Source organism: Candidatus Acetothermia bacterium (assembly GCA_024653305.1).
Classification (GTDB): Bacteria; Bipolaricaulota; Bipolaricaulia; order Bipolaricaulales; family Bipolaricaulaceae; genus JACIWI01.
In genome coordinates, this window is sequence record JANLFW010000001.1 from 1 (window position 1) to 56,011 (window position 56,011).

Consider the following 56,011-nt stretch of genomic DNA (forward strand, 5'->3'; position numbering starts at 1 on the left):
TCATGTGGTCGATGATGAAACAGGGACGGGACTACGAGCTAAGGGAGGCGATATGGCCCACTTGAACATCCGAGCGGGATGTTCAGGTCTGCGGGGGGGTTGCGGCGGGGGAGGTGGGGGAGGAAGATGCGCACTCTGTGAGAAGATGGAGGGAGACTTTCGCGGCGAGGAGAGGGGCGGCCGCTCCCTTGCCACCCTCGTTCCGCCCGACGGGGCGGGGAGGAGGGCCCTCGCGACGGCGACTCTGGGGTGGGCCGCGCTCTTTCTTGCTAGCGCGGCGGTCGTGGTCCGCAGCGGGCTTGCCCTGTCCAAGGCCGGCGACCTCCTCGCGGAGGAGACCGGGCTTGGGCGCCTGTGGGTGGGCACGATCTTCCTCGCCATCGCCACTTCCCTTCCCGAGCTTGTGACGAACCTGTCCGCGGTGCGGCTCGATGCCCCCGCCCTGGCGGGGGGGAACGTCCTCGGGGCGAACATGATCAACATCGTGGTCCTCGCCGGGCTGGTGAGCCTGTTCCCGGCGGTGGGTGTGCGCCCGATGGGGCGGGATCAGCGGTGGCTGGTGGCGACGGCCCTTGCCCTCACCGGGGCCGTGACGGCCCTCGTCGCCCTCGGGGGCCCCGGGAACCTGGGCACGGTGCTCGTCCTGGGGGGGTACGCTGCGGGGATGACCGCCGTGTACCGGACCCGCGCCCCGGAGCTCGGGGCGAGCCCGGCCCAAGGGGCCCCGGACCCCGGGGGGAGGCCCCGCCTCCTCGGGAGGGGGTGGGTCCGGTTCGCCCTGGCCGCGGGGGGGTTCTCGTCGCGGCCCCCCTCCTCCCGGCGAGCGCCGATCGTCTGGCGGACGCGTTTGGGATCTCCGGGAGCTTCATGGGGGCCCTGGCTGTAGCCCTCGTGACCACGATGCCCGAGACGAGCGTGACCTTCGGGGCGCTGCGGCTCGGCGCGGGGGAGATGGCCCTCGGCAACGTGTACGGAAGCTGCGCGTTCAACGTGGCGATCCTCGGGCTCGCTGACCTCTTCTACCCAAAGCCGATCCTTCACGCCCTGGACCGGTCCCACGTCGTGGCGGGAGGAGGGGCCCTCCTCCTCATGGCGGCCGTGGCGTTCCTCGCCCTCCGCGCCCTGGGCAGGCTCCGCCTGTCTCAGGCCGTGGCGTTGGCGATCGTGGGGACCTGGGTCGGGGCCATGTTCCTCGTGTTCTCCCTCCGTCCCTAGGCGAGGTCGAGCTCCATCCGCAGGGCTCCCCCCCGTCGGCGTAGTAGCGGGCTAGGTTCCGGACGGCGCGGAACCCGTGGCCCGCGTAGAACCGGCGCGCCCCCTCGTTCTCCTCGCGGACCTCGAGGCGAATCCGGGGGACCCTCCGCTCCCGGGCGACGGCGATGAGCGCAGCGAGAAGGCCGCTGCCCACCCCACGCCGGCGGTGGGCGGGGTCCACGGCCAGGTCGTGGACGTGGAGGACCCGGCCCCCCAGAAGCGCCCTCTCCTCCCGGGCGATGAGGAACCCCACGGGCTCCGCCCCCTCGGCGACGAGGACCAGGGCCTCGGGGTCCGCGAGGTAGGCCGTCAGGGCCCCCTCTGGCCAGGGGTCGGGGAAGCTCCGCCCCTCGATCGCCGCCAGGGCAGCGAGGTCGGCGGCCGTGGCGCTTCGGATGCGCACCTCCGCCCGGTCACCCCCGCTTCCAGAACTCCCAGAACCGGCGGGCGGTGAGGGTCGCGCGCACTTCTCCATCGCGGAGCTCCAGGCGCAAGTCCATCGTGTGCTCCCTCCCCGTGCGGAGGTCCGTGACGAGGCAGAGGGCGCTCAGCCTTCCCGTGAGTCCGCCGGAGTCCAGCCGGAGCTCCACCGACTCCACCTGCACGTCCTGCACGGCGAGCACGGCGTCCGCCCCCGCGGGGTCGGCTACGATGCGCACGTCTCTCTTCCCCAAGGTGATAGAAAGGCCTTCCAGGAGAGGAGCGCGAAGGGTCTGGTCCTTCCCGTCCGGCAGCCGGACCGCCACTGTGCTCGCGCCGGCCAGGGGGTCCGGAGCGGGCCACAGGAGGGCAAGGCCGAGCGCGGCCATCCCGAGGGCCACGGCTGCTGCGATCCGCGTGTTCCCGCGCATCCTCCCCCCTCCGCCCGCGGGCGGCGAGGACCATTGTACCGGAGGGCGTGGGCAGGGGCGCCCCGGGGGGTATCATCGCCCCATGGACAGCGGGAGAACGGGGAAGACAGGGGGGCTACGCTGGGTGGGGTCAGTCTTTCTGGCGTTGGGCCTCGCCGCGGGGGCGGTGGGGACCAGCCCCCCTTCCCGGGAGATGGTCGCCGTTGCCGATGCCCTCTACGACCGGTGGAGTGGGGGGTTTGACTTCGCCGCCTACGAGGCCCGGCTGCGGGAGGCGATCGCGCTGTGGGAAGGGGCGCTGGAGGGAGGGGACCTGGGGGCCGACGAGCGGGCGGCGGTCTTGGTCCGGATCTCGCGGGCATACTTTGAGCTTGCCGAGGCCTACCTCGGTGAGAGCGAGCGGAAAGGGGCATACGCCAAGGGCGAAGCCGCGGCCCTCGCCGCGTTGAGGGTCGACCCGGAGTTCGTGCGGGTCGAGGGCACCCAGGGGTTCCGCGCCGCGCTGGGGGTGGCGTCGGATGTGGGCGCCATCTTCTGGTACGGGAACAACCTCGGCCGTTCCCTGAACTACGACTACGGGCGGGCGGTGTTCGGGGGGACGCGGGACGTGCTCGCCGCCTTCACCCGCGCCGTGGAGCTTGACGAAGGGTACTGGGGAGGGGGGGCCCCACCGGGCCCTCGCCAACTTCCTCGCCCAGACCCCGGGGTTCCTCGGTGGGGACGAGGCCCGCGCCGGGGTCCACTTCGCCCGGGCGGTGGAGCTCGATCCAGGCTTCCTCCAGAACCACGTGGACTGGGCCGAGTTCTGGTCCCGCCCGCGGAAGGAGTGGGACTCCTTCTGCGGGCTTCTCGCGGCCGCCCTCTCCCTGGGGGACGATCCCCAGGTCGCCGACCGCTGGCCCCTCTACAACCGCCTCGCCCTCGTCCGGGCCCGGGCGCTTCTTGGGGAGCGGCCATGCCCCTGACCGCCCTGTTCCAAGGTGGGAAGGCTGATTCTGGGTCCTGGCGATGGGCTTGGAGGAGGGAGCAGGCCTCCACCGGATCAGGAGGGCCAGGCCCTCAAGGGTGCGGGGTCTGGACAGGATGATCGCCCGGGGACGGGAGACCGGGGGCCGCTTGCCCCGCACGGCGCGGGGGCTGGAGACGATGGCGCGCCTCCTCCGCGGGGCGGAGGAGGTGTTCCGGGAGCGGGGGTACGAAGACGCGAGCGTGTCCGCGATCTGCCGCCGCGTGGGGGTGGCCCAGGGGACGTTCTACCTCTACTTCGCGAGCAAGGAGGAGGCCTACGTCCGCCTCGTGAAGGAGCTTCAATCGCGCCTCCTGGCCCACCTGCGCCGGGCCGGCGGAGGAGGGGATCCTGGGGATCGCCTCCTCCGAGCCTACGACGCGCTCCTCAATGGTGTCGTGGAGAACGCCGGGCTCGTCCAGGTGTTCCGCGAGGCGGAGTTCGTGAGCCCCGAGATCCCGATGCGGTTGTACGCCACGCTGTGCGAGGAGCTGGCGCAGGCCGTGCGGGCGGGGGTAGTCGCCGGCTCGTTCCGGGAGGTTGACCCAGAGGTGGTGGCGTACGGGATCCTCGGGGCGGTGCTGTTCCTGTCCCTGCGGTTCGCGATATGGGGGAAGGGCAAGGTGCCGGCGGGCGCCCGGCGCGTGGGGGCTGACTTCATCCGGTTGGGCATCGCGGACCGCCGCACGCCCCTCCTCCCCGGACCTCCCGGAGAGGAGATCCCGGCCGGGGAGAGGGGTTCCGGGCCCGCGGCGGAGGTGGAGGGAGGGGAGGCCACCCGGCAGGCGCTCCTCCACGCCGCAGAGCGCGCGTTTGGGCAGGCCGGGTTCCACCGGACCACGGTGTCCACGATCACCTACCTCGCGGGGGTAGGGCAGGGCACGTTCTACCTCCACTTCCCGAGCAAGGTGGCGATCTTCAACGAGCTCGTCCGGGAGATCAGCCGCGAGTTCCGGCGCCGACAGAGCCTGGCGGCAGCCCCCTACTCCGACCGGCGGATGGCGGAGGTGGAGGGGCTGCGCTCGTTCTTCCACTGGGTCCGGGATCACCCGGGCGCGTACCGGATCGTGCGGGAGGCGGAGTTCGTGGACGAGGGCGTGGGCCAGTGGTACTACACCCGCCTCGCTCAAGGGTACGTGCGGGGCCTGTCGGCGGCGATGGACCGCGGGGAGATCCGACGGTGCGATCCCGAGGCCCTGGCCTACCTCCTCCTCGGGGTGGCCCACCTGAGCGGCCAGCGGTGGGTCCTTTGGGAGGGGGCGCGCCGCCCCCCTGAGGAGGCCCTCCGCTCCCTGGGGGAGTTCATCCTGTGGGGGGTCGAGCGCCCGGCGTGACCCACGGCCGCGGGGAACACACCTTGACGCGGGCCCCCCTCCGCAGTATGCTGACGGGTGATTCAGGTGTCATAGGCGGACCGAGGAGGCTGGGCGCGGGTGCTGGCGCAGCTGGTCGTAAGCGGGCTGGCGGCGGGTAGCCTGTACGGGATCATGGCGTTGGGCCTGATCCTTATCTACAAGACGACCCACATCCTCAACTTCGGCCAGGGCGACATGACGATGTTCACCACGTTCGTCGCCTACCTCCTCCTCACCGCGTTCCGCTGGCCGTTCCCCGCGGCCCTTGCCGGAGCCCTCCTGAGCGGGCTCGCCTTGGGAGTTCTCGTGGACCGGGGCATCATGCGGTGGGCGCGCCAGGCCCCGGTGACGAGCCTGTTTATCGCCACCCTCGGGGTGGGGATGATCCTCCAGGCCGTGGCGGGCTGGATCTGGGGTTACGACACAAAGCCCTTCCCCTACGCCCTGCGCGGGCGCCCGATCTTCCTGGGGGACGTGGTCCTGCGCCAGCACGACCTGCTCGTCCTCATCGTCACCGTGCTCATCTCCCTGGCACTCTTCGTCCTGTTCAAGTTCACCAAGGTGGGGGTAGCGATGCGTGCCACCTCCCAGAACCGGCGCGCCGCGCAGCTCATGGGAATCAGCGTGGACCGCATGGGCACCCTGAGCTGGGCCCTCGGGCTGGGCACCGGGGCCGTGGCCGGGTGCCTCGTGGCCCCGATCGTCTTCCTCGACCTGACGTCGATGGTCCTCGTCATGATCAAGGCCATCGCCGCGGCCGTGCTCGGGGGGTTCACGAGCCTCCCCGGGGCGGTGGTGGGCGGGCTTCTCCTCGGCGTGATCGAGAACCTGTTCGGGGGCTACATGCCCAGCGCCATCGCCCCCCTCAAGACGACGTTCGTGTTCGTGTTGATCATCCTCGTCCTCGTGGTGCGGCCCCACGGCCTCCTCGGGGAGCGAACTGCGGGGGGGGGCCGGTGAGGCTCGCCCTCCTCGGCCTCCTCCTCGTGGGCCTCCTCGGGTCGGCCCCGCTGTGGGTGCGCCCGTACGACCTCTACCTCCTCAGCCTGGCCGCGGTGAACGTGATCGCCGCTGTGGGCCTGGCCCTCCTCACTGGGTTCACCGGGCAGCTGTCCATCGGCAACGCCGGGTTCCTGGCCATCGGGGCCTACGGGGCGGCCCTCCTGGCCAAACACCTCGGAATTCCGTTCTGGGCTGCAATCCCCGCCGCGGGGGTTCTGAGCGGGGCGGCGGGGTTCCTCCTCCTCATCCCCGCCCTGCGCCTGACCGCGATCTACCTCGCCATCGCCACCCTGGCCTTCGGGACTGCTGTTTCCGAGGCCCTGCCGCGGTGGGCGACGGTCACCGGGGGCTACCAGGGAATGCGCGTTCCCAAGGCCGAGTTCTTTGGCCTGAACGTTCAGAACGACGTGGCGATGTTCTACCTGGCGCTCGGGATCACCGTGGTCATGGTGCTCCTGGCCCGGAACCTGATTCGGTCCCGCGTGGGGCGGGCGTTCATCGCCATCCGGGACAAGCCCGCCGCGGCCCAGGCCTGCGGGGTAAGCCTCACCCGCTACAAGGCCCTGGCGTTCTTCGTGAGCGCGCTGTTCACCGGGATCGCCGGGGGGCTCTATGCCTACGTCGTGGGGTACATCAGCCCGGTGGAGTTTGGCCTGGGAAAGTCGATCAACCTGTTTGTGATGATTGCCCTGGGGGGGATGGCCTCCCTTCCCGGGCCGATCCTCGGCGCGGTGTTCCTGACCTACCTTCCCCACTGGCTGAGTGGGATCCGGGGACTGCAGGACGTGATCTACGGGGCGGCGCTCATCGGGGTGGTCGTGTTCATGCCCTACGGGTTCTGGGGGTTTGTGCGGAAGTGGACGGCGCCGGACAAGGTGCAGGCCCTGCCTAGGCCCCTGCGGTCCGTGGTGGAGTTCGTGCTGGGAGGTGGGCGATGACCGCCCCCCTCCTTTGCGCGTCTGGCCTCACCAAGCGGTTCGGCGGCCTCACCGCCGTAGACTCCGTGGACTTCGCCGTGGAGGAGGGGGCGATCGTGGGCCTCATCGGGCCCAACGGGGCGGGCAAGACCACCGTGTTCAACCTCATCTCCCGGTTCTACGAGCCCACCGCGGGCAAGATCTCCTTTGAGGGGCGGGACCTCCTCTCCTTCCCGCCCCACAGGGTCGTGGGGCTGGGGATCGCCCGCACCTTCCAGAACCTGGGGCTTTTCCCGTACCTCTCCGTTCGCGACAACCTCCTCGTGGGCGGGCACGTTCGGCTGCGGAGCTCGGTCCTGTCCCTCGCCCTGGGCGTGGGGCGGGGGCGGCGGGAGGAGGGGGCGACGGCGAAGGCGGCGGAGGAGATGCTGGCCGCGTTTGGGATGGAGGGCCTGAGCGCCCTCCCCGCGTCGCTTCTCCCCTATGGAACGCAGAAGGCGGTGGAACTCCTGCGCGCCCTGATGGCCCGCCCCCGGCTCCTCCTCCTGGACGAGCCCGTGGCCGGGATGAACGCCACCGAGACCCAGGCGATGGCCCACCTCATCCGCCGGATCCGGGACGAGCGGGGGATCACGGTGCTCCTGGTGGAGCACGACATGTCGCTGGTGATGGAGGTGTGCGAGCACATCGTGGTCCTGGACTTCGGCCGGAAGATCGCCGAAGGACCCCCGCGGGAGATCCAGTCCAACCCCCGGGTGATCGAGGCGTACCTGGGGGAGGAGGCGGACCGTGCTCGCGTTTGACGCGGTGAACACGTTCTACGGGCCGATCCACGCCCTCAGGGACGTGTCGTTCGCTGTGGAGAAGGGCACCATCGTCGCCGTCCTTGGGGCCAACGGGGCGGGGAAGACCACGCTCATGAACACGGCCTGCGGCCTGATCCGGCCGCGCTCAGGCCGGATCCACCTCGACGGCCGAAGGATCGACCGCCTCCCTGCCGAGCGGATCGTCCGGCTGGGGGTGAGCCAGGTTCCCGAGGGCCGGCAGCTGTTCCCCGACCTTACCGTAGCGGAGAACCTGAGGATGGGGGCGTACTTGCGGCGGGACGGGGCTGGGGTGCGCAAGGACATGGGGCACGTCCTGGAGCGGTTCCCGGCCCTGCGGGGGCGGATGAGGCAACTGGCAGGGACCCTGAGCGGAGGGGAGCAGCAGATGCTCGCCATTGGCCGCGCCCTCATGGCCCGCCCCCGGCTCCTCCTCCTGGACGAGCCGTCGCTGGGGCTCTCCCCCCTGCTCGTGCGCCAGCTGTTCCACACCCTGGCTGCGCTGGGGCGAGAAGGGATGACCCTGGTTGTGGCCGAGCAGAACGCGTACCTCTCCCTGGAGGTGGCGTCGCGGGGCGTCGTCCTGGAAACGGGGCGCGTGGCGCTCCAGGGCCCAAGCGACGAGCTCCGGCAGACGGACCGGGTCCGGCAGCTGTACTTGGGGGGGAAGGGAGCCCCCTCGGAGAAAGGAGGTGAAGGACGAGAGGAAAACCTAGGAGCTAGGCAGAGGTAGCGGGAGCCACAGGCTAGTGAGGATCAAAGGAGGAGGAACATGAAGCGATTGGCAGTTCTCGCGGCAGTGTGCGTGGTAGGGGCCTCGTGGGGACTTCTCGGGCAGACGCCGGGGGTCACGGACACCACGATCAAGCTCGGGTCGTTCATTGTTCAGTCGGGCCCCGTGGCCGTGATCGGGATCCCGGTGATGAAGGGCGCCCAGGCCTGGTACAGTTACGTGAACGACGTTCTGGGGGGCATCCACGGGCGGAAGATCGAGTTCCTCGCCCTGGACGACGCGTTCAACCCGGCCAACACAGTGGCCGTGGTCAAGCGGCTGGTGGAGCAGGACAACATCTTCGCCCTCGTCAACCCGCTGGGGACGATTGGGATGGCTGCGGTGTGGAACTACATCCTGCAGAACAACGTCCCCGTGGTGTCCCCGCACATGAACTGGCTCACGCTGGCTAGCCCCACGGTTCCCCACGTGTTTGCCCTGCAGCCCAACAACGAGTCGTTCGGCCGCGCCGCGGCCCAGTACGCGGTCCTGGAGACGCAGGCGAAGCGGATTGGGATCGCCGTGGTCGAGGACGCCATGGGGACAGAGCTCCTCAACTTCGCCCTCGACGAGCTGCAGCACTGGGGGATCCAGCCCGTGGTGGTGGTGAAGTACCCCGGGACGGAGACGAACTTCAGCGCCTACGCCCAGGTGCTTCGGCAGAGCAAGGCCGAGGCCGTGCTCCTGTTCAGCTACTTGGCGGATGCGGCCAAGCTCATCGTGGAGTGCGACCTTCTTGGGTACAAGCCCCAGTTCATCGGGATCAACACGATCACGCTCCAGCTGTTTGACCTGGCGGGGAACGCCGCGGCGGGCGTGGTGTTCCCGGGGTTCGGCACCGACCCCCAGGACCCCACGAGCGAGGCAGCGGCCGCGATGCGGGAGGTCTACGCCCGCTACTACCCGGGCGAGGTCATGAACGCCTACGCGATGATCGCCTACGTCGGGGCGCAGATGGTGACGAAGGCCCTGATGGACGCGGGTCCCAACCTGACCCGGGACGCGTTCATCGACGCGTTGAACAACCTCACGGACTGGAACGCGGACGGGATGATCCCCGCGGTGACCTACCGACCGGACGATCACTACGGGATCAAGACCCTGTGGATGAACGAGCTCCAGATTGTGGACGGCGTGCGGACGGCGGTGTTCCTCAAGGAGTGGAACTGGTCCGCCAACCGCTGATGGAGGTGGGAGGGGCCGGGGTCGCCGGCCCCTCCCCCAGTTCTCAGCCATGGACCACACCCACGAGCCGGTAGGGATTGCAAGCGTCGGGATGTACCTCCCGGAGAGGGTGATCACCGCGGCGGAGATCGCCGCGGAGAGCGGGCTTCCGGAGTGGGTGGTGCGGGAAAAGCTTGGGATTGTGGAGAAGAGGATGGCCCCTCCGGATCTCCACCCCAACGAAATGGGGGTCCTGGCGGCCCGGGACTGCCTGGCCCAGTGTGACATCCCCCCCGAAGAGATCGACCTTGTGATCTGCACCACGGAGGAGTGGCGGGAGTACCTCCTGTGGACCTCGGGGATCGACCTCGCCTACCAAATCGGGGCCACCCGGGCGTGGGGGATGGACATGCACATGCGCTGCTGCACCACGGTGGCGGCGATGAAGATTGCCAAGGACATCATGCAGTCCGACCCCGAGATCCGCACCGTGCTCATCGCCGGTGGGTACCGGATCGGAGACCTCATCAACTTCAAGAACCTCCGCACCAGTTTTCTGTTCAACATCGGGGCCGGGGCGGGGGCGATGCTCCTCCGGCGGGGCTGGCCGCGGAACCATGTTCTCGGCTCCCACCTCATCACCGACGGCTCGATGAGCCGGGACGTGCTCGTGCCGGCAAGCGGAACGGTTCAGTTTCCCACCGACGAGGCGGTGGCCAAGGGGCTGTTCAAGTTCGACCTCGTCAACGAGGAGAAGATGAAGGCCCGCCTGAACGAGGTCTCGATGGACAACTGGATGCGGTGCATCGACGAGGCGCTGCGAAAGAGCGGCCACACCCGAGACGACGTGGACTTCCTCAACATGGTCCTCATCAAGCCCTCGGGGTACCGGGAGATGCTATCTCGCCTGGGGCTGACGGAGGAGCAGGGGGTGTACAACGACCGGTACGGCCACATCGGTGAGCAGGACACGATCATCAACATCATCGAGGGGCTGAGGCTGGGGCGGCTCAAGAACGGCGACCTCATGGTCATGGTCGGGGCGGGGATTGGCTACGTGTGGGGTGCGGGCGTGGTCCGGTGGGGACCGTGCCAGGAGGGGGACCGATGCGGCTAGCGGGGAAGGTGGCCCTGGTGACAGGGGGGGCGGCGGGGATTGGGCTCGCCACCGCGCGGCGGTTCGTGGAGGAAGGGGCCCAGGTCGCGATGTGCGACGTGGCGGAGGAGGCTGGGGAGAAGGCGGCGCGGGAGCTGGGTGCCGCGTTCCAGCGGGTGGACGTGACGGACCGACTGGGGGTGGAGGCGTGGGTGGCGTCCGTCCTGGCGCGCTACGGGCGGATCGACATCCTCGTGAACAACGCCGGGATCATCCGCGACCACCAGCTCGTGCGCGTCAAGGACGGGGAGATTGTGGGGAAGATGTCCGAGGCCGACTTCGACCTCGTCGTGGCGGTGAACCTCAAGGGGACCTTCCTCTGCACCCAGGCCGTGGTCCCGGTCATGATCCGCCAGCGGGGGGGCGTCATCCTCAACGCCTCTTCGGTGGCGGGTCTCGATGGGAACTTCGGCCAGACAAACTACGTGGCCACGAAGGCCGGGATCGTGGGGATGACCAAGGTCTGGGCCCGGGAGCTGGGGAAGTACGGGATCCGGGTCAACGCCGTGGCCCCGGGGTTCACGGCCACCGAGATCCTGCGGACCATGCCGGAGAAGGTTCTCGAGGGGATCCGGGCGCGGACGCCCCTCGGGCGGCTGGGGGATCCCCGGGACATTGCCAACGCCTACCTGTTCCTGGCCTCCGACGAGGCGGCGTTCATCACCGGGGCCGTCCTCCGCGTGGACGGGGGACTCGTCCTGGGGACGTGAGGGACCTATGGACGCAAGCCACCTCCTGCGGCGTAGGGCGGAGCTGACCCCGGACCGGGTGGCGGTGGTGGACGCCTCCACGGGCGCCCGCCTCACCTACGCCGAGCTCAACCGCCGGGCCAACCGGTGCGCCCACTTCCTGCGGCGCCTCGGGGTTGGTAAGGGCGATCGGGTATCCATCCTCGCCCACAATAGCCTCGTCTACGTTGACCTGATCTACGCCCTGGGGAAGATCGGGGCGGTGTTTGCCCCCCTCAACTGGCGGCTTCAGGTCGCGGAATTGGCCTACATCGTGGGCGACTGCACCCCCAAGGTCCTCCTCGTCGGGCCGGAGTTTGGGGCGACGGCGCGGGAGCTCCTGGAGGGGGCCCCCGTGCCCCACGTGGTGGGGATCGAGGGGGCAGGGGTGGGGGAGGTGGCGTACGAGGACGCCCTGACCTGCTCGAGCGACGCCGAGCCCCCCCCTTCGCCCCTCACCGGGGAGGACACGTACTTTCTCCTGTACACGTCGGGGACGACGGGCCGGCCCAAGGGGGCGATGATTCCCCACCGCCAGGTCCTGTGGAACTGCATCAACACGGTGGCAAGCTGGAACCTGACCCAGGACGACGTATCCCCGGTGTTCCTGCCCCTGTTCCACGCCGGGGGCCTGTTTGCGTTCCTCACGCCGCTTCTCTACGTCGGGGGCCGGATCGTCCTCCTCCGGACGTTCGAGGCGGAGGAGGTGTTGCGCGTGATCCAGGAGGAGGGGTGCACGGTGATCCTCGGGGTGCCCACGGTGTACCGGGTGCTCCTGGACAGCCCTGGATTCTCCCAGGCCGACTTCTCGCGCGTGAAGTTCTTCATCAGCGGGGGTGCGCCCCTCCCGGTGGAGCTGGTGCGGGAGTGGCGGGCGAGGAAGGGGGGTGTGTTCCGCCAGGGCTACGGCCTGACTGAGGTGGGCCCCAACTGCTTCTCCATGACCGACGAGGAGTCGGTGCGCAAGCTGGGCTCGGTGGGGAAGCCCATCTTCCACAGCGAGATGCGGCTTGTGAACGAGCGGGGGGAGGAGGTGGGGCCGAACGAGCCCGGGGAGCTCCTCATCCGCGGCCCCCACGTGTGCACGGGCTACTGGAAGCGGCCCGAGGCGACGGCGGAGGCGATCCGGGACGGTTGGTTCCACACCGGGGACGTGGCCCGCCGGGACGAGGACGGGTTCTACTACATCGTGGGCCGGGTCAAGGACATGATCATCAGCGGCGGGGAGAACATCTACGCCGCGGAGGTGGAGGCCGTGTTCCGGGAGCACCCCGCGGTGGCCGACGCGGCCCTCATCGGCATGCCCGACCCCAAGTGGGGCGAGGTGGGGCTGATCGTCGTTGTCCTCAAGAGGGGGGCTTCCGCCACAGCGGAAGAGCTCCAGGCGTTCTGCGGGGCGCGCCTGGCCCGGTACAAGGTCCCCAAGAAGGTCGTGTTCGCCGACTCCCTCCCCTACTCCTCCTACGGCAAGGTGATCAAGGCCGAGCTCCGCCGGCGCTACCTGGGGGAGGGGTGAGGGTGTACATCGGCGACTACCTCCGCCGCCGCGCGCTCTACTCCCCGGAGAAGCTCGCCGTGGCCGACCACGGGAAGGTCCCCCCCCTCCGCCTCACCTGGCGGGAGATGAACGCCCTCGCGGACCGACTGGCCCATTGGCTTGCGGAGGAGGCGGGCGTGGGGAAGGGGGACCGGGTGGCCATCCTCGCCCGGGACGGGGTGGAGCACCTCCTGGCCCTGTACGCGTGCGGGAAGCTCGGGGCGATCCACACCCCCTTGAGCTGGCGCCTCCACCCGCGGGAACTGGCGGCCCTCGTGGCCAAGACCACCCCGCGGGTCCTCGTGTTTGACGACGAGTCCCGGGCTGCGGCAGCGGAGGTGCGGCGCGCTGTAGAAGGCCTCCCAGGGACCCTGGCGAGGCTCCTCCACCTCGACGGGGAGGGCCTTCCCGGCTCTGTGCCGTGGGCAGAGGCCCTCTCCTCGCCTCCCCCCTCCCCCGTGACCTGCCCGACCCTGGAGGCCGAGGACCCGGCGTGCATCCTGTTCACCGGTGGCACCACCGGCCTCCCCAAGGCCGTCCTCATCTCCCACCGCATGATCGCCTGGAACGTCTTGAACACGATCATCCACGATCTCCGGCACGACGATGTCGTCCTCAACGTGTTCCCACTGTTCCACGCCGGGGGGCTGTTCTGCTACTGGTCGTCCCAGGTCGTGTTGGGGAACACCACGATCCAGGTCCGTCGTTTTGACCCAGAGCAAGTGCTCGATCTCATCGAGCGGGAGCGGGTGACGGTGTTCGCCGGGGTTCCCTCGATGTACGAGATGCTGACCCAGGCCCCCAACTGGGACCGGGCGGACCTCACGAGCCTCCGGTTCTGCACGAGCGGCGGCGCGCCGCTTCCTGTCCCCCTGATCGAGAAGTACGTTCGGGAGAAGGGGGTCCGTTTCAAGCAGGGGTTCGGGATGACGGAGTTCGGGCCGGGGGTGTTTGCCCTGGCGGCCGAGGACGCGGTGCGCAAGGCGGGGAGCATCGGCCGGCCCAACTTCTTTGTGGACGCCCGGGTGGTGGACGAGGCGAACCGCCCCGTGGGCCCAGGGGTGGTGGGCGAGCTCGTGCTCAAGGGCCCCTCCCTGTGCTCCGGCTACTTCGGGGACCCCGCGGCGCCCCTGGTGGACGAGGAGGGCTACTTCCACACCGGCGACCTCGTGACCTACGACGAGGAGGGCTACTTCTTCGTCGTGGGGCGGAAGAAGGACATGTTCATCTCCGGCGGGGAGAACGTGTACCCCCGGGAGATCGAGGAGGTCCTGTACCGCCACCCGGCGGTGGCGAGCTGCGCCGTGGCGGGGATCCCCGATCCCAAGTGGGGCGAGGTGGGAGCAGCGTTCGTGGTCCTCAAGCAGGAGGCGACCGAACAGGAGCTCCTGGCCTACCTCCAGGCCCACCTGGCCCGGTTCAAGATCCCCAAGCGGGTGGTGTTCCTCGATGCGCTTCCCCTGTCCGGGATGGGCAAGCCGCTCAAGGACGAGCTGCGGAAGGCGCTGCTTGAAGGGAGGTTCGGATGAAGAGGTTGGCGAGGGGGGTGTGCCTCGTGGGGGCGGGGGTGGGGAAGTTCGGGGCGTTCCCGCGGAAGGATAGCCGGGACCTGTTCGTGGAGGCGGTTGGCGAGCTTGTGGCCAGCGTGGACCGGGGCCTCGACCCGGGGGACATCGAGGCCCTCTTCCTGGGGAACTACTCGAGCGACCTGTTCGAGCACCAGGGGCACCTCGCCCCGATCGTGGCCCACTGGGTGGGGCTGACCCCGCGGGCGGCGGTGCGGGTGGAGGACGCCTGCGCGAGCGGCGGTGTGGCCCTCCGCCAGGCGGTTGTCGCCGTGGCGTCCGGGCTGTACGACGTCGTCCTCGCCGGCGGGGTGGAGCGGATGACCGCCCTCCCCACCGAGGCCGTCACGGACGCCCTGGCCACGGCGGGGGACGCCCTGTACGAGTTCCCAGCCGGGTTCACCTTTCCCGGGTTCTACGCGGCGATGGCCACGGCCTACGCTGCCCGGTACGGGATGCCCTACGAGGCCCTGACCGCGGTGGCGCGGAAGAACCACGACAACGGGGCCCTCAACGACAAGGCCCAGTTCGGGATGACGATCCGGGAGATCATGGCGCGGCGGGTGGCCAAGGCCAGGGAGAGGGGCGGGCCGGTTCCCGCCTGGGAGGACGAGCGGGAGTTCCTGCGGGACCCGGCGGCGAATCCGGTCGTGGCCTGGCCACTCCGGCTGTTCGACTGTTCGCCCATCACCGACGGGGCGGCGGCGGTCCTCGTGGTGGCGGAGGAGGTGGCGCGGCGGTACACGGACCGGCCGGTGCGCGTTCTGGGCACGGGCCAGGCGAGCGACGCGGCGCTCTACGGCCGGGAGGAGCTGACGAGCCTCCGCGCGGCGCGGGAGGCCGCGGCCCAGGCGTACGCCATGGCCGGGGTCGCGCCCTCCCGGATCAGGGTGGCCGAGGTCCACGACTGCTTCACGATCGCCGAGGTTCTGGCCGTGGAGGACCTCGGGTTCTTCCCCCCTGGTCAGGGCTGGCGGGCGGCCCTGGACGGGGAGACGGCCCGGGACGGGCGGATCCCGGTGAACACCTCCGGGGGGCTCAAGGCCAAGGGCCACCCCGTGGGGGCGTCGGGGGTGGCCCAGGTCGTGGAGCTTTGGAAGCAGCTGCGGGGCGAGGCCGGCCCGCGCCAACTGCCGGGCGAGGTGGACCTCGCCCTGGCCCACAACGTGGGCGGCACGGGCCAGACGTGCGTCGTCCACATCCTGGGAAGGGGGTAGGGATGGCCGAGCAAGACTTCACCCGCGCGGCGTTGGAGGAGCACCTGGCCGCCGGGCGGCTGATGGGCGTCCGTTGCCCGTCCTGCCAGGGGCTGTCCGCGGTGCCCCGCGCCCCGTGCCCCGCGTGCCGGGGGACGGACCTCCAGTGGGTCGAGCTCTCCGGGCGGGGGACGGTGGTGGGGTTCACCGTGGTCCACGTCCCACCGACCCCCCTCTGCGCGGCGGGCTACGGTCGGGACAACCCGTACGCGGCGGCGGTGGTGCGCCTGGCCGAGGGCCCGTGGATCACGGCAAGGCTGGTGGGGGTGGACGCCTCCCGGCCGGAGACGATCCGGGTGGGGATGCCCGTGCGGGTCGAGTTCCTCCGCGAGGGGACGCGGACCGTGCTCGCCTTCCGGCCGGAGGGGTAGCCATGCCGCGGGCGGAGGTGCGCGGGGTCTCCCTGTACTACGAGACCCACGGCTGGGGGAACGACGCCGACGTTGTCGTGCTCACCAACGGCGTCCTCATGAGCACCGCCGGGTGGGCGCACCAGGTGGGGCCGGTGAGCAGGCGCTGGCGGCTCCTCCTCCACGACTGCCGGGGGATGTGGAAGTCCGAGCACCCGCCGGGCCCGTACTCCCTGGAGCTCCACGCCGACGACCTCGTGGGGCTCCTCGATCACCTGGGGGTGGAGCGGGCGCACCTGGCCGGGATCTCCTATGGGGCGGAGGTGAGCTTGGTGTGCGCGCTGCGGCACCCGGACCGCGTGGCGAGCCTGTTCCTCGCCGCGGCGGTGGCGGCTCCCGACGAGCTCCTTCGGGCCCAGATCGAGGCCTGGGTCGCCGCGGCGGAGCGGGGGGACGCGGGGCTTCTGTGGGACTTGGTGTATGCCGCGAGCTTCTCCTCCCGGTGGGCGGCCGCCCACCCGGGCGAGCGGGCGGCAGGAAGGCAGCGGTACGCGGGCCTGGACCTTCGGGCTGCGGCGGAGCTCCTGCGGGCGTTCCTCCGCTTTGACGTGAGGGGGGACCTGGGCCGGGTCCGGGCCCCGGCGCTCGTCCTCGTGGGGGAGGAGGACGCCCTGAAGCCCCGCCGGCACGCCGAGGCCCTCGCCCGGGGCATCCCCGGGGCCGAGTTCCTCGTCGTCCCGGGGGCTGGCCACGCCCTGTGCCTGGAGCGGCCAGGTGCGTTCAACACCGCGCTCCTGGGCTTCCTGGCCCAGCAGGCGCGGGAAGGAGGGAAGAAACGTGCGGACGGTTGAGGGCATCGAGGCGCGGGTAGTGGAGACGGCGCGGCTCCGGACGCGGGTCCTCTTCTCCGGGGTGGAGGGGGGGATTCCCGTCCTCCTCCTCCACGGGAACCTCGCCTCCGCCACGTGGTGGGAGGAGACGATGCTCCGCCTCCCTCCCGGGTACTGGGGGATTGCCCCCGACCAACGGGGCTATGGGGGGGCTGACCCGGAGGCGAAGATCGACGCCACGCGGGGCCTGGGGGACCTTGCCGACGACGCGGTGGCGCTCCTTGACCACCTCGGGATTGCCCGGGCGCACTTCGTGGGAAGCTCCCTGGGGGGGAGCGTGGGGTGGCACCTCCTCGCCCGGTACCCGGACCGCCTCCGGTCGGCGGTGCTCGTGGCCCCAGGTTCCCCGTACGGGTTTGGGGGGACCAAGGACCTGGAGGGAACGCCGTGCTTTCCAGACTACGCCGGGAGCGGGGCAGGGCTTGTGAACCCCGAGCTTGTCCGCCGCCTGGCCTCCGGGGACCGGTCCACGGACAGTCCGTTCTCCCCCCGGGCGGCGCTGCGCGCCCTCGTGTTCGGCCCGCCCTTCGTCCCGGCCCGAGAGGAGGACCTCCTCTCCGCCACCCTGTCCACCCACCTCGGGGAGCGGGACTACCCGGGCGACTCCGTCCCCTCCCCGCACTGGCCGTTCGTGGCCCCGGGCAGGTGGGGCCCGAACAACGCCCTCTCCCCGAAGTACGCTGTCCCCGTCTCGGAAATCCTGGGCGCTGAGCCCAAGGTTCCCGTGCTGTGGATCCGGGGAGAGAAGGACCTTGCGGTGTCCGATGCGGCCGCCTCGGACCCGGGGAACCTGGGCCGGCTCGGGCTCCTTCCCGGCTGGCCCGGCCCCGACGTCTACCCCCCGCAGCCCATGGTGGGCCAGACCCGGCGCGTGCTCGAGCAGTACGCCCACGCCGGGGGGAAGGTGGAGGAGGTCGTCCTCCCGGGGAGCGCCCACGTTCCGTTCCTCGACAACCCGGAAGGGTTCGACCGGGCGGTCCACGCCCACCTCGCCCGGGCCCGATGAGGTACCGGTCCGCGATCGCGACCCTGGAGGGGATCACCGCGCGGTGGGTGGCCACCCCGCGGCTGGCGACCCGGGTCCTGTTCTCCGGCCCCGAGGAAGGGGAGCCGGTCCTGTTCCTCCACGGGAACCTATCCTCCGCCACGTGGTGGGAGGAGACGATGCTCGCCCTTCCCCCGGGGTTCCGGGGGATCGCCCCGGACCTGCGCGGGTTTGGGGAGGCCGATCCCGGGGCGGTGGTGGACGCCACCCGGGGGATGGCGGACTTCGCCGACGACGCGGTGGCGCTCCTGGAGCACCTCGGGATTGCCCGGGCGCACCTCGTGGGGAACTCCCTGGGCGGGGTCATCGTGTACCACCTCGTCGCCCTCCACCCCGAGCGCTGGATCACCGCGACCCTCGTCGGCCCGGGGTCGCCCTACGGGTTTGGCGGGACGAAGGACGAGCAGGGCACACCGTGCTTCCCCGACTACGCCGGGTCCGGCGGGGGGCTGTTCAGCCCCAAGCTCGTCGCCCGCATCGCGGCCCAGGACCGGTCCACCGAGCACCGCTTCTCCCCCCGCAACGCCCTGCGGGACCTCGTCTACAAGCGGCCGTTTGTTCCCCCGCGGGAGGAGGCGATGCTCGATGCCCTGTTCCAGGTCCACCTCGGGGAGCGGGGCCTCCCAGGCGACATCGCCCGCAGCCCGAACTGGCCTTACTTTGCCCCCGGGCGGTGGGGGGCGACGAACGCCCTGTCCCCCAAGTACCTCCTTCGGCCCGATAGGCTGTGGTCGGCGCGGCCCAAGCCGCCCGTCCTGTGGGTGCGGGGCGAGGACGACGTGGCGATCTCCGACCGGGCGGCGTCCGACCCGGTCACGTTCGGGGAGCTCGGCCTCATCCCGGGCTGGCCCGGGCCCGACCTGTGCCCCCACCAGCCGATGCTCCGGCAGACACGGTACGTCCTGGAGCGGTACCGGGAGGAGGGGGGCCGCTACGCGGAGGTCGTGATCCCCGACTGCGGGCACGTGGCGTTCATCGAGAAACCCCGCGAGTTCAACGCGGCCTTCCACGCCCACCTGCGGGGGAGGTCTAGCGGACCTGGCTGGAGAGAGGAGGAGGGATGAGCCTGACGTACGAGGAGGTGTACCGCCGCTCGATCGAAGACCCCGAGGGGTTCTGGGGCGAGGAGGCGGAGCGGCTCCACTGGTCCAAGAAGCCGGAGAGGGTTCTCGACGCGACGCGGGCCCCGTTCTTCCGGTGGTTCCCGGGCGGGCAGACGAACCTCTCCTACAACGCCCTTGACCGCCACGTCCTTGCCGGGCGAGGGGAGAGACCGGCCGTCATCTGGGAGAGCCCGGAGGCTGGGGAGAGCCGGACCCTGACCTTCGGGGAGCTTCTTCGGGAGGTGAACGCGTGCGCCGCCGCCCTCCAGGGCCTGGGGGTGGGGCGGGGAGACCGGGTAGTGATCTACCTCCCCATGGTCCCCGAGGCGCTGGTGGCCGTGCTGGCCTGCGTGCGGATCGGGGCGGTCCACTCCGTGGTGTTCGCCGGGTTCTCGGGGGAGGCCCTCGCCCATCGAATCGAGGACTCCCAGGCGAAGGTCGTCGTCACCGCCGACGGAGGGCTCCGCAAGGGGAGGCCTGTGGAGCTCAAGAGGATCGTGGACCGGGCGGTGGCCCTTGCCGCCACGAAGGTGGACCACGTGGTGGTCCTCGACCGGGGGATCGTGCCCTGGGAGCCCGTCTCCGGGCGGGACGTGGTGTGGGACGAGGTACTGGCGAGGGCAGGGGGGAAGGCGGTAGCCGCCCTGCCGGTGGAGTCCACGGACCCAAGCTACATCCTGTACACCTCGGGCACCACGGGCAAGCCCAAGGGGGTGGTGCGGGACACGGGCGGGTACATGGTGGCGCTCCACACTTCGATGCGCCTCATCTACGGCTGCACACCCGAGGACGTGTTCTGGTCCACCTCCGACATCGGGTGGGTCGTGGGGCACAGCTACATCATCTACGGCCCCCTCCTCTACGGGATCCCCACCGTGGTGTACGAGGGGACGCCGGACAGCCCCCACCCGGGGATCTGGTGGGAGGTGGCGGCCAAGCACGGGGTCACGGTCCTCTTCTCCGCCCCTACGGCGCTGCGCATGCTCCGGAAGTACCCGGCCCACTGGGTGGAGGAGCACGACCTGTCGCGGCTGCGGCACGTGTTCCTCGCCGGCGAGCCCCTGGACGAGCCCACCTACCGGTGGGCGGTGGAGACCCTGAAGAAGCCGGTGGTGGACCACTACTGGCAGACGGAGAGCGGTTGGCCGATGATCACGAACCACATGGGACTTCCGCCCCTGCCGTTCAAGCCCGGCTCCCCCACCCGGGCCGCGGTGGGGTGGCGGCTGGAGGTGGTGGACGAGCGGGGGGACCCTGTTCCCGCGGGGCAGCGGGGCTACCTCGTGGCCCATCCCCCCCTCCCCCCTGGGGCGCTCCAGACCCTGTGGGGCGACGACGAGCGCTACGTTCAGGGGTACTGGGGGTACTTTGCCCGCCACGGCAAGCGCCTGTACTTCTCCGGGGACTACGCGATCCGGGACGAGGACGGCTACTTCCGCCTCCTGGGCCGGGCGGACGAGGTGATCAACGTCGCCGGGCACCGCCTGGGGACGCGGGAGGTGGAGGAGGTCGTGTCCGGTCACCCGGCGGTGGCCGAGGTTTCGGCGATCGGGGTCGAGGACGAGATCAAGGGCGAGGCCATCGCCGTGTTCGTGGTCCTCAAGAAGGGGGCTGTGGAGAGCGACGCCCTGCTTCAGGAGATCATCGGCCTGGTTCGGGAGAGGATCGGGCCCATTGCCACGCCAAAGGTGCTGCGGGTCGTGCCGCGGCTGCCCAAGACCCGCTCCGGCAAGGTCATGCGGCGGGTGCTCAAGGCCTTGTGCGAGGGCCGGACGATGGGGGATCTCTCCACGATCGAGGACGGGGCGAGCGTGGACGAGGTCCGGAGGGCCCTGGAGGAGCTTGCGGGCTAACGCCCCGATCGGCCCGGGAGGCCGAACAGCTCCCGCCAGTGGGCCTCGAGCCGGCGGGCGATCTCCTCCGCCCCCGCTCCCTCCGGGACGAGGGCGTGGGCGGGGATCGGGTCGGCGAAGCGGATCGTGGCCGAGCGCCAGTGGAGGAGGCGGCGCTCGAGGCGGGCGAGGGGCCCTCGCCGCAGGGAGATGGCCACCCGGTGGGGGGAGAGGTGGAGCTCCTGGTAGGGCACAAGGCGCAGGGGGGGCGGGGCCCTGGACGGCCCGGGCCACGATGTGCCCGATCCCTGGGTACCAGGGCCGCCGGCCGATGCGCCCCCCGGCCGGGGCGATGAGCACGCACCCGCCCTCCCGGAGGTGGAGCCCGCCCGCCTGGAGCGCGGCCCGGTTCTTCTCCCGCCCCCCTGCTGGCCTCCAACCGGCGATGAGCTCCAGGAGCTTGCCCTCCACGATGCCCCGGAGCTCGGTCCACGTCCAGGCCCGCAGGCTCGCCGAAGGGGTGGACACGGGAAGAGAGTACGGTCTGTAGCTGGGGAGGAAGTGGTGGACGTAGTCCACGGAGACGATCCGCAGGTCGGCCCGGTCCACCGCCGCGGCGACGAGGAAGGGGGTGAGGAGGGAGAGGTGGTCCTCGTACACGAGGGCAGGCCCGGAGCGGAGCGCGTGCCGGGTGCTCTCCGGCACCTCGGGGCGCCAGCTCCCGATCTGGGTGTCGAGGAGCCACCGGCTGGCCTGGGCCAGGCCGTCCCGGGCGATCCGGCGGTCGAGCTCAGGCAGGACCTGGAGGAGCTCCTGGACGGGGTACAGGGCCTGGACGAGGAGGGGGGGAAGGCGGAGAGCGGCCGGCGCCGGGCCCGGGCGTACTCCTCAAGCATCCGGTTCGGATCCCCGGCCGCGAACGCGTCCTTGAGCGGGCCTAGGAGCCGGGCTACTTCTCCTCCCGCCCGTACCCGCCCCCGCCCGGGGTGCGGACGCTCAGGACCTCCCCGGGCCGGAGGTCAAGCTCGGCCTTCCCGGGGAGGGGGATCTCCTCCCCATCGCGGACCAGGACGTTCTCCCCCGGGGCCCCGGGCTCCCCGCCGGCCAGGACCTCGACCCCAACCCAGACCGGCACACCGTGGCCCCCATCGTAGGTGTAGGACACGCTCACCCAGGCCCGGTCCCCGACCTGAACGACACTGTAGCCGGTGAACATCACCCCGGACGGGAGCGCCGGCGGCTCGCCGAGGACGGGGACGACCGAGAGCCGGCCCACGAAGTTGCCCCGCTCCGCGGTGAACCACACGTCCTCGGCCTCGTCGAGGGCGAGGAACACGGGGTGGGAGTTGGGGACGAGCCCGTACAGGGTGATCTCGCTCCGGGCCGGGCTTAGATAACCCACCGCGTCTCCGGCCCGGTCGGTGAACCACACATTCCCCAAGCCGTCGAGCCCCACGGTGATCGCCAGGGCGTTGGTGTCGGTCGGGATCCCGTAAAGGAGCACGGTGTTGGTCGTTGGGTCGAGCACCGCGAGCGGGGCCAACCGTTGGGTGAACCAGACCCGTCCGTCGGGACCAGGAGCGCGATCGGCGACGGCAGCATCGGGTTCCCGGGGTGGACCTCCGGCGTCACCGGGGACACCACGGGTTGGATCTGGGAAACGTCCGGGTGGACGACCGTGGGCTGGGTGATGATGAGGGGCATCGTCACCAACGCCTGGGCCGGGGCAACCGCGCCACCTTGCCGGCGTTGCGCTCGTTCAGCCACAGGTTGACCTGGCCGGGGCCGGTGGGCGCGGCGACGAGCACCTCCGGGAACGCGGCCGGGGTGGGCACCGCCCACTTGGCGCCCCCGCCGAGGAACACGAGCGCTTCCACCGCGCTGTCCAGGACCACCGTGCAGTAGAGCGTTCCATGTTCCCCCACCACCAGCCCGAACGGACCCTGTCCCACCCCCCGTTCGCGGATCTCGTCCGTGGTCGGGTTCAGAAGCCCAATCTTGTTCAGATTGAACTCGGTGGAGTACACCTTCCCGTCCTGGGCGACCCCGATCCCCATGGGTAGGGCATTCATCCCGGGAAGGGGCCAGGCCTTGAGCTCCACCACCTGCCCTGTGCCGAGCAACGCCAGGGCACCGCTGAGGGCGCACGCCATCCCCAACAAAAACCCCATGTGCTTCCGGCTCGTCATTCCCACCGCCTCCTCACCCGAAGGGTCTCCCATCCTAGGGGGGCCCGTCCGCGAGGACAACTTCGCCCGGCCCCGTGAACCTTCACCCCCCGGTTCCGGCACTCACCGTCGACCAAGAGGAGGCGATCATGGAGCCGCACTTCGGCGACCGGTTGATGGAGGACGTGGGGATCGTGGAGCATCGGGAGCGGCTGGCGAGAAGCCGGTGTCGCCCGCGGTCCCGGGCAAGGGTCCACCAGGGTCGTGAACACCGTCGCTCCCGGATCGGGTGGTGGCTGGGGCTGATGATCCGAAGGTGGGAGCTGCGTGGGGCTCATTGAGGGGGGCAGGTGGCCCAAGACGGCGAACTTGTGGCCCGAGTGGCGCAAGGGGATGGGGACGCGTTTCGCGAGCTGTACGGGCGCTTCGCGGACCGGGTGTTCCGGTATGCCCTCACCCTTCTTCGCAACCGGCATCTGGCCGAAGAGGTCGTCCAGGAAACGATGGTCGCCGTGTGGCAGGGGGCAAGGTCGTTCGCCGGACGATCCCAGGTCTCGACGTGGATCTTCGGGATCGCCCGACACCAGACGTACCGCCTCCTGCGCGAGGAGGAAAAGGGGGAGCGGACGGCCAACGAGCCCACGTGTGCCCCGGATCCGGCGGATGTGGTGGAGCAGGAAGATCGGGTGCGGGACGCGGTGGCCGCCCTCCCTCCCGGTGAGCGGGAAGTCGTGTTCCTTGCGGTTTACGAGGGCCTATCCTACCGGGAGATCGCCGGGCTCCTTGGAATACCGGAGGGCACGGTGAAGTCGCGCATGTACCACGCGAAGCGAAGGCTGGCGGAGGTGCTGAGCCCATGGACTGCGGGCGGGCAGGCGAGCTGATCCCTTGGTACGCGGCGGGGAGCCTTCCGGAGGGGGAGGCCAGGGACCTCGTGCGGCACGTGGTCGGCTGCGCCACGTGTCAGGATGAGCTTGTCCAGGCGGCGCGGTGGGCCCGCGAGCTCCGACGGGCGTTCGGCGGGATGCCCAGGGCGCCGCAGGGGACGTGGGCCAGGGTGGCGGCCCGCGCCCAGGGGATGCCCCTGGCCCGGGTGGACGTGGGCTCGTTCCTGCTCGGGCTTTCCGTGGGGCTGACGGCGACCAGGACCGGCGTCCCCGTGATGGGAAGACTCCAGATCCTGGGCCGGGAAGTACCGGTGTTCGAAGTTGGGAGGTGAGCGGTGAGCGACGACAAAGAGCAGAAGGAAAAGACGGACGTCGAGGAGCTGCGACAGGTCCTGGACGTGGTGGCGGAACGGGTCCCGGGGCTGGTGCGTGGGTTGCGGGACGTGCTGTACTCCAAGGAGGCAGCGGCGAACATGGCCGACGCGGTGGCCACGTTCTACAAGAAGCTCGTGGAGGCCGGGATCGCCAAGGAGGACGCCCTGGACATGGCCCGCGGGTACATGATCAACCTGCGCGACGTCTTTCAGAACGTGAACCCTGGCTCCAAGAAGGAAAGCGAGGAGGACGACTGAAGCGCGTGCTCGCCTGGGCCGGGGCGGCGTGGGCAGTGGTGCGCGTCCTCGCCGCCCTGATCCTCTTCGCGGTAGGACTCCTGTGGCGGCGGAGCTGTGCGGTCCGGATCTTCCGGAAGCGGCTCATACGCCAGGGGGTGCCCGAAGACGTGGCCGCCAGGTTTGCCCGCGATTACCGGACCCTGTTCCGCCTCCCCGACCTTGCGGGGTCGGGCCGCCCCACCCAGAACAAGGCCGACTAGCGGCCCCGGACCAGTCGTCCGTGGCTATGGTCTGAGCTTCTGGGCGAACCCCCGGGCCGCCTCCCGAAGCTGCCCGTCGCTCAACCCCTTGGTCACGACCTTGTCCACCGGGCCTACTTCCGCGCCCTGGCGGACCACGTCGGCCTTGATCGCCCCGATGGCCCGGTCGATCGCTCCCCCCCAGGTGGAGAAGAGCACCGCCAGCCGCTTCCCCTTGAGATCCGCCTTGCGCAGGAAGGCGCGGGCTGGGCACGCCGGTTTCCCGGCCCATACCGGCGTGCACAGCACGATCCGGTCGACCCCGGAGAAGCCGAGGTTCATCGGTTGGATGGGCATGTGCAGGTTCAGGATCGAGCGGAACCCCATCCCCACGAACCCGCGCTCACGAACCGCCTTGATCTCGCGCACCTCCGCCCCGAGCTCCGCCGCCAGAGCTTGGGCGACCTTGGCCGTGCTCCCGAACCTTGTGTAGTACACCACCACTGTCGTCATCCCCGACCTCCCCTCGTGTCCAGCCGCCCGGGTCCATGATACCGCGTCCACGCCCGCCATAGCCTTGCCGTGGACCAACCGCACCCGGCGACCGTGGGCAACGCCCAGCAGGGAATCGGGATCAACAGGGGAACTCACGAACATGGAAACATGGACCGGTTCTAACGGGGCAAGGTCACCCCGGGCTGGCCCTGGTAGCTTCCTCCGGCCACCTTCTCCCCGTAGATGCGCGTTGGTCGTTCCCCGCGGAAGAACACGATCTGGGCGATCCCCTGTCCCACGTGGAGGCGGATCGGGTACGGCGATCGATTGACAAGCCCGATGGTGAGCCGCCCCCGCTACCCTGGCTCGAGCGGGGTCATGTTCACGAGAAGGCCACACCGGGCGTAGGAGCTCTTCCCCGTCATCAGGCCCAGCACGTCGTCGGGCATGTTGACCCACTCCACCGACTGGCGAGGACCGTTGTATGCGGGGCGAGCGCGAAGGCCCGGTCCGCTTCCACCTCTTGAAAGAGCCCCGGGGGGAGCAGAGCGGATCGACCACCACGTCCATCTTCGCCGGCACCAGGAACCGGCGGCCGAGCCGCACATCGTAGCCGAACGAGCCCAAGCCGTACGAAGGTTTGCCCTCCTGGCGGGGGACGAACGGCACGACGAGCGGCGGAGAAGACCGGCACAGCTCCGCGATCTCCCGATCGTTCAGGACGGCCATCGCTAGCAACGGATCATGCCACGCCGGCCGGCCCCAGCCACCGGCTATAATCGCCTTGATATGAGCATTTCTCTTGGAAAGCGATGCGGAGCCGGGAGGTCCGACGTGACGAAGCCGCTTGAGTACGGGGAGGACGTCCTCCTCATGGAGGTTGGTAAGGACCGGACGTTCCTCGTGCGCCTGGAGCGGGGCCGAGCCCTCCACACCCATCGCGGGACCATCGCCCACGACGACGTCGCGGGAAACCCCGAAGGCTCGACCGTGCTCTCTGGTACTGGGCACCGGTTCCTCGTGTTTCGCCCCCGGGTCAGGGAACGGATGTTCAAGGTGCGGCGACGAACCCAAATCGTGTACCCCAAGGATGCGGGGTGGCTCATCCTGGCCCTCGACGTTCGGCCGGGGATGCGGGTGCTGGAGATGGGCACCGGGTCGGGCGCTTTCACGATCCTGCTCGCCCAGCTTGTCGGGCCCGAAGGCCGGGTGTACACGTTCGACCGGCGGGAGGAGTTCCTGGAAAACGCCCTCGCCAACATCGCCCGGGCCGGGCTAGCCTCCCGGGTGGAGGCCCAAGTCCTCACCGCCGGCGAGCCTTTTCCGGTAAGCGACGTGGACGCCGCCTTCCTCGACCTGCCCGGTCCGTGGGAGGCGATCCCCGCAGCGTATGGAGCCCTGGCCCCTGGGCGGCCCCTGGCCCTCATCGTCCCCACCGCCGAGCAGCTGAAGGAAGCGGTGCGGGTCCTCACGGAGACGGGGTTCGCTGCGGTCGAGGTGGTCGAGCTCCTGGAACGGAGGGTCTTGGTGCGCCAGCGGGAAGGGGTGCGGCCGAGCGAGCACATGACCGGGTTCACCGGGTACCTCGCCTCCGCCCGCAAGTGCGTGTCCCCTCAAGGTCTCCTGCCCCAGGACGCGCCCGGGGCGGAACCGTAAGGGAAAGGAGCCGAGCATGGACGTACCGAGTCGGCCCGTGATCTGTCTCATCCTAACACCCTGCGGTTCCAGCTCACCGACGGGAACGGTCGCGTCCTCTTCGGCGAAGAATACCGGTCCCTGGGCGGCGGGGCGGTGGCCGGGGGCACGTTTGGCCCGGGACCGGGCTGGGGGCAGGGTGGGTTTACGATGACCGAGGTCGTGGCGGCATGCCGGGCGCGGGGGATCGACCTCGCCGGGTTTGTCCGGGAGAACGAGGCCCGGCTCGGACTCGGTGGGGATGGGGTGGACCGGAGGTTGGACCTCCTCTGGGCGGCGATGGAGGACGCCATCGCCCGTGGGCTCCGCACCCGAGGCGTTCTGCCCGGCCCGCTCGTTCTCGCGCGGCGAGCCCCGGGCATGTACGAGGAACTCCGGCATCGGGCACGGGAGCGGCAGGTCCTGTCCTGGGAAACGGCTCAAGCTTCGGTGTACGCCATCGCCGTGGCCGAGGAGAACGCGGCCGGCGGTCGGGTGGTCACCGCCCCCACGTGCGGATCGGCGGGGGGGTGCCAGCGGCCTTGAAGGTCCTTCAGGAGAAGTTTGGCTTCCCGGACGCGCGGGTTCATGACGCGCTCCTCGTGGCCGGGCTGGTCGGCCTGGCAGTGGCGAAGAACGCCTCCATCTCCGGAGCGGAGGTAGGCTGCCAAGGCGAGGTGGCAACGGCGAGCGCCATGGCCGCCGCCGGGGCGTGCTATCTCCTGGGCGGGGACGTGGAGGACCAAGTGGACCGCGCCGCGGAGACCGCCCTTGAGCACTACCTCGGGCTCACGTGCGACCCCGTGTACGGGCTGGTTCAGATCCCGTGCATCGAACGGAACGCCGCGGCGGCGGTGGCGGCGATGAACGCGGCGAACCTGGCCGTCCTGACCCGCGCCGAGGACAAGATCAAGTTCGACGCCGCGGTGGCGGCGATGCGGGAGATCGGGCGGGACATGGACCGCAAGTACAAGGAAACGGCCCTCGGCGGGCTGGCGTCGCTGGTTGGGAGGGGTCCGGTCGGAGAAGACGGCGCCAGCCGCGGCCCCTCGGCCAGCCGAGCACCCGATGCCCGACCGGGGGGCGAAACCTTTCTGTTGTCCATGCCCAATGTCGAACCGTTTCGACAAAGAAGGTCTGGCCCTGTGAAGCGGGAGCGCAGGTTGTGCTACCAGCGCCGTGCGTCACCCCGTCCAGTCCCAGGGCAAGGTTGACTTCGCTCACCGACCACCGGACGCGGCCCGGAGTTGACGGGAACGGCTGGGGGCACCATAATGAACCGGTTCGATAACCATGGGTGGATCACCGACGATCAGGGATGTGGCCAAGCGAGCAGGGGTAGCAGTCTCCACGGCATCGTTGGCCCTGAACGGCAAGCCGCAGGTGAGTCAGCGGACCCGACTTCGCGTGCTGCAGGCTGCCGAGGACCTCGACTACTCCCCCCACGCCGCGGCCAAGAACCTTGCGGATGGGCGTACGCGGACCATCGGGTTGGTCAACCCGACTACGGTTGAGCACCTCTTCACCTCGTCTGGCTTCTTCATGCGGCTCATCCGTGGCATGCACCGGGCGGCTATGGAAGAAGGCTATACCGTGTCCCTGCACATTGCTGACTCCGAAGAGGAGGCAAAGGCGGCCATTCGCGCCGCGGTCCGAACCCGATCCGCTGATGGGTTCGTCATCACCAACCCCACGGTATCTAGTTCGTACCTCCGGGACTTCAAGCGTCACCGCGCCCCGGTTGTGTTCATTGGCCGCCCTGTGGAGGACGCGGTCTACGTGGACAACGACAACGTCGAGGTAAGCCGCGTGGGAGTTCGACACCTCATCGAGTGCGGCCATCGTCGAATCGCCTTTCTGAACGGACCGGAGCAGTTCACTTTCTGTCACGATCGGCTCCTAGGCTACCGCACCGCTCTGGAGGAGGCAGGGCTTCCCTACGATAAAGGGCTCGTATGGCGGTCCGAGCAAACCGAAGAAGCAGCCTACGAGGTCGTACGCGCGGGCTTGGCAGAGCACAGGTTCTCCGCGCTGTTCGCCGTCAGCGGGATCCAAGCAGTGGGAGCTGTCCGCGCGTTTCGTGACTCTGGTCTGGCTGTTCCTGACGATGTTTCGGTTGTATGCGTGGATGACACGGAACTCACACGGTATTCCATCCCCCCTCTTACTGCGGTTGCGCTGCACGAGAACTGGTTGGGCTATTGGGCGGTGAACCTTCTGCTTCACGCAATCAAGATGCAGACAGCAACGTATCCCGTCTTGCTTCCCGGGGAGCTCGTCATCCGGGGTTCAACTGCTCCATCCCGTGAGAGGGTGACCGAGGTGTCGGGTCAAAGGGGGTGATCGGCCGGGAGAAGTGGGGTCGAGGAGGAAACGCGCGGATGTAGCCACAGGAGGTGAACCATGCGCGCGCACAGGGCACGCTCGTTCGGGAAGGTCCTAGTACTGGCGGCAGTAGCCATGGGCTTGGTGGGGATCAGCGCTTGGGCGCAGCCCATCAAGCTGACGGTGACCTCGCGTGCGGTGCGAGGAGGGGTTAACACCCAGCTGGTACAGTGGCTCGAGGACGTGGTGTTCCCAGCCTTCGTTGCCGCCATGCGAGCTCAGGGCAAGGATGTCCAGGTCGAGTTCATCCAGTTTGGTGGCACCGATGAGGCCCTGAAACAGCAGTACGCCCTCGACCTCAGCGTCGGTCGGGGCGCTGACATTCTTGGGTTCGACGGATTCTGGATCCCGGAGTTCGTCGAGGCTGGGCTGGTGAAGCCCTTGGAGCGGGTCGCCGGGCCCGCCGTGTGGGACTGGGAAGGATGGGAGTTCATCCCGCTGGGGATGAGGGAGATCCTTGGGTATCGTGGCGAGGTCTACGGTATCGCTCATGGTACTGATGTGCGCGTCATCTTCTATCGCCGAGACCTGTTCGAGCAGGCGGGGATCCTCCAGCCAAAGGTGGGAATCCACGAATGGCAACCCCGAAGCTGGGAGGAACTGCTGGACACTGCCCGCCTGATCAAGGAGCGACTGCCAGGCGTGATCCCCCTTCAGATCAACGCCGGAACCGACATGGGTGAGGCAACCACGATGCAGGGTTGGTTCATGGTCCTCCTCGGAACCGGTATTCACATGTACGACTTCGACGCGGAGAAGTGGTACGGCCAGCACCCCGGGATTCTCGAGGCCCTCCGGTTCTACAAGACTGTCTACATCGACGAGAAGCTGGGAGACGCACGCATGCAGCTTTTGCCCGGAGCACGTGCCCGCACGTTCGAGGGTTTCCGGGACGGGAAGATCGCAATGCTTGTGGAAGGCGACTGGTTCTGGCGGTCGGTGATCGCCCCCGGGTCGGAGTGGGCAGTGCCGAACCGTGAGGAAGTGGTGGGTTGGGCGAAGATGCCGGCCAACCAGCCAGGGGCAGGGTATCGGGGCCAGGACTTCGTCACCATCTCCGGCGGCACGGGCTTCATCCTCAACCCCAACACTCCGCACCCCGAGGAAGCGTGGGCTCTGGTCAGCTTCGCGTTCAGCAAGGAGATGCAGCTGGAGTTCCAGAGGATCCAACCCCGGATTCGCTGCCGGGTGGACGTCCCCGTGCTCGGCGATCCCGCGATGACCGCCATGGCTGAGGCACTCCTGCCGCTGACCACAGTTCGGCCGATGTTCCCTGGATACCCGAAGATCTCCTACGAGGCGCAGCTCATGACCGAACGCGTGGTCGCCGGCCTGATGACGCCCGAGGAAGCCATGGTCGCCTACAAGGAGGCACTCCAGGCGATCGTCGGGGCCGGAAACGTGTTGATCGTTCCCTGACGGGGCTTGTTGGGGGCCCGGGGCAGCCGGGCCCCCAGCTTCTTTCGGGGGTGCCAGTTGTCAGGACCACAACAGCTTCTACCCAGGAGAATCGGCGTAGGGTTCTTGGCACCGGCGCTGATCTTCATCGGAGTGTTCCTCCTGTTTCCGTTCGTGTGGGTGTTCATCATCAGCTTCACCAACCGCACCCTCACTGGACTGGGGGCGGTGTCCCCTTCCTTCGTGGGGTTGCAGAACTACTTGCGGCTGTTCGACCTGCAGCGGTGGATGCGCCCCGGGGAGTTCGGGAACGCCCTGTGGAACACCCTGCTCTTCGTGGTGGGCTCGGCTGTCCTGGGCCAGGTCCCTTTGGGGTTGGGGATGGCTCTCGTCTTCCACCGCTGTCGGCGAGCGCTCAGGGAAGCCGTGTTCACTTTAGCTATCGTCGCCTGGATTCTCCCGGGGGTCACGGTGGCGTTCACCTGGATCGCCTTCCTTGACCGTGACTTCGGGACCCTCAACGCCATTCTGACGAGCCTCGGGCTGGGAGCTGTCGACTGGTACTTCGATTATCCGTTGTTGGCCATCATCTTGTTCAACATCTGGCGGGGGACGGCGTTCTCGATGCTCCTGTTCTCGGCCGCTCTGGGCACCATCCCCCCCTCGTACTGGGAGACATCCGAGGTGGTGGGGGCCACCGGTTGGCAGAGATTCCGCGACGTGATCTTCCCGCTTATCAGGCCCCACGTGCTTACCGCTCTGATCCTGGTGACGCTCTGGACGTTCAACGTGTTCACACCCTACCTCATAACCGGTGGGGGCCCCCTGTTCCGTAGCGAGACGGTGTCGATGTACACCTACCGCGTGGCGTTCAGGTTCCTGGAGTTCGGCAGAGGGGCGACCGCCGCCGTGATCATCATGGTGATCAACCTGATCCTGGCCGTGGGCTATCTTGTGTCGTTGAAGAGACAGGCGGTGTACCAATGAGGCGCCTGAAGTCGTTGTTCATCCATGGTGGACGATCGCTGCTCGCCATCCTGTTGGCCGCCTTCTTCCTCCTTCCCCTGTTTTGGCTCTTGACGGCCCCGTTCAACCCCAGGGCCACGTTGCGCGCGGCCATCCCCTCCACCCCTACATTGGAAAACTTCCGAGCAGTATTTGCAAACCGGTTCGCCGTACGGGCCCTGCTTATGAACAGCCCAATTCTGGCAGGCGGAGCCATGTTTGGGGTTACCATCATCGCAACGCTTGCTGCATACGCTCTCTCTCGAATGAGAATTCCTGGCCATAATGTGCTAGTTTATGTCCTCATACTTTTCTCTTCCGTGGTGACCGGTACAGCGGCCATGGTGCCTATCTTCCTCCTCCTCTATTCGTTACGACTCATTGATACTCATATCGGTGTGATCCTCGTATCCATTGGAGGACTCCTGCCCACAGGAATTTTTCTCATACGCGGGTTCGTTGACAGCGTTCCCCGCTCCTACGAGGAATCGGCGATCGTGAGTGGAGCTACTACCTGGCAGATGTTCCGGCACGTGGTCGCACCGGTTGTGCGCCCGGGGATGATGGTTGTGGCCGTGTGGGCCTTCGTCCAAGCTTGGGGGGACTTCCTCATCCCGATGATCCTCATCCGCAGCCCTGACAAGATGCCCGCCCCGGTGGCGGTCTACTCCTTCTACACGGAAGGGGGGACGCCGATTTTGACGGTCGTTTCCGCCTACTCCCTGCTCTACACACTGCCGGTGGCGGCTCTCTACCTTTTCGTCAACTGGCGGTATGGGTTCAGGTTCTTCGGGGGGATCAAGCGATGACTACGCGGGGGAGCGAGCTGGCCGCTCACGAAGACGGCGTGGGCCAACGCACATCGCCCGACTACCTAGCGCTGGAACGCCTCACCAAACGGTTTGGCACCGTCACCGCGGTGGACCACGTCACCCTGACCATCGGCGAAGGGGAGTTCTTCGCTCTGCTTGGCCCCTCTGGTTGCGGAAAGACCACGACCCTCCGACTCATTGCCGGGCTGGAAAGGCCAACCGAGGGGCGCATCCTTCTCTGCGGCCGCGACATCACAGGTCTGCACCCACGAGAACGAGACGTGGCGATGGTGTTCCAGGACTACGCGCTGTACCCCCACATGACCCTTCTCGACAACATTGGGTACCCCCTCAAGGTGCGCAGGACGCCCCGGAAGACGTTGGAGGCCAGGGTACGGGAAGTGGCCGACCACCTGGGGATCGGTCATCTGCTTGGCCGCCGCCCTGCACAGGTGTCCGGAGGGCAGCAGCAGCGGGCAGCCGTGGCCAGGGCTCTGGTGCACAAGCCCAAGGTCTTCCTGTTTGACGAGCCGCTTTCTAACCTCGACGCGAAGCTGCGCCTGGAGGCCCGCGCCTTCCTGAAGCACTTGCAGCAAGAGGTAGGGGTGACGGCGATCTACGTGACACATGACCAGGCAGAAGCCATGGCAATGGCCGATCGTATTGCCGTCATGGACCAAGGCCGGTTGATCCAAGTGGGCACGCCCTTTCAGGTCTACCGCCAGCCAAGCACCACCATGGTAGCAGGCTTCGTCGGCAATCCTCCCATGAACCTGATTCCGTGTGCCCTCGAGCGTGCTTCAGAGTCCCTTCTGCTTGTTGGCGAGGGGTTCCGGCTGGACGTCAGTCCCCTTCAAGAGCGGGTCCCCATCGATGTCCCCACAGGGGAGGAGCTCGTCTTAGGCGTTCGGCCGGAGCACATCAACCTCTCGGATACCGGAGGTCCACACGCCATTCGCGGCCAGGTATACGCTGTCCAGCCCCTCGGCGCGGAGACCCTGGTAACCCTGCGCCTGGGAGGCACGATAGCGTCAGTAAGACTGTTCACAGACCAACCTCCGTCGTTGACAGACCAAGTCTGGGTCCGCCTGGACCTGAACCGTCTCCACATATTCCGTAGCTCTGGCGACCGCCTCGTGTAAAGGGACAGAAGATGTACATCCTCTTCCGTGTGAGGCTCGATCCTGGCTGTTGCCCGGGGACTTCGACCTCTCTTGAGGGAGGATGGGGGTGAAGATCGTCCGCGCGGGCAGGTCCGCGCCCACCGATCAGGCCATTTCACCGTACCGGCTTCTCCCGTTCCCGGTTCCGGGGGGAACGAAGCGGATCGAGATCCGCTACGCTTACGATCGCGAGGCGGGCAACGTCCTCGATCTCGGTTTGTTTGATCCTCGGGGGAGCGAGTTCCTCACAGCCGAGGGGTTTCGTGGATGGAGTGGCAGTGAAAGGGACCAAGTGGTCGTGACCGAGCACGCTGCCACGCCAGGGTATCTGCCTGGTCCGATCATCGCGGGCATCTGGCACGTTCTCCTCGGGCTCTACCAGGTAACCTCCGGGGGTTGTCACTACCTCCTGGAGATCCTCGTGTCCGACGTTGAGGGGGAGCTTCCGGAAGAGCGACCGCCCGCCTATTCGGTCGACCTGATGCCCCATCGCGGTCCGGGGTGGGTCAAAGGTGACCTGCACTCCCACAGCCATCACTCGGACGCCCGGTGCAGCGTCGGAGAACTGGCTGCCGCTGCACGCAGACGTGGCCTCGATTTCCTCGCCGTCACCGACCACAACACCGTCAGCCACCACGCCCACCTTGCCGCCCACAGTGGCCCGGATCTCTGCCTCATCCCCGGGCAAGAAGTCACCACCTACTACGGACACGCGAACGTCTGGGGGCCTGGACGTTGGCTCGACTTTCGGTGCCGCACAACGCAGGAGATTGGCCGGGTGTGTGCGGAAGCCCATCGCGAAGGACGTTTGTTCTCCGTCAACCATCCGAAGCCGAAAGGGCCGGAGTGGAAGTTCGGCCTGGATGTTCCCTTTGACTGTGTGGAAGTCTGGCAAGGGCCTTGGCCCAGGGAGAACGACCACAGCCTGGCGTTCTGGGAGCACCTCCTGCGCTCGGGGCGGCGGGTCGTTGCGGTGGGTGGAAGCGACAGCCACCCGTTCCCGCTCGCGAACGGGCGGTCGTTCGACTGGCTGGGCTACCCTACGACATGGGTCTACGCGCAGGACTTGACAGTGGAGTCCGTTCTCGCTGGCATTCGCGCTGGACATGTGACGATCTCCGCATGTGTGTCCGGGGCGCAGGCTGTGCTGATTGCCCGCGGAAGCGGGCAGGTGGCCCTGCAGGGCGACGTGGTGGAGATGGACGAATGCCGCGTTGAGGTACGGGTGGTGGGCGGGGAGGGGCTTTGGCTGAGGCTCCTCACCCGGCGCGGGGAAGTCGCGAGGGAGGTGGTTCCGTCGGCGGACTGGGTCTTCCAGCACGATCTGGCTTTGGCAGACCATGGGTATGTGCGGGCCGAAATCCGTGTACCAGACACGCGCCACAAGACGCCGGTTGAGGGCTTGCCTATGGTAGCCATGACGAACCCTGTCTGGCATTCCCGGTTCCTCCGAGGCTCACAGAAGGGTGGGAGCCGATGACGCTGAGGGTGAAGCCCATTCTGACCTACGAACTCCACCAAAGGTGTGAGGGAACGAGTTGGCGGCCTTGGGGGGACTGCAGAGCGAGGGCGATGTGGAGGAAGAAACCCGCAGGATCACGGACGAGCTAGGGCGAGCAGTCGCAACCGCTTCCTTCGACCTGGAGGTCTCACCGGTTTCCTGCATTGGTGCTGTCGATGAGCTCGCCCGGATCAAGGACGCACTCAGGTCCCACGACGTCTCTCTGCTGTATGCGGCAGGTGGCGGACGGGACATCCTGGAGGGCGTCGTGTCGTCAAGCAACTGGAGCCTTATCTTCTTGAGACATAAGTCAGGCCCGCTCTACACGTGGTACGAGATCATCCACCCGAGCTTCCTGCGGGGCGGTTCCGATGAGTTCCGCGCTCTTAGCGTGAATGTGGACGACGTTGTTGTCGACGACTACAACGAGGTAATCTGGCGACTCCGCGCGCTACACGGACTGAAGAACAGTTTGGGGAAACGCATCGTCGCCATCGGAAGTGCAGGGGGATGGGGCATCGGGTCTCGGGCGGCGCGCTTGGCGCGCGCAAGATGGGGGTTGGACATCATAGAGCTCTCCTACCCTGAGTTGGCGCACAGGATCCGCATGGCCAAGACCGACCCCAAAGCGGTCTCGCACGCCCGGGCGAAGGCGGAGGAGTACCTCGCCCAGGAGGGGGTTTCGCTCCGTACGGACAGAAGGTTTGTCGTGAACGCGTTTGTCCTCTACCAGGTGTTGAGGGATGTGATGAACGAGCTCGAGGCGGATGCGGTTACCGTGGACGAGTGCATGAGCACCATCATCCCCCTCGCCGAGACCACCGCTTGCCTTCCTCTCAGCGTCGTCAACGACGAGGGGGGCCTGGCATTCTGCGAGTCCGACTTCGTAGTGATCCCTGCCGGGATCCTGCTTCACTACATCTCCGGGAAGCCGGTTTTCCTCGCCGACCCGACGTACCCCTACGACGGACAAGTCACGGTTGCCCACTGCACTGCGCCACGGCGGATGGCAGGCAAAGGCTATGAGACCGCGAACATCCTAACCCATTTCGAGTCGGACTACGCTGCTCCAAGGGTGGCGTTCACCAAAGGGCAGGCAGTAACGGCAGTCATCCCGGACTTCCGTGGTGAACATTGGATCGGGTTCAAAGGCCGAATCCTGGACACCCCTTCGTTCCCCACGTCGTTCCCAGGCAGAGGTGGGGATCGACGGGGATTGGAGGAAGCTTCTGCAGGAGATGCGCGGGTTCCACTGGATGATCTGCTACGGGGAATACTTAAGGGAGATCGGATATGCCCTGGGAAAAGTGGGGATAGGATGGACGTGCGTCTGATGCTTGGGAGCGGCGATGTGCAATGCTCCCTCACAACTACGCGGCTCGAAGTCACCCTGTCGAGGTCCCGAAGAGACTTGGTCAAGGTGGTGCCATGACGTGTCGGGATAGGCACGGGGACAAGATACAGGTGATCGTCGTCTCCCATACCCATTGGGACCGAGAGTGGTATCTCACGTGCGAAGAGTATCGGTACTGGCTGGTCAAGGCCGTTGACCAGCTGTTGGGGTTGTTCGATCGTCATCGAGGGTACACATTCATGTTGGACGGCCAGGTGCTTCCTCTCCTTGACTACCTGGAGATCCGGCCAGAGAAGGAGGAAATGATCCGCCAGGTCGTGCGCGAGGGGAAGCTCCTGATCGGTCCCTGGTACGTGCAGCCGGACGAGTTCCTGGTGTCGGGAGAGTCCCTGATCCGCAATCTGCTCCTTGGGCGCCGGAGCGCTCGCCGTTTTGGCGAGCCAATGCCGGAGGGTTACCTTCCGGACGCGTTCGGGCACATCGCACAACTTCCCCAGATCCTCCAGGGTTTCGGGATCGGCTCCGCGTTCCTCACAAGGGGCGCGGATCTGGCGTGTGAGGAGGCGGGCAAGGCGGAGTTCCGCTGGAGGGCCCTGGACGGTTCAGAGGTGCTGACGCACGTCATGGAGGCGGGGTACTGCGCAGGAGCGTTCCTATCGGCCGACGCCTCTCTTGTCTCGCTTCTTGGGTTTCTGCGTGCTCGGAGCTCCACGGACACCGTCCTGATCCCGAATGGGTGCGATCACCTTGGGCCACAAACGGAGGTGTTGGATGTCCTGTCGCGCCTCAACGCGGAGTGGCCAGGTTATGTCTTCCGTCAGGGGACCTTGTCGGACTACGTTCGGGAAGTTCAGGAGGTCGCACCGGAGCTCCCGGTCATACAGGGGGAGCTGCGGCTGGGGAAACACCATCCCATCCTCAGCGGGATCTACTCGGCCAGGATGTACCTGAAACAGCGGAACTGGACCCTCCAGACCCTGCTCGAGCGATTCGCCGAGCCACTGGCCGCGTTTGCTTCCCACCTGGGGGCTGACTTCGCTCCGTTCGTGTGGGCAGCGTGGGAGCTTGTTCTCCAGAACCATGCGCACGATTCCATCTGCGGGACGGGTGTCGACCCTGTGCACCGGGAGATGATGGCCCGCTTTGCGCGAGCAGAAGCAATCGCCAAGACAGTTGTGCGAGAGGCCCTGCAAAGCATCGGTGCCCACGTCCTCCCCAAGGCGGACCCCCTCTCCGCGGAGATCCCCATCCTTGTGTTCAACCCATGCCCCTGGGAAAGGCAAGAGGAAGTGGTTGTGGAAGTGGACTCCCAGATACCATCAGGGCCCGATGAGCGTGAGGGCGCACATGGGACACCCACCGATCCAAAGACCTGCGTCCTGCTCGACCCTCGTGGCCAGCCGGTGCCCTTCGTCCTGCGCGGCGAGCGGCTTGACTCCGAGGACGTGCTCGCTGGGGTCAGGCATGCGGTCAAGAAAGCGGTCGCCTTCCCAGCCCGCCTCCCACCCCTTGGCGTAAAACTGTACAGGATCGTTCCGGGGCACGCGTCGCCCGGGGAAGGCCCGCTGGTGGCGGGCGAACAGGCACTCGAGAACGAGTTTTACCGGGTCACAGTGCAGCAGAACGGAACCCTTGACATCCTGGACAAGGAGAGCGGTCGCCTGTACTGCGGGCAAGGCTTTCTCGAGGACTGCGGGGACGCCGGCGACGAGTACAACTGGTCCCCACCAGAGGGACAACAGATCGTTACATCTCACCGGACCACCGCGCGCGTTCGGATGGTAGACTCCTGCCCTTGGAAGGCCATGCTGCGGGTGGACTTCACGCTTCCGCTGCCCGAGGCTCTTGACGCAGATCGCCGCGCCCGCAGCAAGCGGAGAGTGGACTGTCCGGTGACCCTTTTCGTGTCGCTTGCGCGGGGCCTCAAGAGGATCGACATCGCCGCAGAGGTGGAGAACAACGTGCGCGACCATCGGCTTCGTGTGGCGTTTCCCACGGGGATCCAGGTGGCGAGCTCTCTAGCTGAGGATACCTTCGGACTGGCGCGTCGACCGGTACGGCCGCCAGACGGGGAAGGGTGGATTGAAGTCCCACCAGGCACTCATCCCCACAAGGCTTTCGTGGCGGTGGAGGGAAAGGAGGGCGGGGTCGCGATCCTAAATCGAGGCCTTCCAGAGTACGAGGTCACTGCGGATGGTACCATCTACCTCACTCTGATCCGAGGGGTGGGATGGCTCTCGCGCGATGACCTGATCACCAGACGAGGGCACGCCGGGCCGCCCTACGAGACACCCGAGGCGCAGTGCCTCGGTCGTCATCGGTTCGAGTTCGCCATATACACGTACCAGGGGACATGGGAGCACGCTCAGGTATGGCAGGCTGCGCATGCGTTCTGCGCTCCCTTCGTGGGGGTCCGGTTGGCAGGGCCGGGGAGAGGGGGATTGCCTGCGGAGGGGAGCTTGCTCAGCGTTGAGGGTCCTGGCCTGGTCTTCAGCACAGTCAAACGGGCAGAAGAGGAGAACGCGATCATCGTGCGCGTGTATAACCCTCTGGAGCGAAGTGTTCGCGGAAAGATCAAGACGCTCTGGAAAGTGACACAAGCTGAGTGTGTTAGGCTGGACGAAACCCCAATGCGACCTCTCGACCTGCTTTCTCCTGACACGGTCGAGATGGTGGTGAGGGGCGGGGAGATCGCCACGGTGAAGCTCGTCATGTCCCCAGAACTCGGCACAAGCGGCTGTTAGTCCGTGCGGTCTGAAGTTGCTCTTGACCACCGAACAAGCCCCCTTCCACGCACCTCCGGAGCGCCCAGTCCTGAATCACCCGTAGGGCCACCGTGGCCGTGGTCGTGAGCGTCGCCAAGCTCTCCTCGTCTGGAGCCGACGGGAGTTGAACCCGTGGCCTCTAGCATGCCATGCTAGCGCTCTCCCAACTGAGCTACGGCCCCGCAGCACCAATTCTCCCCGGACCCCCGCCCGAGCGCAACCCCGCTAGATGTCCAGCGCCGCCACCCGGTGCGCGTTCTCGCGAATGAAGTCCCGCCGGAGGGCAACGTCGTTCCCCATCAGGGTGGTGAAGATCTCGTCCGCCTCCAGGGCGTCGCGGATCGTCACCTGCCGCAGGATCCGCGTCTCCGGGTTCATCGTCGTCTCCCACAGCTCCTCCGGGTTCATCTCCCCGAGCCCCTTGAACCGGCGCACCGTCAGCTTCCCATCCCCCTCCGCCTGACGCGCCTGGAGCTCCTCCTCCGTGTAGAGGTAGGTGCGGTTCTGGCCCTTCTGCACCAGATACAGCGGGGGCTTGGCGATGAACACGTGCCCGTGCTCGATCAAGGGCCGCAGGTTCCGGAAGAAGAACGTCAAGAGAAGGGTGCGGATGTGGGCCCCGTCCACATCGGCATCGGCCATGATGATGATCTTGTGGTAGCGAAGCTTCCCCACGTCGAACTCCTCCCGGATCCCGGTCCCCAGGGCGGTGATGATCGCCCGCAGCTCTTGGTTATCGAGGAGCTTCCCAAGCCGCGCTTTCTCCACGTTGAGGACCTTCCCCCGCAAGGGAAGGATCGCTTGGAACACGCGGTCCCGGCCCTGCTTGGCCGACCCGCCGGCGGAGTCCCCCTCCACGATGAACAACTCCGACTCCTCCGGGTCGTCGTTCGTGCAGTCGGCGAGCTTGCCGGGGAGGCTGCTCGCCAGTAGCGCCCCCTTCCGCCGGACAAGCTTCCGCGCCTTGGCCGCCGCCAGTCGGGCCCGATGGGCGGTCGCGGATTTCTCGATGATCGCCCGGGCCACCCCGGGGTTCTTCCCCAGGTACTGCCCGAGCTGTTCTCGCACCACCTCCTCCACGAACGCCCGCATCCCCGGGTTCCCAAGCTTGGCCTTGGTCTGCCCCTCGAACTCCGGCTGCTGGAGCTTCACCGACACGATCGCCACCAGCCCCTCCCGGATCGCCTCCCCAGACAGGGCCTCCTCCTCCTGCCGGATCAGGCGCTTCTCCCGAGCATAGTCGTTGAGCACCTTGGTCAGCGCCGCCCGGAACCCGGTGAGGTGCGTCCCCCCCTCCCGGGTGTTGATGTTGTTGGCAAACGTGAACACCTCTTCGTCCACGGCGTCGGTGAACAGCATCGCGATCTCCGCCGCGTGCGTCCCCCGGTCTTCGACGAGGTAGATCGGCTCGTCATGAAGGGGCTCCTTCCCGGTGGCCAGCTCCTTCACGAACGCCACGATCCCCCCGTCGGCGTGGAAGGTCCGCTCAACACCGGCGATGCGGTTGTCCAGGCGGATGGTCAGCCCGGGGTTCAAGTACGCGAGCTCCTGCAGGCGATGGACGAGCTTGGAGAAGTTGTAGTGGAGCTCCCCGAAGATCTCCCGATCGGGTAGGAACGTGACCGTGGTCCCGGTGTCCTTTGCCTCCCCCACCGGGACGAGCTCGGTGACCTTCCGCCCGCGCACGAACTCCTGCCGGTACACCTTCCCGTCCCGCCACTGCACCTCCACCGCCAGGTGCTCGGACAGGGCGTTCACCGCCGATACCCCCACCCCGTGTAGCCCACCGGATACCTTGTAGCTCCCGGTCTCGAACTTGCCCCCGGCGTGCAACGTGGTGAGCACCAGCTCCACCGTGTTGATCCCGGTCTCCGGGTGGACCCCCACCGGGATGCCGCGGCCGTTGTCCCGGACAGTGATCCGCTTGTCCTCGTGGATGACGATGTCGATCTCGGTGCAGACCCCGGCCATGGCCTCGTCCACCGAGTTGTCCACCACCTCGTAGATCATCTGCAGAAGCCCGTCCGGACCGGTGGACCCGATGTACATGCCCGGGCGCTTGCGCACGGCCTCGATGTCCTCCAGAACTTGGATCTTGTCTACGTCGTAGTCTGACCGTTGGACCACCCCGCATCACCCACCGAAGTATAGCTGAGCACAGAAAAATCCTCAAGGCATCGGCATTTGCTCCCTATAAGGCGGTCATTCGTCTCCTGGCCGCCCGGGCGACCCGCGGATAATCTTTGTCCCGAAAGGAGGGCCGGTGCGGCTTCTGGAGTGGCAAGGCCGGGTGATCCTGGAAGCAATGGGCATCCCGGTCCCGCGTGGGGCGGTGGCCTCCACCCCCGCCGAGGCGCGGGCAGCGGCCCAGGCCATCGGGGGGCCGGTGGTGCTCAAGGCCCAGGTCCCGGTGGGCGGACGGGGAAAGGCCGGGGGCATCCGGCCGGCTCAGGATCCGGCAGAGGCAGAGCGCCTGGCCCGGGAGATGCTGGGCCGCGAGCTCAAGGGGCTGCGGGTCGACCAGCTCCTGGTGGTGGAGGCAGCCGAGGTCCGGTCCGAGCACTACCTGGGGGTCACCCTCGACCGGGGCCGCCGCATGCCGGTGCTGATCTACTCCCCCTCGGGCGGGGTGGACATCGAGGAGGTGGCCCGCCGAGATCCGGCGGCGATCCGCCAGGTCCACATCCCCCCGTTGGAAGGGCCACTCGCGTTCCGGCTGCGGCGGGCGGTGGCGCCCGCCCCGGCCGAACTGCGGCCGGAGCTCGCCGAGATCGCGGCGAAGCTTTACCAGACCTTCACCCAGTACGAGGCGAACCTGGTGGAGATCAACCCCCTGGCGGAGACGGCCCGGGGGCTCATCGCCCTCGATGCCAAGGTCATCATCGACGACGACCATCGCCCCGGCGCGCAGTTCGCGGGCCTGGCCGAGGCGGTGGTCGACCCCTTGGAGGCGGAGGCGAGAGAGGCCGGGATGAGCTACGTGCGCCTGGACGGGGACATCGGGATCCTCGGGAATGGGGCCGGATTGGTCATGGCCACGCTCGACCTCGTGGCCCAGGCCGGGGGCCGGCCCGCGAACTTCCTGGACATCGGCGGTGGGGCGCGGGCGGAGCGGGTGCGCAAGGGCGTGGACATCCTCACCCGAAACGGCCGGGTTAAGGTGCTGTTCGTCAACGTGTTCGGGGGGATCACCCGCTGCGACGAGGTGGCTCAGGGGATCGTGGACGCCACCGCCGCGCTTCCGCTCCCCATCGTGATCCGGTTGGTGGGGACGAACGAGGAACAGGGACGGCGGGTGCTCTCGCAGGCCGGCCTGGTGCCGGTGCGGACCATGGAGGAGGGAGCGGCCCGGGCCACAGCCCTGGCCAAGGAGGCGTCATGAAGCACTGGTGGGCGGTGGTGCTGGCGGTAGGCGTGACGGCGTTGGGGACGGACGTGATCCCCTTGTCCGAGGTACGGCCAGGGATGAAGGGGTACGGCCTGACCGTGGTGGCGGGAACGGAGATCGCCCGGTTCGACGTGGAGGTGGTGGACATCCTCGATGAGCCCGGGGAGGCGAACGACTTCATCATCGTCCGGGCGTATGGGGACGCCATCGCCCGGTCAGGGGGGATCGCCCAAGGGATGTCCGGGAGCCCGGTGTACCTGGACGGCCGCCTGGCGGGGGCGCTGTCGCGGGCCGCGCTCTGGTCGGCGGAACCGACCCGACCTCTGGGGCTGGTGACCCCGATCGAGGCCATGCTCAAGGTGCTGGCCGAGGTCAAGGCCGAACTGCCTCCCCCGCCAGAACAGGAGATCCCACTCCCCGAGGGCAAGAAGCTTCAGGCATGGGGGATCGACCGGGTGCGGCTCGTGGCGGCCGAACCGGCCACTGTGGATGAGGGGACCCTCGTGACGTGGCCCCTGTCCGCCCCGGTCATGGCGAGCGGCCTGTCCGAGCGGGCGCTTTCCGTGCTGCGGGACGGCCTCGACCTCCGGGCCAAGCCCACCCCGCTCGCCTCGCTCATCACCGCGTGGCGGGGGAAAGTCCCAGGTCTCCTCGCCCTCGGCGTGCCGCGGGTCATGGCGGCACCGTCCATCACCGGCCAAACCCCAGCCCTCCCGTTCGTCCCGGGCGCCCCGGTGGGCGTCGGTCTGGTGGTGGGTGACGTCACGGTGGGGGCGTTGGGGACGGTGACGATGACCGATGGCGACGTGGTGCTGGCGTTCGGGCACCCGTTCCTGTTCACCGGGCCCAGCCGTTACTTCCTCACCGAGTCCTACGTGTTCGACACCGTGGCCGCGCTGGACGCCCCGTACAAGTTCGGTGCCCTCGCCGACGTCCGGGGCGGGGTGTTCGCCGACCGGTGGGCGGCGGTGGGGGCGGTCGTCGGCCGCACGCCCGCCGGTATCCGCACCGAGTTCGTGGTGCAGGACCAGGGGCGAGGCACGCGGAGCGAGCTCCGCGCCACCGTGGTGGACGAACCCCGCCTGTCCGCCCTGCTCCTCTATGTGTCCGGGTTGGAGGCGGTGGACCGGGCCCTGGACCGGATCGGGCCGGGGACGGCGGTGGTGCAGTACACCATCACCGGCCGCGGGATGCCGCGCCCACTCACCCGGGAAAACGTGTTCCTGTCCACCGAGGACGTCGCCGCATACGTCCCCTGGGAGGCGGCCATCGTGGCCGACATCCTGGCGTACAACGAGTTCCAAGATCCGGAGCTCACCGGGATCAGCTTCACCGCCACCGTGTACCCCAACTTCGTGGCGGCGGAGGTGATCGACCTCGCGACGGAACAGGACGAGTACGCGCCCGGGGACACGGTGCAGTTCATCGTCACCGTCCGGGGCTGGCGGGGGAAGACGGAGGAATGGGAGGGGGAGATCGTCATCCCCGCGGACATCGACACGCCGTACGTCGAGCTCCGGGCGTACGGGGGGCCGCGCCTGCGGGAGCGCGGGGAGGGGGCGCCGACGTTCGCGTCGCTCGAGGATCTCATCGCCTACATCGAGGGCATCCCCACCTACGACACCCTGACCGTGGAGCTGTTCGCGGTGGACCCCCTCTCCGACCTCATGTGCGAACCCTGGCTCTATGGGGTGGACGCGCTGTCCGACCGGATCCCGGGGACGGTGGTGTACGGCGAGGTCTCGCTCATCCTCCCCCTTACCCCAAAGGGATAGCGGATGTGGGACCTACGTGAGGCGGCGGAGGCGCTGGAGGCCCGGCTGATCCGGCCGATGGCCCCGTTTGCCGTTTCGGGGGCCACCGCCGATTCCCGGCGGGTCCAGCCGGGGGACGTGTTCGCCGCCCTGCGCGGGACCCGCCACGATGGGCACGACTTCCTCGGCGAGGCGTTCGCCCGAGGGGCAGTGGGAGCGGTCGTGTCCCGCGATCCCGGGGTCGGCCACAACCTCCTCCTCGTCCCAGACGTGCCGGCCGCGCTGTGGGAGCTCGCGGCCTGGCGCCGACCGATGCTGGACATCCCGGTGGTGGGGGTGACCGGATCGATCGGCAAGACCACGACCAAGGAGCTGGTGGCCGCGGCCTTGTCCACCCGCTACCGGACCTACCGGACCCCGGAGAGCTACAACAACGAGCTCGGGGTGCCGCTCGCCGTCCTCTCCATTCCCGGCGACGCCGAGGTGGCGGTGTTCGAGCTGGGGGTGTCGGCGCCGGGGGAGATCCGGCGCCTGGCCCAGCTCCTGCGGCCGTGGGCCGGGATCATCACCGGGGTCGGCCCGGCCCATCTGGCAACGCTCGGCTCCATCGACCAGGTGGCGGAGGCGAAGTGGGAGCTTGCCGAGGCCCTGCCCGAGGAGGGGATCCTCGCCGTGGCCTGGGACTTCCCGGAGCTGCGGGCGCGGGTGGAGCGGTGCGACGGGCTGTGCCTCCGGTTCGGGCGCACGCCGGACGCCGATTTCTACCCTGCGGACCTTGTGACCGACGATCCACAGGGGGTGCGGTTCCGGGCGGTGAGCCCCCGCGGGGATGTGCCCGCCCACCTACAGCTTCTCGGGGAGCACGTGGCGGTGCTGGCGTGCGGGGCGCTCGCCCTGACGTGGGGCATGGGCGTGCCGGAGCGAGGGGCGGTGCAGGCCCTGTCGTCCGTGCCCCCCATCCCCCACCGCCTCCACCTCCGGCCGGCCCCGTTCGGCTGGATCCTGGACGATTGCTACAACGCCAATCCCCTGTCCATGCGGGCCGCGTTGCGCACCCTGGTGTCCCTCAAGCTCCCGGTGGCCCGGCGGGCGGTGCTGTTTGCGGACATGCTTGACCTCGGCCCCCAGGAGGCCAAGTTCCACCGGGAAGTCGTGGAAGAAGCCCGCTGGCAGGGGGTGGACGTGCTGTACTGTTACGGCAAGCAGGCCGCAGCGGCGTTCGCCGTCTGGCAGGGCCCGGGCGCGGCCGAAGAAGAGGACCTGGAGGCGCTCATCGCCCGGATGCACGCCGAGCTCCCCACGGCCCCCACGGCGTTGCTCGTCAAGGGGTCGCGGGCGATGGCCCTGGAGCGGGCGGTGGACGCCCTCGCCCGCGGCTGACCGCCTGGCGCCAGGGCAATCTACGCCGCGAGGTCGGGACGGGTCTGCTTACCCCAGAGCTTGAACCCGAGCGCCGCCAGGAACGCGAGCGCGGTGATCGTCCCCCACAGGAGAAGCGGGGAGGTGGGGAACGCGTCGAGGAGAACCCCCCCGAGGAATGGCCCCGCCGACCACCCCATCGTCTCGGCGAGGCCGAACGCCCCCATGTACCGGCCGCGGTGGGCCGGCGGGGCCAGTTCCGCGGTCACGGTGAGCGTGCTCGGGGCGAACACGATCTCCCCCAGGGTGACCACGGCGATCGCCCCCAGCAGGCCCGGGAACGCCCGCAGCCAGCCGAACGCAAGGTACCCCACCCCATAGAGAAGGCTCCCCAGCACCAGGGCCCTCCCCCGCCGCAGGCGGTCCACCCCACGGGCCACGGGGTACTGGAGGAACACCACCAGTAGCCCATTCAGGGTGAGGAGCGCCCCGAACTTGGCCTCGGACAGGCCGAGCCGCTCCACCGTGTACACGGACAACGTGGACACGAGTTGGCCGGCCACCAGAAACACGAGCAGCGACAGGCCGACGAACGCGAGGAACCGGCGGTGGGCGAGCACCTCCCGCAACGCCCCCAGCACCGGCTCCCGCTCCCCCCGGGCGTGGGACTCGCGGGCAAACGCGGCGAGGAGGAAGAAGGCGACGCTCGACGCCAACGCGGTGACCGCGAACAGGGTCCAATACGGGAGGAACGCGGCGAGGTACCCGCCCAGCGCTGGCCCGGCCGCCCACCCCACGTTGCCCCCCACCCGCAGGAGGCCGTACGCCTCCATGCGCTGTCCCCCGGGGGCGAGGTCGGCGACCATGGCCGAGATCGCGGTCATGGCCAGGGCCCCGGTGATGCGCACCCCGAGGTAAACGGCGGCGATCGCCCACACCGGGCCGGTGCCCCGGATCAGGGCGGCCAAGACCAGGAACAGGAGCACCCGCACCCCCGCAGCGCCGAGCACGGTGGGCCGCCGCCCCAGCCGATCGGCAAGTTCTCCGCCGGCCATCCGGCCGGCGGCGCTGACCACAGCGTTGGCGAGCATGATCGCCCCCACCACGGTCATGGAGAGATCCCGGTCGCGGTGGAGGTACAGGGACAGAAACGGAAGGGCGATGGAGAACCCGGCCGAGGTGACGAGCTGGCTCGCCACCAGCGCCCACAGCCGGCCGTCGAACCGGCCCAGGAAGCGGCCGCGCCGCGCGAGCCACCGGGGCACGATCATGGGAGATACCGGAACAGCCAGGACAGGAGGGGGGCCAGGAGGAGGGCGGGGAGGAAGTCGGCCGCCCGGATGTCCCGCAGCTTGAGGAGGCCGATCCCCAGGGCGAGGACCACCGCTCCGCCGGCCGCGGACAGCTCCACCACTGCCGGTGCGTCCGGGGAGAAGCCGGCCAGCGAGGACGCGAACAGGTGCGCGGCCAACGTCAACCCGCCCTGATAGACGAGGATCACGAGGAGCGAGAGCAGCACCCCCGGCCCCAACGCCGCGGCCAGGGTGAGGGCCGAGATCCCGTCCAGGATCGACTTGGCCGCGAGCAGGGACCAATCGCCAACTAGGCCGTCTTGAATGGCCCCGAGCACGGTCAGCGGCCCCACACAAAAGAGGAGGCTGGCGGTGAGGAACCCCTCCGCAACCGGGCGACCGCGGAACAGGGCCTCCAGCCGCCGGCTCCCCAGTTCGATCCGCTCGGCGAGGTGGACCGCCGAGCCCAGCGCCCCCCCGAGGATGACCGCGAGCATCAGGACGAGCACGTTCTGGGTCCCCAAGGCCAGGCGGAACCCGAGGACGACGGTGGCCAGGCCCACCCCGGCCGTGGCTGCCTCGCGCACCCGCGCCGGGACCCGTGCCCCCAGGGCCCAACCGGCGGCGCCCCCCACCAATACCGTCCCCATGTTGATCCAGGTGCCGGTCATCGTGGGCCATATGGTAGCCGGAGGGCCACACCCCCCCAAGCCACCCACGGTTTGACAGACGAAGCATCGCGCCCCTAAACTGCGCGGGAGAGGTGGTGGCGAATGTGGAAGGAGTTTCGAGATTTCATTGCCAAAGGGAACCTGGTGGAGATCGCGGTGGCGTTCATCATGGGCGCCGCGTTCGGGGCGGTGGTGCGGTCGTTCGTGTTCGACCTCGTGATGCCCGTGATCGGGAAGCTTGTGGGGAACGTGGATTTCTCGAACCTATTCGTCGTCCTCACCGGGGAGAGTTACCCCTCGGCGGCGGCGGCCCGGGCGGCTGGGGCGGCGGCCATCTACTGGGGCGAGTTCGTAAACGCCCTCATCAACTTCCTCATCATCGCCCTGGTCATGTTCCTGCTCCTCCGGGCCGTGATGCGGATGCAGAAGCCGAAGCCGAAGGAGGCGCCGGCCACGAAGGAGTGCCCGTACTGCAAGACCCAGATCCCCATCGGGGCTACCCGCTGCCCGCACTGCACCTCAACCCTGGCCTGACGCGCGTCCCGCGAGGTTGAGAGAGAACGCCGGGGGAGGTAGGCCCTCCCCCGGCACTTGCTCACGGGACGGGGCGAACCGCCCGTGGCACCTCGCTCACATCCGGACTGCCCGGGCGAGCACTGGAACCGCGATCATCGCCGCCAGGGCCAACCCGACGGCGATGCCGATGAGGACCTTGTCTCGCGTGGTCATCTGCCCTCCAAACGACACCGGCCCGGTCCGGCCGGCCAACGCGGAAGTATCCACGCGGAGGCGTGGACGATCCGTGGAAAGGGGGTGGAAGGACAGAGGACATCGCCGCCCCCAGCGGGTGACAGGTGACGGGGGGAGGCCCAGGGGCGCATGGCACCCTGTCCACACCGGTGTGTGTTCGCTAGCATCACGGCGCAAGGGCTCCAAAGGCGCGGCTCCCGGGTTCCACCGCGGGGACGGGCTCCTGCGCCCGCCCGCCTCCACGTTGGCTGTGCCCGCGAACGCCCAGTTGATCACGGACACCGAGGCAGCAGCAGTTGCTCAGCACCCTGGCCCAACTGCACGAAATACGGGGAGCTGACCTTGCCGCTTGCCGCGCCCTGGTTGCCAAACTGTATCCTCACTACCCCGCCTACACCCTCCTCGCCGTAACCAACCCGGATGGCAGCCTGAAGTGCAGCGCCCTCCCGCCCGAAGGGACGGTGGATTACGCCGATCGCGACTGGTTCCAGCGCGCCGTGCAGACGCGAACCTTCACGATTGGTTCGTTCTCGGGCGCATCACCGGCAAGCCTACCCTGCCGTTGGCGTACCCCATCCTGAACGACGGGGGCCAGATCGAGGGGGTGGTCTTCCTCGGCCTGGACCTGGAGTGGCTCAGCACCGTCTCCGCCGAGATTAACCTGCCGGCCGGCTCCACCGTCACGCTACTCGATCCCCAGGGCACGGTGCTGGTACGCTACCCAGAGCCCGAACAGTGGCTCGGCAAGATCATAACCGAGGGGCCGATTGTCCAAACCGTCCTTGCCCTCCAGGGGGAAGGGACAGCTGAGGACGCCGGCATGGACGGGGTGCTGCGCCTGTACGGTTTCGCTCCGTTGCGCAACGGCGAGCAGACCTGGGGCTATATCCTGATTGGCATTCCCTCCGCGGTGGCCTACGCCGGGGTGAACCGGATGCTCCGTACCAACCTCATCAGGATGGGAAGGCTTCGTGACCTACCATGCCCTCCCCCTGGTGGCCAAGGGGAGGATCGTGGGGGTGTTGCAGATCTTCCACCGTTCACCCCGCCAGGACGATCGGGAATGGGAGCAATTGCTTGAGACCCTGGCCGGGCAGGTGGCCATCGCCATCGACAACGCCTCCCTTTTCTATGATCTTGAGCGCAAGCACACGGAGCTGATCCAGGCCTACGATGCCACCCTGGAAGGCTGGGCCCTGGCCCTGGCGTTGAAGGAGGAGGAGACCGAGGAGCACAGCCAACGGGTTACAGAGCTCACGGTGCGGATCGCCAAGGCGATGGGGATGAGCGACGAGGAGCTTGTCCACGTGCGACGCGGCGCGCTTCTCCACGACATTGGGAAGATTGGGATTCCTGATTCCATCATGCTCAAGCCCGGAAAGCTGACCGAGGAGGAATGGGAGGTCATGCACCGGCACCCGGTGTACGCCTTCGAGATGCTGGCGCCCATTGCTTTCCTGCGCCCGGCGCTAGACATCCCAACGCCGCCTTGACCAGCGATCGGCCTTACCGCAAGGCGTGGCCAAAAGAAGAGGCGCTCGAGTACATCCGTAAGCAAAGCGGAAAGCACTTCGACCCGCGGGTGGTGCGGGCGTTCCTGGAGCTGGTGGACAAGGCCGGCGGGGGCTAGCGCTCGCGCAGGAGGAGCACCGCTTTTCCGTTGTGGGTGCAGGAGAACACGACCAGCGAGGCGTGGCCCTCCTCGGAGGCGGTGGCGTAGAGGTAGCGGATGTCCAGGCCCTGCCTGGCCAGGGCCTCGGTGACCCGGCGCAGGAACCCCGCGCGGTGGGGAAGCTCCACCATCACCACCTCCCGCTCCTCCACCGGGAACTCCGCCTTGCGCAGGCTGTCCAGGGCATAGGTGTGGGCGTCGGTCACCAGGTGCAACTCGGCTTGGTCGTCGTGGACGATCACGGCCACCGCGAGGATGTTGATGCCCTGTTCGGCGAAGCGGCGGGCGATGTCCGCGAGCAGGCCCACCCGGTTCTCGGTGTGGACCACCAACTCCTTGCCGATCCTCGCCGCGCGCACCGCCTCCTCCACCAGGCGGCTAGTTTACCACACGGCGGGCGCGGCCAGCCTACGTGCCAAACCGCGGGCTTCCATGGCGACGCCTGCTGCTTCCACCTATAATCACTCCCCACGAGGAGACGGCCTTGAACACCAACGTCAAACGGATCCTGGTCTGCAGCGCCTGGCCCTACGGCTCAGGCATGCCCCACCTGGGGAACCTGGTGGGGTGCCTCCTCTCCGGTGACGCGTTCACCCGCTTCTATCGACTCCTGGGGTACGAGGCGCTGCACGTCTCCGGCACCGATGCCCACGGTACCAAGGTCGAGTACGAGGCAGCCAAGCTCGGCATCACCCCGCGGGAGCTCGCCGATCAGGTCCACCACGCGATCCGCGAGGTGCTCGAAAAGTTCGAGATCGCCATCGACAACTACACCACCACCGAATCCCCCGTGCACAAGGAGTTCGTCACCCAGATCTACCGCGACATGGAGCGAAATGGCTACATCATCGCGCAAGAAGAAGAGCGGGCCTTTTGCCAAGGGTGTAGCCGATTCCTCGCCGATCGCTTCATCCTCGGCACCTGCCCTCGCTGCGGATATCCCCACGCCCAAGGCAACCAGTGCGATGTGTGCGGGGCGCTCCTCGAGCCGGAGATGCTCCTTGCCCCCCAGTGCGCATTCTGTAGATCCACGGACATCGTCCGGCGGCCAACCCGCCACTGGTACCTGGACCTGGGAAAGCTTGCCCCGCAGCTCCTCGCCTACGTGGGGAGCCGCGACTTCCCGGGGAACGTCAAGCTGTTTACGGAGCGCCTGATCCAGGACGGGCTTAGGCCACGGGCGGTGACGCGAGACATCGAGTGGGGGATCCCCGCCCCGTTCCCGGGGGCGGAAGGGAAGGTCATCTACGTGTGGGCGGAGGCCGCCCTAGGGTACGTGTCCGCCACCATCGAGCACTTCCGGAGGCTGGGGGAAGAGGAACGGTGGCGGGAGTTCTGGTTCGGCGAAGAGGTCTGGCATCTCTACACCCACGCTAAGGACAACATCCCCTTCCACACCATCATCTTCCCTGCTCAACTCATCGCCTCCGGCCGTGGCTACCACCTGCCCGACCAGATCGCGGCCACGGAGTACCTCAACTGGATCGGAGGGGAGCAGTTCTCCAAGACCCGCCGGGTGGGGATCTTCGCCGACGAGGCGCTCGCCCTCTTGCCCCCGGTGTACTGGCGGTTTTACCTCCTCTACAACCGGCCGGAGACGAAGGACGTGGAGTTCTCGTGGGAGGAGCTCGACAAGGCGGTGAACGCGATCCTGGTGGACAACATCGCCAACTTCGTCCACCGGGTGCTCTCGTTCATCTGGTCGCGCCACGCCGGCGTGGTGCCCGATGTGGCCACCGATCCGGAGGTAGAGCGAGCCATCGACGAGGCCTATGCTGCGGTGCGGCGTACGGTGGAGGAGGGGGCGTTGGCCCCGGCCCTGCGGGCGGTGGCCCTGCTCGCCGGCACGGGGAACGAGTACTTCCAGCGCAAGGCACCGTGGCGGACCGGGGACGGGGAGGCGGTGGCGTCGGCCGCCCATCTTGTGAAGGCCCTGGCCATCCTGCTCGAGCCGTTCATCCCCATGTTCTCCCGGGAGGTGTACGCGACCTTGGGCATCACCGAGCGGGCGCTCGCTGACGTGCGCGAGGGGCTGCGGGGGCGCCGGCTGGCCGTCCAACCGCACCCCCTCCTGGAGCACGTGGACATGGAGGACCTGAAGGGGAGGTACCAGGCGATGAAAGAGGAGGGTCTGGTGAGCCTGGAGGAGTTCCAACGGCTGGACCTACGGGTGGGGCGGATCCTCATGGCCGAGGAGGTGGCCGGCGCGGACAAGCTTCTGCGCCTCCTGATCGACCTCGGGGACCGCCAGGCCCAAGCGGTGGCCGGGATCCGCAAGCACTACCCCGTCGGGGACCTTCCGGGCAGACTGGTGGCGGTGGTGGCCAACCTCAAGCCGGCCACGATCCGAGGAATTCGATCCGAGTGCATGATCCTCGCCGCGTCGGACGGAACGCTGGCCCTCCTTGCCCCGGATAAACAGGTGGAACCGGGGACCCGCATTCGCTAGCATTGTCCTCGTCCGCCGTACCCGATAAGATTGCGAGGTGGCCGAAATGTACGGTGTTGTGGAGATCGGAGGCAAGCAGTACCACGTCGAGCCTGGGATGGAGGTCGTCCACGAGGTCGTTCCCGGCGTCGGTGTCGGGGACACGATCACGTTCGATCGGGTCCTCCTCCTGCGCAACGGTGATGGGGTGGCCATTGGCCGGCCGTACCTCTCAGGGGTCAAGGTGGTGGCGGAGGTCCGAGAGGTGGGGCGGGGCAAGAAGGCCGTGGTCCAGCGGTTCGCCCCCAAGAAGGGGTATCGCCGGAAGAAGGGCTACCGCCAGCCCTACATGCGGACGAGGATCGTGGCCATCGAGAAGGATTAGGCGATGGTAGAGGTTCTGATCGAGCGGGATGAGGAAGGCCGGGTCCAGGCGGTGACCCTGCAGGGGGACGATTCCCCGGAGGGACTGGCCGCCGGGGCCCTCGTCGAGGCCCCGCTCCTGGGGATGCGCCACTACCTGCACTTGGATCCGGAGTCCTCCCGGGAGGGGAGCATGCTGCGGTTCCGGGTGGACCGGTCCGACATCTTCCTCGACCGCGAGATCGACGCGATCCTGGAGACGATGGTCTTGGGCCTGCGCGCGCTGGAGCAGGGCCGGCCGGGACGGTTGGCGGTGCGCGAGGTCGGGTTGGATGTAAAGGTGTAAAGGGGGAAAACATGGCCCACAAGAGCAGTCAGGGTTCTACCCAGAACATCCACGATTCCCCGGGGCAGCGCCTGGGCGTGAAGCGCTTCGGCGGCGAGCTGGTATGGCCCGGGTGCATCATCATCCGGCAGCGGGGAACCCGGTTCCACCCGGGCCGGGGCGTGGGCATGGGACGGGATTTCACCCTGTTCGCTACGACCACGGGGCTCGTGAAGTTCGCCGGGCGGAACCGCAAGTACGTGAACGTCATCCCCATCGACGAGGGGGGATAGCCCCTCCCGATGTGGCTCGATGAGGCGAAGATCCATGTCGCCTCCGGGCGGGGCGGGGACGGTTTGATCAGCTTCCACCGCACCCGTCATAACCCGCGCGGCTCCCCGGACGGGGGCAACGGAGGCCGCGGTGGGGATGTGATCCTGCGTGCCAGCCGGTCCATGAGCACCCTCCTCCACTTCCAGAACCAGGTTCACTTCCGCGCCCAGGACGGGGCACCGGGCGGGCCCAACGGCTGCCAGGGGGGGCAAGGCGCAGACCTCGTGGTGCCCGTCCCGGTGGGGACGGTGGTGCGGGACCTCCTCACCGGTGAGGTCCTGGCCGACCTCATGGCCGACGGCCAGGAGGTGGTCATCGCTCGCGGTGGCTGCGGAGGGCGAGGCAACAAGGCGTTCACCACCGCTACCCGCCAGGCGCCGCGGATCCGGGAGTTCGGCGAGCCCGGGGAGGAACGGTGGCTCAGGCTGGAGCTGCGGGTGCTCGCCGATGTGGGGATCGTGGGTTTCCCCAACGTGGGCAAGTCGTCGCTCCTGTCCCGCGTCTCCTCGAAGAAGGCCAAGGTCGCCCCGTACCCGTTCACCACCTTGGCCCCTAACCTGGGCCTGGTACGGGTCGGAGAGTCGGCGTCGTTCGTGATGGCCGACCTTCCGGGCCTGATCGAGGGGGCACACGAGGGGAAGGGCCTCGGCGATCGGTTCCTGCGCCACGCCTCCCGGGCCAAGCTCCTCCTCCACCTCCTGGACCTGGCCCGGGTCGAGGGCCGCGACCCCCTTGGGGATTACCATGTCCTGCGGCGGGAGCTTGAGGCGTGGGAGGACCTGGCAGGGAAGCCGGAGGTGGTGGCCGGAAACAAGGTGGACCTCCTGACCCCGGACCAGGTGGCGACGGAGGTGGCGCGGTTCAAGGAGGAAGGGATCGAGCTCCACCCCATCTCGGCCGTGACCGGGCAGGGGGTGCGGGAGTTGATCGCCCACCTGTGGGCGCGGATGCAGGCACTCCCTTCCCCGCCGGTCACGCCCCGGCCACGGCAGCGGGTGTGGCGGCTGACCCCGGAGGCACGGCCGTTCGAGGTGGTGGAGGAGGACGGGGCGCTCACGGTGCGGGGCCCGGCGGTGGAGCAACTGGTCCACCGCCTCGATCTCTCCACCCGCGACGCCCAGGAGTACCTCATAGAGCGGCTGGAGCGGCTGGGGGTGATGGCCGCCCTTCGGCGGCGGGGCCTGGCCCCGGGCCGGAGCGTGCGCATCGGCGGGGTGGAGTTTGAGCTTGCAGGGTAGGACCGGGCTATTCGGGGGGACGTTCAACCCCATCCACCTCGGGCACCTGCGGGTGGCCGAGGAGGCCCTCCGTCAGTTCGGCCTGAGGCAGATCGTGTTCCTGCCCACCGGGCACCCCCCCCACCGCGAGGTGGACGACGGCGTCCCCGGCGAGCAACGGTACGCGATGGTGAAGCTCGCGGTAGAGGGGCGGCCCAAGTTCACGGTGTCCCGGTACGAGGTGGACCGCCCCGGGCCGTGCTACACGGTGGACACCATCGCCGCGATGAAGGCGGAGCACCCGGAGGGGGTAGCGTACATCGTGGGAGCGGACATCTTCTCCCGCATCGAGATCTGGCACGACTGGCCCAGATTGCTTGGGAGCGCCCCGTTCATCGTGGCCCCGCGACCGGGGGTGGACATGACCGTGTTCCACCGCGCCCCGTTCGCGCAGGCCGAGCTCCACTTCCTGGAGATGCCGCTGATCAACCTCTCGTCCGCGGAGGTGCGACGGCGCTACCGGGAAGGGCTTTCCACAGCGGGCATGGTGCCGGAGGCGGTGGACCGGTTCATCCGCCGCCACCGGCTGTACGGCGTGGTTGGACGGGATGAACCTAGCTAGAATACATGCGAAAGGGGGATGGTCCTATTAAGCGAAAGTTCCGCGTAAACGAAGAGATCCGGTCGCGGGAGGTGCTCCTGATCGACATCGATGGCCGCAACCTGGGGGTGACCCCAGTAGACCGGGCGCTGGCCCTGGCCAGGGAGAAGGGCCTTGATCTCGTGGAGGTGGCGCCGGAGGCGAACCCGGTGGTGTGCAAGATCGTGAACTTCGGGAAGTACCGGTACCAGCTGGAGAAACGGGAGAAGAAGCAGCAAAAGCCGGCACGGCTCAAGGAGGTCAAGTTCACGATCCAGACCGGGGAGCACGATTTCCAGACGAAGCTCTCTCGAATCCGAGAGTTCCTGAACGACGGACACAAGGTGCGGGTTTCCGTGTTCTTCAAGGGACGGCAGATCATCCACCTCGGCAAAGGGGAGGAGATGCTGGCCCGGGTCGCAGCTACGACCCAGGACATCGCCAAGGTGGATCAGAACGCGACGAGCAAGGGCCGGACGCTACAGATGCTGCTGGTCCCCCTACCCCGCAAAGGAGGTCGCGGTGAAGAAAAGGACACACAAGGCGTCGGCGAAGCGGCTCAAGATCACGGCCAGCGGTAGGATCTTCCACCGGCGGGCCGGTTACGTGCACAAGCTCAGCAAGAAGCGCCCCCAATACCGGCGGCAGGCGCGCCCGGACGTGGAGGCGACCGGGGCTGACCGACGGCGACTGCGCCGGATCCTGAACGTTTGATGCCAAGGAGGAAACCATGCGGGTGCCCGGAGGGGTAA

General features: G+C 68.3%; 60 protein-coding genes and 1 tRNA gene (1 of these 61 cut by a window edge). 51 read left to right on the forward strand and 10 right to left on the reverse strand.

Annotated elements, in window-relative coordinates; genetic code table 11:
- Positions 1-145: 145 nt before the first annotated feature.
- The 3 genes from NUV94_00005 to NUV94_00015 all read left to right on the forward strand — a co-directional run bounded on the left by NUV94_00005 (position 146) and on the right by NUV94_00015 (position 1,708).
- A complete protein-coding gene (locus NUV94_00005; protein ID MCR4391179.1) occupies positions 146-886 on the forward strand; it encodes a hypothetical protein in 741 nt (246 codons plus the stop codon).
- Positions 853-1,215, forward strand: a complete 363-nt coding sequence (locus NUV94_00010) for a hypothetical protein (protein ID MCR4391180.1) — start codon at positions 853-855, stop codon at positions 1,213-1,215. Before NUV94_00005 ends, NUV94_00010 begins: the two co-directional genes overlap by 34 nt.
- 76 nt (positions 1,216-1,291) lie before the next feature.
- On the forward strand, positions 1,292-1,708 hold the full coding sequence (locus NUV94_00015) for a hypothetical protein (GenBank protein MCR4391181.1): 417 nt from the start codon (positions 1,292-1,294) through the stop codon (positions 1,706-1,708).
- Here the strand turns inward: NUV94_00015 and NUV94_00020 are convergent.
- Entirely contained in the window at positions 1,668-2,105 is a 438-nt protein-coding gene (locus NUV94_00020; protein ID MCR4391182.1) for a hypothetical protein, read from the reverse strand. The genes NUV94_00015 and NUV94_00020 overlap by 41 nt on opposite strands.
- A gap of 638 nt (positions 2,106-2,743) precedes the next feature.
- Between NUV94_00020 and NUV94_00025 the strand changes: the two genes are divergently transcribed.
- The 17 genes from NUV94_00025 to acs all read left to right on the forward strand — a co-directional run bounded on the left by NUV94_00025 (position 2,744) and on the right by acs (position 20,628).
- Positions 2,744-3,070, forward strand: coding sequence for a TRAP transporter TatT component family protein (locus tag NUV94_00025; protein MCR4391183.1), 327 nt, complete (start codon positions 2,744-2,746; stop codon positions 3,068-3,070).
- A gap of 118 nt (positions 3,071-3,188) precedes the next feature.
- Entirely contained in the window at positions 3,189-4,445 is a 1,257-nt protein-coding gene (locus tag NUV94_00030) for a TetR/AcrR family transcriptional regulator (protein MCR4391184.1), read from the forward strand.
- Positions 4,446-4,544: 99 nt separating this feature from the next.
- The gene (locus tag NUV94_00035) at positions 4,545-5,426 is read left to right on the forward strand and encodes a branched-chain amino acid ABC transporter permease (GenBank protein ID MCR4391185.1); all 882 of its coding nucleotides are present in this window, start codon (positions 4,545-4,547) and stop codon (positions 5,424-5,426) included.
- Positions 5,423-6,406 (forward strand): branched-chain amino acid ABC transporter permease, encoded by a 984-nt coding sequence (locus NUV94_00040; GenBank protein MCR4391186.1) that lies wholly within the window; start codon positions 5,423-5,425, stop codon positions 6,404-6,406. Before NUV94_00035 ends, NUV94_00040 begins: the two co-directional genes overlap by 4 nt.
- Positions 6,403-7,188, forward strand: coding sequence for an ABC transporter ATP-binding protein (locus NUV94_00045; GenBank protein MCR4391187.1), 786 nt, complete (start codon positions 6,403-6,405; stop codon positions 7,186-7,188). Before NUV94_00040 ends, NUV94_00045 begins: the two co-directional genes overlap by 4 nt.
- Positions 7,175-7,942, forward strand: coding sequence for an ABC transporter ATP-binding protein (locus NUV94_00050; GenBank protein MCR4391188.1), 768 nt, complete (start codon positions 7,175-7,177; stop codon positions 7,940-7,942). Before NUV94_00045 ends, NUV94_00050 begins: the two co-directional genes overlap by 14 nt.
- 39 nt (positions 7,943-7,981) lie before the next feature.
- Positions 7,982-9,166, forward strand: a complete 1,185-nt coding sequence (locus NUV94_00055; GenBank protein ID MCR4391189.1) for an ABC transporter substrate-binding protein — start codon at positions 7,982-7,984, stop codon at positions 9,164-9,166.
- A 49-nt stretch (positions 9,167-9,215) separates the two neighbouring features.
- Entirely contained in the window at positions 9,216-10,262 is a 1,047-nt protein-coding gene (locus NUV94_00060) for a 3-oxoacyl-ACP synthase (protein ID MCR4391190.1), read from the forward strand.
- Positions 10,253-11,011 carry a glucose 1-dehydrogenase gene (locus NUV94_00065; GenBank protein MCR4391191.1) on the forward strand — a complete coding sequence of 253 codons (759 nt, stop codon included), beginning with the start codon at positions 10,253-10,255 and terminating at the stop codon, positions 11,009-11,011. Before NUV94_00060 ends, NUV94_00065 begins: the two co-directional genes overlap by 10 nt.
- A 7-nt stretch (positions 11,012-11,018) precedes the next feature.
- Positions 11,019-12,545 (forward strand): long-chain fatty acid--CoA ligase, encoded by a 1,527-nt coding sequence (locus tag NUV94_00070; GenBank protein ID MCR4391192.1) that lies wholly within the window; start codon positions 11,019-11,021, stop codon positions 12,543-12,545.
- 2 nt (positions 12,546-12,547) lie between these two features.
- Positions 12,548-14,095: a long-chain fatty acid--CoA ligase gene (locus NUV94_00075; GenBank protein ID MCR4391193.1), complete on the forward strand. Its 1,548-nt coding sequence runs from the start codon at positions 12,548-12,550 to the stop codon at positions 14,093-14,095.
- Positions 14,092-15,348, forward strand: coding sequence for a hypothetical protein (locus NUV94_00080; GenBank protein MCR4391194.1), 1,257 nt, complete (start codon positions 14,092-14,094; stop codon positions 15,346-15,348). Before NUV94_00075 ends, NUV94_00080 begins: the two co-directional genes overlap by 4 nt.
- Before the next feature lie 2 nt (positions 15,349-15,350).
- The gene (locus NUV94_00085) at positions 15,351-15,758 is read left to right on the forward strand and encodes a Zn-ribbon domain-containing OB-fold protein (protein MCR4391195.1); all 408 of its coding nucleotides are present in this window, start codon (positions 15,351-15,353) and stop codon (positions 15,756-15,758) included.
- A 2-nt stretch (positions 15,759-15,760) separates the two neighbouring features.
- Positions 15,761-16,588, forward strand: coding sequence for an alpha/beta hydrolase (locus tag NUV94_00090; GenBank protein ID MCR4391196.1), 828 nt, complete (start codon positions 15,761-15,763; stop codon positions 16,586-16,588).
- Complete coding sequence (locus NUV94_00095; protein ID MCR4391197.1) at positions 16,575-17,633, forward strand: alpha/beta hydrolase; 1,059 nt, start codon at positions 16,575-16,577, stop codon at positions 17,631-17,633. Before NUV94_00090 ends, NUV94_00095 begins: the two co-directional genes overlap by 14 nt.
- Positions 17,630-18,736 carry an alpha/beta hydrolase gene (locus tag NUV94_00100; protein ID MCR4391198.1) on the forward strand — a complete coding sequence of 369 codons (1,107 nt, stop codon included), beginning with the start codon at positions 17,630-17,632 and terminating at the stop codon, positions 18,734-18,736. Before NUV94_00095 ends, NUV94_00100 begins: the two co-directional genes overlap by 4 nt.
- 2 nt (positions 18,737-18,738) lie before the next feature.
- Positions 18,739-20,628 carry an acetate--CoA ligase gene (acs, locus tag NUV94_00105; GenBank protein ID MCR4391199.1) on the forward strand — a complete coding sequence of 630 codons (1,890 nt, stop codon included), beginning with the start codon at positions 18,739-18,741 and terminating at the stop codon, positions 20,626-20,628.
- On the opposite strand, the gene NUV94_00110 is transcribed toward acs, so the two are convergent.
- From NUV94_00110 to NUV94_00120, 3 genes are all read right to left on the reverse strand, one after another.
- A complete protein-coding gene (locus NUV94_00110) occupies positions 20,625-20,861 on the reverse strand; it encodes a hypothetical protein (protein MCR4391200.1) in 237 nt (78 codons plus the stop codon). The genes acs and NUV94_00110 overlap by 4 nt on opposite strands.
- A 695-nt stretch (positions 20,862-21,556) precedes the next feature.
- Positions 21,557-22,135 carry a hydantoinase B/oxoprolinase family protein gene (locus tag NUV94_00115; protein MCR4391201.1) on the reverse strand — a complete coding sequence of 193 codons (579 nt, stop codon included), beginning with the start codon at positions 22,133-22,135 and terminating at the stop codon, positions 21,557-21,559.
- 178 nt (positions 22,136-22,313) lie between these two features.
- Complete coding sequence (locus NUV94_00120; protein MCR4391202.1) at positions 22,314-22,796, reverse strand: hypothetical protein; 483 nt, start codon at positions 22,794-22,796, stop codon at positions 22,314-22,316.
- A 128-nt stretch (positions 22,797-22,924) separates the two neighbouring features.
- Here NUV94_00120 and NUV94_00125 point away from each other — a divergent pair, with 128 nt between their 5' ends.
- Genes NUV94_00125 through NUV94_00145 form a run of 5 tightly spaced genes read left to right on the forward strand, consistent with a single transcriptional unit; the run spans position 22,925 to position 24,536 of the window.
- The gene (locus NUV94_00125; protein MCR4391203.1) at positions 22,925-23,116 is read left to right on the forward strand and encodes a hypothetical protein; all 192 of its coding nucleotides are present in this window, start codon (positions 22,925-22,927) and stop codon (positions 23,114-23,116) included.
- 9 nt (positions 23,117-23,125) lie between these two features.
- Entirely contained in the window at positions 23,126-23,659 is a 534-nt protein-coding gene (locus NUV94_00130) for a sigma-70 family RNA polymerase sigma factor (protein MCR4391204.1), read from the forward strand.
- On the forward strand, positions 23,632-23,994 hold the full coding sequence (locus NUV94_00135; protein MCR4391205.1) for a zf-HC2 domain-containing protein: 363 nt from the start codon (positions 23,632-23,634) through the stop codon (positions 23,992-23,994). The genes NUV94_00130 and NUV94_00135 overlap by 28 nt, the downstream gene beginning before the upstream one ends.
- A gap of 3 nt (positions 23,995-23,997) precedes the next feature.
- Entirely contained in the window at positions 23,998-24,294 is a 297-nt protein-coding gene (locus tag NUV94_00140) for a hypothetical protein (GenBank protein ID MCR4391206.1), read from the forward strand.
- A gap of 5 nt (positions 24,295-24,299) precedes the next feature.
- A complete protein-coding gene (locus tag NUV94_00145; GenBank protein ID MCR4391207.1) occupies positions 24,300-24,536 on the forward strand; it encodes a hypothetical protein in 237 nt (78 codons plus the stop codon).
- 24 nt (positions 24,537-24,560) lie between these two features.
- Here the strand turns inward: NUV94_00145 and NUV94_00150 are convergent, their stop codons facing one another.
- Positions 24,561-25,028, reverse strand: a complete 468-nt coding sequence (locus NUV94_00150; GenBank protein MCR4391208.1) for a flavodoxin domain-containing protein — start codon at positions 25,026-25,028, stop codon at positions 24,561-24,563.
- An 816-nt stretch (positions 25,029-25,844) separates the two neighbouring features.
- Here NUV94_00150 and NUV94_00155 point away from each other — a divergent pair.
- From NUV94_00155 to NUV94_00205, 11 genes are all read left to right on the forward strand, one after another.
- A complete protein-coding gene (locus NUV94_00155; GenBank protein ID MCR4391209.1) occupies positions 25,845-26,666 on the forward strand; it encodes a tRNA (adenine-N1)-methyltransferase in 822 nt (273 codons plus the stop codon).
- Positions 26,667-26,855: 189 nt separating this feature from the next.
- On the forward strand, positions 26,856-27,230 hold the full coding sequence (locus NUV94_00160) for an L-serine ammonia-lyase, iron-sulfur-dependent, subunit alpha (protein MCR4391210.1): 375 nt from the start codon (positions 26,856-26,858) through the stop codon (positions 27,228-27,230).
- Positions 27,215-27,898: an L-serine ammonia-lyase, iron-sulfur-dependent, subunit alpha gene (locus tag NUV94_00165; protein ID MCR4391211.1), complete on the forward strand. Its 684-nt coding sequence runs from the start codon at positions 27,215-27,217 to the stop codon at positions 27,896-27,898. The genes NUV94_00160 and NUV94_00165 overlap by 16 nt, the downstream gene beginning before the upstream one ends.
- 106 nt (positions 27,899-28,004) lie before the next feature.
- Positions 28,005-29,027, forward strand: coding sequence for a LacI family transcriptional regulator (locus tag NUV94_00170; GenBank protein ID MCR4391212.1), 1,023 nt, complete (start codon positions 28,005-28,007; stop codon positions 29,025-29,027).
- Between the two features lie 60 nt (positions 29,028-29,087).
- On the forward strand, positions 29,088-30,488 hold the full coding sequence (locus NUV94_00175) for an extracellular solute-binding protein (GenBank protein ID MCR4391213.1): 1,401 nt from the start codon (positions 29,088-29,090) through the stop codon (positions 30,486-30,488).
- A 105-nt stretch (positions 30,489-30,593) separates the two neighbouring features.
- Complete coding sequence (locus NUV94_00180) at positions 30,594-31,454, forward strand: sugar ABC transporter permease (protein MCR4391214.1); 861 nt, start codon at positions 30,594-30,596, stop codon at positions 31,452-31,454.
- Positions 31,451-32,281, forward strand: a complete 831-nt coding sequence (locus NUV94_00185; GenBank protein ID MCR4391215.1) for a carbohydrate ABC transporter permease — start codon at positions 31,451-31,453, stop codon at positions 32,279-32,281. The genes NUV94_00180 and NUV94_00185 overlap by 4 nt, the downstream gene beginning before the upstream one ends.
- Positions 32,278-33,426 (forward strand): ABC transporter ATP-binding protein, encoded by a 1,149-nt coding sequence (locus NUV94_00190; protein MCR4391216.1) that lies wholly within the window; start codon positions 32,278-32,280, stop codon positions 33,424-33,426. Before NUV94_00185 ends, NUV94_00190 begins: the two co-directional genes overlap by 4 nt.
- A 502-nt stretch (positions 33,427-33,928) precedes the next feature.
- Positions 33,929-34,927, forward strand: a complete 999-nt coding sequence (locus NUV94_00195) for a CehA/McbA family metallohydrolase (protein ID MCR4391217.1) — start codon at positions 33,929-33,931, stop codon at positions 34,925-34,927.
- Between the two features lie 67 nt (positions 34,928-34,994).
- The gene (locus tag NUV94_00200) at positions 34,995-36,380 is read left to right on the forward strand and encodes a sugar isomerase (GenBank protein MCR4391218.1); all 1,386 of its coding nucleotides are present in this window, start codon (positions 34,995-34,997) and stop codon (positions 36,378-36,380) included.
- The gene (locus NUV94_00205) at positions 36,377-39,046 is read left to right on the forward strand and encodes a glycosyl hydrolase-related protein (protein MCR4391219.1); all 2,670 of its coding nucleotides are present in this window, start codon (positions 36,377-36,379) and stop codon (positions 39,044-39,046) included. The genes NUV94_00200 and NUV94_00205 overlap by 4 nt, the downstream gene beginning before the upstream one ends.
- Positions 39,047-39,176: 130 nt before the next feature.
- Here the strand turns inward: NUV94_00205 and NUV94_00210 are convergent.
- Positions 39,177-39,249, reverse strand: a tRNA-Ala gene (locus NUV94_00210).
- A 43-nt stretch (positions 39,250-39,292) separates the two neighbouring features.
- Positions 39,293-41,194 (reverse strand): DNA topoisomerase (ATP-hydrolyzing) subunit B, encoded by a 1,902-nt coding sequence (gyrB, locus tag NUV94_00215; GenBank protein MCR4391220.1) that lies wholly within the window; start codon positions 41,192-41,194, stop codon positions 39,293-39,295.
- Between the two features lie 136 nt (positions 41,195-41,330).
- On the opposite strand from gyrB, the gene sucC reads away from it, so the two are divergent.
- The 3 genes from sucC to murF are packed head-to-tail and all read left to right on the forward strand — an operon-like array spanning position 41,331 to position 45,589.
- On the forward strand, positions 41,331-42,449 hold the full coding sequence (sucC, locus tag NUV94_00220; GenBank protein MCR4391221.1) for an ADP-forming succinate--CoA ligase subunit beta: 1,119 nt from the start codon (positions 41,331-41,333) through the stop codon (positions 42,447-42,449).
- A complete protein-coding gene (locus NUV94_00225) occupies positions 42,446-44,230 on the forward strand; it encodes a hypothetical protein (protein MCR4391222.1) in 1,785 nt (594 codons plus the stop codon). Before sucC ends, NUV94_00225 begins: the two co-directional genes overlap by 4 nt.
- Positions 44,231-44,233: 3 nt before the next feature.
- The gene (gene murF, locus NUV94_00230) at positions 44,234-45,589 is read left to right on the forward strand and encodes a UDP-N-acetylmuramoyl-tripeptide--D-alanyl-D-alanine ligase (protein ID MCR4391223.1); all 1,356 of its coding nucleotides are present in this window, start codon (positions 44,234-44,236) and stop codon (positions 45,587-45,589) included.
- 20 nt (positions 45,590-45,609) lie between these two features.
- On the opposite strand, the gene NUV94_00235 is transcribed toward murF, so the two are convergent.
- Positions 45,610-46,839, reverse strand: a complete 1,230-nt coding sequence (locus NUV94_00235; GenBank protein MCR4391224.1) for an MFS transporter — start codon at positions 46,837-46,839, stop codon at positions 45,610-45,612.
- Positions 46,836-47,531 carry a DUF554 domain-containing protein gene (locus NUV94_00240; protein ID MCR4391225.1) on the reverse strand — a complete coding sequence of 232 codons (696 nt, stop codon included), beginning with the start codon at positions 47,529-47,531 and terminating at the stop codon, positions 46,836-46,838. Before NUV94_00240 ends, NUV94_00235 begins: the two co-directional genes overlap by 4 nt.
- 102 nt (positions 47,532-47,633) lie before the next feature.
- On the opposite strand from NUV94_00240, the gene mscL reads away from it, so the two are divergent.
- The 4 genes from mscL to NUV94_00260 all read left to right on the forward strand — a co-directional run bounded on the left by mscL (position 47,634) and on the right by NUV94_00260 (position 49,911).
- Positions 47,634-48,065: a large conductance mechanosensitive channel protein MscL gene (gene mscL / locus NUV94_00245; GenBank protein ID MCR4391226.1), complete on the forward strand. Its 432-nt coding sequence runs from the start codon at positions 47,634-47,636 to the stop codon at positions 48,063-48,065.
- A 778-nt stretch (positions 48,066-48,843) separates the two neighbouring features.
- Positions 48,844-49,362: a hypothetical protein gene (locus tag NUV94_00250; GenBank protein ID MCR4391227.1), complete on the forward strand. Its 519-nt coding sequence runs from the start codon at positions 48,844-48,846 to the stop codon at positions 49,360-49,362.
- A complete protein-coding gene (locus tag NUV94_00255; protein ID MCR4391228.1) occupies positions 49,253-49,774 on the forward strand; it encodes an HD domain-containing protein in 522 nt (173 codons plus the stop codon). The genes NUV94_00250 and NUV94_00255 overlap by 110 nt, the downstream gene beginning before the upstream one ends.
- Complete coding sequence (locus NUV94_00260; protein MCR4391229.1) at positions 49,771-49,911, forward strand: hypothetical protein; 141 nt, start codon at positions 49,771-49,773, stop codon at positions 49,909-49,911. Before NUV94_00255 ends, NUV94_00260 begins: the two co-directional genes overlap by 4 nt.
- Here NUV94_00260 and NUV94_00265 read toward each other — a convergent pair.
- The gene (locus tag NUV94_00265; protein ID MCR4391230.1) at positions 49,908-50,324 is read right to left on the reverse strand and encodes an ACT domain-containing protein; all 417 of its coding nucleotides are present in this window, start codon (positions 50,322-50,324) and stop codon (positions 49,908-49,910) included. The genes NUV94_00260 and NUV94_00265 overlap by 4 nt on opposite strands.
- Positions 50,325-50,437: 113 nt before the next feature.
- Here NUV94_00265 and metG point away from each other — a divergent pair, with 113 nt between their 5' ends.
- The 8 genes from metG to rplT all read left to right on the forward strand — a co-directional run.
- Positions 50,438-52,402, forward strand: a complete 1,965-nt coding sequence (metG, locus tag NUV94_00270) for a methionine--tRNA ligase (protein MCR4391231.1) — start codon at positions 50,438-50,440, stop codon at positions 52,400-52,402.
- 46 nt (positions 52,403-52,448) lie between these two features.
- Positions 52,449-52,766 carry a 50S ribosomal protein L21 gene (gene rplU, locus NUV94_00275; GenBank protein MCR4391232.1) on the forward strand — a complete coding sequence of 106 codons (318 nt, stop codon included), beginning with the start codon at positions 52,449-52,451 and terminating at the stop codon, positions 52,764-52,766.
- Positions 52,767-52,769: 3 nt separating this feature from the next.
- The gene (locus NUV94_00280) at positions 52,770-53,090 is read left to right on the forward strand and encodes a hypothetical protein (protein ID MCR4391233.1); all 321 of its coding nucleotides are present in this window, start codon (positions 52,770-52,772) and stop codon (positions 53,088-53,090) included.
- Positions 53,091-53,101: 11 nt separating this feature from the next.
- Positions 53,102-53,362 carry a 50S ribosomal protein L27 gene (rpmA, locus tag NUV94_00285; GenBank protein ID MCR4391234.1) on the forward strand — a complete coding sequence of 87 codons (261 nt, stop codon included), beginning with the start codon at positions 53,102-53,104 and terminating at the stop codon, positions 53,360-53,362.
- Between the two features lie 9 nt (positions 53,363-53,371).
- Positions 53,372-54,640 (forward strand): GTPase ObgE, encoded by a 1,269-nt coding sequence (gene obgE, locus NUV94_00290; GenBank protein MCR4391235.1) that lies wholly within the window; start codon positions 53,372-53,374, stop codon positions 54,638-54,640.
- Positions 54,630-55,241: a nicotinate-nucleotide adenylyltransferase gene (gene nadD, locus NUV94_00295; GenBank protein MCR4391236.1), complete on the forward strand. Its 612-nt coding sequence runs from the start codon at positions 54,630-54,632 to the stop codon at positions 55,239-55,241. The genes obgE and nadD overlap by 11 nt, the downstream gene beginning before the upstream one ends.
- 5 nt (positions 55,242-55,246) lie before the next feature.
- Positions 55,247-55,840, forward strand: coding sequence for a translation initiation factor IF-3 (gene infC, locus NUV94_00300; GenBank protein ID MCR4391237.1), 594 nt, complete (start codon positions 55,247-55,249; stop codon positions 55,838-55,840).
- A 149-nt stretch (positions 55,841-55,989) separates the two neighbouring features.
- On the forward strand, positions 55,990-56,011 hold the start of the coding sequence (gene rplT, locus NUV94_00305; protein MCR4391238.1) for a 50S ribosomal protein L20. 335 nt of this gene lie beyond the right edge of the window; the window shows 22 of its 357 coding nt (coding positions 1-22); the start codon lies at positions 55,990-55,992; its stop codon lies off the right edge, out of view.

What these genes read in the sequence shown, in the direction of transcription:
- NUV94_00005 (MCR4391179.1), top strand. Translation starts at nt 146, where the DNA reads ATGGAGGGAGACTTTCGCGGCGAGGAGAGGGGCGGCCGCTCCCTTGCC.
- NUV94_00020 (MCR4391182.1), bottom strand. Translation starts at nt 2,105, where the DNA reads ATGCGCGGGAACACGCGGATCGCAGCAGCCGTGGCCCTCGGGATGGCC.
- NUV94_00030 (MCR4391184.1), top strand. Translation starts at nt 3,189, where the DNA reads ATGATCGCCCGGGGACGGGAGACCGGGGGCCGCTTGCCCCGCACGGCG.
- NUV94_00045 (MCR4391187.1), top strand. Translation starts at nt 6,403, where the DNA reads ATGACCGCCCCCCTCCTTTGCGCGTCTGGCCTCACCAAGCGGTTCGGC.
- NUV94_00055 (MCR4391189.1), top strand. Translation starts at nt 7,982, where the DNA reads ATGAAGCGATTGGCAGTTCTCGCGGCAGTGTGCGTGGTAGGGGCCTCG.
- NUV94_00060 (MCR4391190.1), top strand. Translation starts at nt 9,216, where the DNA reads ATGGACCACACCCACGAGCCGGTAGGGATTGCAAGCGTCGGGATGTAC.
- NUV94_00065 (MCR4391191.1), top strand. Translation starts at nt 10,253, where the DNA reads ATGCGGCTAGCGGGGAAGGTGGCCCTGGTGACAGGGGGGGCGGCGGGG.
- NUV94_00070 (MCR4391192.1), top strand. Translation starts at nt 11,019, where the DNA reads ATGGACGCAAGCCACCTCCTGCGGCGTAGGGCGGAGCTGACCCCGGAC.
- NUV94_00080 (MCR4391194.1), top strand. Translation starts at nt 14,092, where the DNA reads ATGAAGAGGTTGGCGAGGGGGGTGTGCCTCGTGGGGGCGGGGGTGGGG.
- NUV94_00085 (MCR4391195.1), top strand. Translation starts at nt 15,351, where the DNA reads ATGGCCGAGCAAGACTTCACCCGCGCGGCGTTGGAGGAGCACCTGGCC.
- NUV94_00090 (MCR4391196.1), top strand. Translation starts at nt 15,761, where the DNA reads ATGCCGCGGGCGGAGGTGCGCGGGGTCTCCCTGTACTACGAGACCCAC.
- NUV94_00100 (MCR4391198.1), top strand. Translation starts at nt 17,630, where the DNA reads ATGAGGTACCGGTCCGCGATCGCGACCCTGGAGGGGATCACCGCGCGG.
- NUV94_00120 (MCR4391202.1), bottom strand. Translation starts at nt 22,796, where the DNA reads ATGACGAGCCGGAAGCACATGGGGTTTTTGTTGGGGATGGCGTGCGCC.
- NUV94_00125 (MCR4391203.1), top strand. Translation starts at nt 22,925, where the DNA reads ATGGAGCCGCACTTCGGCGACCGGTTGATGGAGGACGTGGGGATCGTG.
- NUV94_00135 (MCR4391205.1), top strand. Translation starts at nt 23,632, where the DNA reads ATGGACTGCGGGCGGGCAGGCGAGCTGATCCCTTGGTACGCGGCGGGG.
- NUV94_00150 (MCR4391208.1), bottom strand. Translation starts at nt 25,028, where the DNA reads ATGACGACAGTGGTGGTGTACTACACAAGGTTCGGGAGCACGGCCAAG.
- NUV94_00160 (MCR4391210.1), top strand. Translation starts at nt 26,856, where the DNA reads ATGACCGAGGTCGTGGCGGCATGCCGGGCGCGGGGGATCGACCTCGCC.
- NUV94_00175 (MCR4391213.1), top strand. Translation starts at nt 29,088, where the DNA reads ATGCGCGCGCACAGGGCACGCTCGTTCGGGAAGGTCCTAGTACTGGCG.
- NUV94_00185 (MCR4391215.1), top strand. Translation starts at nt 31,451, where the DNA reads ATGAGGCGCCTGAAGTCGTTGTTCATCCATGGTGGACGATCGCTGCTC.
- NUV94_00190 (MCR4391216.1), top strand. Translation starts at nt 32,278, where the DNA reads ATGACTACGCGGGGGAGCGAGCTGGCCGCTCACGAAGACGGCGTGGGC.
- NUV94_00195 (MCR4391217.1), top strand. Translation starts at nt 33,929, where the DNA reads ATGCCCCATCGCGGTCCGGGGTGGGTCAAAGGTGACCTGCACTCCCAC.
- NUV94_00205 (MCR4391219.1), top strand. Translation starts at nt 36,377, where the DNA reads ATGACGTGTCGGGATAGGCACGGGGACAAGATACAGGTGATCGTCGTC.
- NUV94_00225 (MCR4391222.1), top strand. Translation starts at nt 42,446, where the DNA reads ATGAAGCACTGGTGGGCGGTGGTGCTGGCGGTAGGCGTGACGGCGTTG.
- murF (MCR4391223.1), top strand. Translation starts at nt 44,234, where the DNA reads ATGTGGGACCTACGTGAGGCGGCGGAGGCGCTGGAGGCCCGGCTGATC.
- NUV94_00235 (MCR4391224.1), bottom strand. Translation starts at nt 46,839, where the DNA reads ATGATCGTGCCCCGGTGGCTCGCGCGGCGCGGCCGCTTCCTGGGCCGG.
- NUV94_00240 (MCR4391225.1), bottom strand. Translation starts at nt 47,531, where the DNA reads ATGACCGGCACCTGGATCAACATGGGGACGGTATTGGTGGGGGGCGCC.
- mscL (MCR4391226.1), top strand. Translation starts at nt 47,634, where the DNA reads ATGTGGAAGGAGTTTCGAGATTTCATTGCCAAAGGGAACCTGGTGGAG.
- rplU (MCR4391232.1), top strand. Translation starts at nt 52,449, where the DNA reads ATGTACGGTGTTGTGGAGATCGGAGGCAAGCAGTACCACGTCGAGCCT.
- NUV94_00280 (MCR4391233.1), top strand. Translation starts at nt 52,770, where the DNA reads ATGGTAGAGGTTCTGATCGAGCGGGATGAGGAAGGCCGGGTCCAGGCG.
- rpmA (MCR4391234.1), top strand. Translation starts at nt 53,102, where the DNA reads ATGGCCCACAAGAGCAGTCAGGGTTCTACCCAGAACATCCACGATTCC.
- obgE (MCR4391235.1), top strand. Translation starts at nt 53,372, where the DNA reads ATGTGGCTCGATGAGGCGAAGATCCATGTCGCCTCCGGGCGGGGCGGG.
- infC (MCR4391237.1), top strand. Translation starts at nt 55,247, where the DNA reads ATGCGAAAGGGGGATGGTCCTATTAAGCGAAAGTTCCGCGTAAACGAA.